The sequence below is a fragment of the Streptomyces sp. LMG1-1-1.1 genome (assembly GCF_040815545.1).
Lineage (GTDB): Bacteria > Actinomycetota > Actinomycetes > Streptomycetales > Streptomycetaceae > Streptomyces.
The window spans coordinates 1-56,434 of the sequence record NZ_JBFPNH010000016.1 but is presented as its reverse complement, the minus strand read 5'-3'; the positions used below and the strand labels follow the sequence as shown (position 1 = coordinate 56,434).

The 56,434-nt window shown below is 72.5% G+C and carries 48 protein-coding genes (1 of these 48 cut by a window edge); 23 read left to right on the top strand and 25 right to left on the bottom strand.

What is annotated here, in order from left to right; translation table 11 throughout:
- A protein-coding gene (locus MRBLMG1_RS07525; RefSeq protein ID WP_367821992.1) for an ATP-binding protein crosses the window boundary here: on the top strand, positions 1–1,072 show its 3' end. The gene continues 1,571 nt to the left of window position 1, outside the view; the window shows 1,072 of its 2,643 coding nt (coding positions 1,572–2,643); its start codon lies off the left edge, out of view; it ends in the stop codon at positions 1,070–1,072.
- Positions 1,073–1,364: 292 nt separating this feature from the next.
- On the opposite strand, the gene nucS is transcribed toward MRBLMG1_RS07525, so the two are convergent.
- A complete protein-coding gene (gene nucS / locus MRBLMG1_RS07520; RefSeq protein WP_367821990.1) occupies positions 1,365–2,036 on the bottom strand; it encodes an endonuclease NucS in 672 nt (223 codons plus the stop codon).
- 272 nt (positions 2,037–2,308) lie between these two features.
- Between nucS and MRBLMG1_RS07515 the strand changes: the two genes are divergently transcribed.
- Complete coding sequence (locus MRBLMG1_RS07515; protein ID WP_017236120.1) at positions 2,309–2,701, top strand: SCO5389 family protein; 393 nt, start codon at positions 2,309–2,311, stop codon at positions 2,699–2,701.
- Positions 2,702–2,810: 109 nt separating this feature from the next.
- Here MRBLMG1_RS07515 and MRBLMG1_RS07510 read toward each other — a convergent pair whose 3' ends face one another.
- The gene (locus MRBLMG1_RS07510) at positions 2,811–3,845 is read right to left on the bottom strand and encodes an LLM class flavin-dependent oxidoreductase (RefSeq protein ID WP_367821988.1); all 1,035 of its coding nucleotides are present in this window, start codon (positions 3,843–3,845) and stop codon (positions 2,811–2,813) included.
- Between the two features lie 196 nt (positions 3,846–4,041).
- Here MRBLMG1_RS07510 and MRBLMG1_RS07505 point away from each other — a divergent pair, with 196 nt between their 5' ends.
- Complete coding sequence (locus MRBLMG1_RS07505; protein ID WP_367821986.1) at positions 4,042–4,368, top strand: ATP/GTP-binding protein; 327 nt, start codon at positions 4,042–4,044, stop codon at positions 4,366–4,368.
- Positions 4,369–4,384: 16 nt separating this feature from the next.
- Here MRBLMG1_RS07505 and MRBLMG1_RS07500 read toward each other — a convergent pair whose 3' ends face one another.
- The 7 genes from MRBLMG1_RS07500 to mce form a co-directional block, all read right to left on the bottom strand.
- On the bottom strand, positions 4,385–5,221 hold the full coding sequence (locus MRBLMG1_RS07500; protein WP_367821984.1) for an ABC transporter permease subunit: 837 nt from the start codon (positions 5,219–5,221) through the stop codon (positions 4,385–4,387).
- Positions 5,218–6,384 (bottom strand): ABC transporter ATP-binding protein, encoded by a 1,167-nt coding sequence (locus tag MRBLMG1_RS07495; protein ID WP_367821982.1) that lies wholly within the window; start codon positions 6,382–6,384, stop codon positions 5,218–5,220. Before MRBLMG1_RS07495 ends, MRBLMG1_RS07500 begins: the two co-directional genes overlap by 4 nt.
- Before the next feature lie 156 nt (positions 6,385–6,540).
- Entirely contained in the window at positions 6,541–7,320 is a 780-nt protein-coding gene (locus MRBLMG1_RS07490; protein WP_367821980.1) for an ABC transporter permease, read from the bottom strand.
- Between the two features lie 3 nt (positions 7,321–7,323).
- Complete coding sequence (locus MRBLMG1_RS07485; protein ID WP_367821978.1) at positions 7,324–8,328, bottom strand: ABC transporter ATP-binding protein; 1,005 nt, start codon at positions 8,326–8,328, stop codon at positions 7,324–7,326.
- Between the two features lie 75 nt (positions 8,329–8,403).
- Positions 8,404–9,339 carry a cellulose-binding protein gene (locus MRBLMG1_RS07480; protein WP_367821976.1) on the bottom strand — a complete coding sequence of 312 codons (936 nt, stop codon included), beginning with the start codon at positions 9,337–9,339 and terminating at the stop codon, positions 8,404–8,406.
- A 114-nt stretch (positions 9,340–9,453) separates the two neighbouring features.
- The gene (gene scy, locus MRBLMG1_RS07475) at positions 9,454–14,052 is read right to left on the bottom strand and encodes a polarized growth protein Scy (RefSeq protein ID WP_414721510.1); all 4,599 of its coding nucleotides are present in this window, start codon (positions 14,050–14,052) and stop codon (positions 9,454–9,456) included.
- A 185-nt stretch (positions 14,053–14,237) separates the two neighbouring features.
- Entirely contained in the window at positions 14,238–14,690 is a 453-nt protein-coding gene (gene mce, locus MRBLMG1_RS07470; protein WP_367821972.1) for a methylmalonyl-CoA epimerase, read from the bottom strand.
- A 137-nt stretch (positions 14,691–14,827) separates the two neighbouring features.
- Here mce and MRBLMG1_RS07465 point away from each other — a divergent pair, with 137 nt between their 5' ends.
- Positions 14,828–16,030, top strand: a complete 1,203-nt coding sequence (locus MRBLMG1_RS07465; protein WP_367821970.1) for an acetyl-CoA C-acetyltransferase — start codon at positions 14,828–14,830, stop codon at positions 16,028–16,030.
- A 26-nt stretch (positions 16,031–16,056) separates the two neighbouring features.
- The gene (meaB, locus tag MRBLMG1_RS07460) at positions 16,057–17,013 is read left to right on the top strand and encodes a methylmalonyl Co-A mutase-associated GTPase MeaB (protein WP_367821968.1); all 957 of its coding nucleotides are present in this window, start codon (positions 16,057–16,059) and stop codon (positions 17,011–17,013) included.
- 64 nt (positions 17,014–17,077) lie between these two features.
- Here the strand turns inward: meaB and MRBLMG1_RS07455 are convergent, their stop codons facing one another.
- The 4 genes from MRBLMG1_RS07455 to MRBLMG1_RS07440 form a co-directional block, all read right to left on the bottom strand.
- A complete protein-coding gene (locus MRBLMG1_RS07455) occupies positions 17,078–17,557 on the bottom strand; it encodes a MarR family winged helix-turn-helix transcriptional regulator (protein WP_367821967.1) in 480 nt (159 codons plus the stop codon).
- A gap of 83 nt (positions 17,558–17,640) precedes the next feature.
- Positions 17,641–18,426: an AIM24 family protein gene (locus tag MRBLMG1_RS07450; RefSeq protein ID WP_367821965.1), complete on the bottom strand. Its 786-nt coding sequence runs from the start codon at positions 18,424–18,426 to the stop codon at positions 17,641–17,643.
- Positions 18,423–19,073 carry an AIM24 family protein gene (locus tag MRBLMG1_RS07445; protein ID WP_367821963.1) on the bottom strand — a complete coding sequence of 217 codons (651 nt, stop codon included), beginning with the start codon at positions 19,071–19,073 and terminating at the stop codon, positions 18,423–18,425. The genes MRBLMG1_RS07450 and MRBLMG1_RS07445 overlap by 4 nt, the downstream gene beginning before the upstream one ends.
- The gene (locus MRBLMG1_RS07440; protein ID WP_362561796.1) at positions 19,073–19,711 is read right to left on the bottom strand and encodes an AIM24 family protein; all 639 of its coding nucleotides are present in this window, start codon (positions 19,709–19,711) and stop codon (positions 19,073–19,075) included. Before MRBLMG1_RS07440 ends, MRBLMG1_RS07445 begins: the two co-directional genes overlap by 1 nt.
- A 107-nt stretch (positions 19,712–19,818) precedes the next feature.
- Between MRBLMG1_RS07440 and MRBLMG1_RS07435 the strand changes: the two genes are divergently transcribed.
- The 7 genes from MRBLMG1_RS07435 (at position 19,819) to MRBLMG1_RS07405 (ending at position 26,605) form a co-directional block, all read left to right on the top strand.
- Entirely contained in the window at positions 19,819–20,172 is a 354-nt protein-coding gene (locus MRBLMG1_RS07435; protein WP_367821961.1) for a DUF3817 domain-containing protein, read from the top strand.
- On the top strand, positions 20,169–20,462 hold the full coding sequence (locus MRBLMG1_RS07430) for an MTH1187 family thiamine-binding protein (protein ID WP_367821959.1): 294 nt from the start codon (positions 20,169–20,171) through the stop codon (positions 20,460–20,462). The genes MRBLMG1_RS07435 and MRBLMG1_RS07430 overlap by 4 nt, the downstream gene beginning before the upstream one ends.
- A gap of 154 nt (positions 20,463–20,616) precedes the next feature.
- Positions 20,617–21,339 (top strand): hypothetical protein, encoded by a 723-nt coding sequence (locus MRBLMG1_RS07425; RefSeq protein WP_367821957.1) that lies wholly within the window; start codon positions 20,617–20,619, stop codon positions 21,337–21,339.
- Between the two features lie 35 nt (positions 21,340–21,374).
- Positions 21,375–22,034 (top strand): DUF4166 domain-containing protein, encoded by a 660-nt coding sequence (locus tag MRBLMG1_RS07420; RefSeq protein WP_367822166.1) that lies wholly within the window; start codon positions 21,375–21,377, stop codon positions 22,032–22,034.
- A complete protein-coding gene (locus tag MRBLMG1_RS07415) occupies positions 22,031–22,729 on the top strand; it encodes a TetR/AcrR family transcriptional regulator (RefSeq protein WP_367821955.1) in 699 nt (232 codons plus the stop codon). The genes MRBLMG1_RS07420 and MRBLMG1_RS07415 overlap by 4 nt, the downstream gene beginning before the upstream one ends.
- 90 nt (positions 22,730–22,819) lie before the next feature.
- On the top strand, positions 22,820–24,640 hold the full coding sequence (locus MRBLMG1_RS07410) for a glycosyltransferase family 2 protein (protein WP_367821953.1): 1,821 nt from the start codon (positions 22,820–22,822) through the stop codon (positions 24,638–24,640).
- A gap of 3 nt (positions 24,641–24,643) precedes the next feature.
- Entirely contained in the window at positions 24,644–26,605 is a 1,962-nt protein-coding gene (locus MRBLMG1_RS07405) for a galactose oxidase-like domain-containing protein (protein WP_367821951.1), read from the top strand.
- Positions 26,606–26,615: 10 nt separating this feature from the next.
- Here the strand turns inward: MRBLMG1_RS07405 and MRBLMG1_RS07400 are convergent, their stop codons facing one another.
- The gene (locus tag MRBLMG1_RS07400) at positions 26,616–27,665 is read right to left on the bottom strand and encodes a glycoside hydrolase family 6 protein (RefSeq protein WP_414721507.1); all 1,050 of its coding nucleotides are present in this window, start codon (positions 27,663–27,665) and stop codon (positions 26,616–26,618) included.
- 23 nt (positions 27,666–27,688) lie between these two features.
- The gene (locus MRBLMG1_RS07395) at positions 27,689–28,681 is read right to left on the bottom strand and encodes a DUF5937 family protein (protein ID WP_367821949.1); all 993 of its coding nucleotides are present in this window, start codon (positions 28,679–28,681) and stop codon (positions 27,689–27,691) included.
- A gap of 71 nt (positions 28,682–28,752) precedes the next feature.
- On the opposite strand from MRBLMG1_RS07395, the gene MRBLMG1_RS07390 reads away from it, so the two are divergent.
- From MRBLMG1_RS07390 to MRBLMG1_RS07375, 4 genes are all read left to right on the top strand, one after another.
- Positions 28,753–30,093, top strand: a complete 1,341-nt coding sequence (locus MRBLMG1_RS07390; protein ID WP_367821947.1) for an MFS transporter — start codon at positions 28,753–28,755, stop codon at positions 30,091–30,093.
- A gap of 9 nt (positions 30,094–30,102) precedes the next feature.
- The gene (locus MRBLMG1_RS07385; protein WP_367821945.1) at positions 30,103–30,612 is read left to right on the top strand and encodes a MarR family winged helix-turn-helix transcriptional regulator; all 510 of its coding nucleotides are present in this window, start codon (positions 30,103–30,105) and stop codon (positions 30,610–30,612) included.
- A gap of 44 nt (positions 30,613–30,656) precedes the next feature.
- On the top strand, positions 30,657–30,989 hold the full coding sequence (locus MRBLMG1_RS07380) for a DUF3817 domain-containing protein (RefSeq protein ID WP_367821943.1): 333 nt from the start codon (positions 30,657–30,659) through the stop codon (positions 30,987–30,989).
- A 160-nt stretch (positions 30,990–31,149) separates the two neighbouring features.
- Positions 31,150–32,850 (top strand): acyl-CoA mutase large subunit family protein, encoded by a 1,701-nt coding sequence (locus tag MRBLMG1_RS07375; RefSeq protein WP_367821941.1) that lies wholly within the window; start codon positions 31,150–31,152, stop codon positions 32,848–32,850.
- A gap of 73 nt (positions 32,851–32,923) precedes the next feature.
- On the opposite strand, the gene MRBLMG1_RS07370 is transcribed toward MRBLMG1_RS07375, so the two are convergent.
- The gene (locus MRBLMG1_RS07370) at positions 32,924–33,559 is read right to left on the bottom strand and encodes a TetR/AcrR family transcriptional regulator (protein WP_367821939.1); all 636 of its coding nucleotides are present in this window, start codon (positions 33,557–33,559) and stop codon (positions 32,924–32,926) included.
- 320 nt (positions 33,560–33,879) lie between these two features.
- Between MRBLMG1_RS07370 and MRBLMG1_RS07365 the strand changes: the two genes are divergently transcribed.
- The 4 genes from MRBLMG1_RS07365 to MRBLMG1_RS07350 all read left to right on the top strand — a co-directional run bounded on the left by MRBLMG1_RS07365 (position 33,880) and on the right by MRBLMG1_RS07350 (position 38,047).
- Positions 33,880–34,851 (top strand): tetratricopeptide repeat protein, encoded by a 972-nt coding sequence (locus MRBLMG1_RS07365; RefSeq protein WP_367821937.1) that lies wholly within the window; start codon positions 33,880–33,882, stop codon positions 34,849–34,851.
- A 600-nt stretch (positions 34,852–35,451) separates the two neighbouring features.
- A complete protein-coding gene (locus MRBLMG1_RS07360; RefSeq protein WP_367821935.1) occupies positions 35,452–36,114 on the top strand; it encodes a DUF6230 family protein in 663 nt (220 codons plus the stop codon).
- A gap of 105 nt (positions 36,115–36,219) precedes the next feature.
- The gene (locus MRBLMG1_RS07355; protein WP_367821933.1) at positions 36,220–36,771 is read left to right on the top strand and encodes a DUF6114 domain-containing protein; all 552 of its coding nucleotides are present in this window, start codon (positions 36,220–36,222) and stop codon (positions 36,769–36,771) included.
- The gene (locus tag MRBLMG1_RS07350) at positions 36,761–38,047 is read left to right on the top strand and encodes a hypothetical protein (RefSeq protein ID WP_367821931.1); all 1,287 of its coding nucleotides are present in this window, start codon (positions 36,761–36,763) and stop codon (positions 38,045–38,047) included. The genes MRBLMG1_RS07355 and MRBLMG1_RS07350 overlap by 11 nt, the downstream gene beginning before the upstream one ends.
- Positions 38,048–38,117: 70 nt before the next feature.
- Here the strand turns inward: MRBLMG1_RS07350 and pyk are convergent, their stop codons facing one another.
- From pyk to pta, 3 genes are all read right to left on the bottom strand, one after another.
- The gene (gene pyk, locus MRBLMG1_RS07345; protein ID WP_367821929.1) at positions 38,118–39,548 is read right to left on the bottom strand and encodes a pyruvate kinase; all 1,431 of its coding nucleotides are present in this window, start codon (positions 39,546–39,548) and stop codon (positions 38,118–38,120) included.
- Between the two features lie 82 nt (positions 39,549–39,630).
- The gene (locus MRBLMG1_RS07340) at positions 39,631–40,881 is read right to left on the bottom strand and encodes an acetate kinase (RefSeq protein ID WP_367821927.1); all 1,251 of its coding nucleotides are present in this window, start codon (positions 40,879–40,881) and stop codon (positions 39,631–39,633) included.
- Positions 40,878–42,971 carry a phosphate acetyltransferase gene (gene pta, locus MRBLMG1_RS07335; RefSeq protein WP_367821926.1) on the bottom strand — a complete coding sequence of 698 codons (2,094 nt, stop codon included), beginning with the start codon at positions 42,969–42,971 and terminating at the stop codon, positions 40,878–40,880. The genes MRBLMG1_RS07340 and pta overlap by 4 nt, the downstream gene beginning before the upstream one ends.
- A gap of 300 nt (positions 42,972–43,271) precedes the next feature.
- Here pta and MRBLMG1_RS07330 point away from each other — a divergent pair, with 300 nt between their 5' ends.
- Positions 43,272–44,297 (top strand): ATP-dependent 6-phosphofructokinase, encoded by a 1,026-nt coding sequence (locus MRBLMG1_RS07330; protein WP_367821924.1) that lies wholly within the window; start codon positions 43,272–43,274, stop codon positions 44,295–44,297.
- A gap of 286 nt (positions 44,298–44,583) precedes the next feature.
- The gene (locus MRBLMG1_RS07325) at positions 44,584–45,588 is read left to right on the top strand and encodes an RICIN domain-containing protein (protein WP_367821922.1); all 1,005 of its coding nucleotides are present in this window, start codon (positions 44,584–44,586) and stop codon (positions 45,586–45,588) included.
- Positions 45,589–45,805: 217 nt separating this feature from the next.
- Here the strand turns inward: MRBLMG1_RS07325 and MRBLMG1_RS07320 are convergent, their stop codons facing one another.
- From MRBLMG1_RS07320 to MRBLMG1_RS07300, 5 genes are all read right to left on the bottom strand, one after another.
- Positions 45,806–47,587, bottom strand: a complete 1,782-nt coding sequence (locus tag MRBLMG1_RS07320; protein WP_367821920.1) for a serine/threonine-protein kinase — start codon at positions 47,585–47,587, stop codon at positions 45,806–45,808.
- A 171-nt stretch (positions 47,588–47,758) separates the two neighbouring features.
- Positions 47,759–48,499 carry a tyrosine-protein phosphatase gene (locus tag MRBLMG1_RS07315; protein ID WP_367821918.1) on the bottom strand — a complete coding sequence of 247 codons (741 nt, stop codon included), beginning with the start codon at positions 48,497–48,499 and terminating at the stop codon, positions 47,759–47,761.
- A 111-nt stretch (positions 48,500–48,610) separates the two neighbouring features.
- Entirely contained in the window at positions 48,611–49,219 is a 609-nt protein-coding gene (locus MRBLMG1_RS07310; RefSeq protein ID WP_367822162.1) for a helix-turn-helix transcriptional regulator, read from the bottom strand.
- A gap of 145 nt (positions 49,220–49,364) precedes the next feature.
- Positions 49,365–50,060 (bottom strand): response regulator, encoded by a 696-nt coding sequence (locus tag MRBLMG1_RS07305; protein ID WP_367821916.1) that lies wholly within the window; start codon positions 50,058–50,060, stop codon positions 49,365–49,367.
- Positions 50,057–51,862 (bottom strand): sensor histidine kinase, encoded by a 1,806-nt coding sequence (locus MRBLMG1_RS07300; RefSeq protein ID WP_367821914.1) that lies wholly within the window; start codon positions 51,860–51,862, stop codon positions 50,057–50,059. The genes MRBLMG1_RS07305 and MRBLMG1_RS07300 overlap by 4 nt, the downstream gene beginning before the upstream one ends.
- A 154-nt stretch (positions 51,863–52,016) precedes the next feature.
- Between MRBLMG1_RS07300 and MRBLMG1_RS07295 the strand changes: the two genes are divergently transcribed.
- Positions 52,017–53,414 (top strand): cation:dicarboxylate symporter family transporter, encoded by a 1,398-nt coding sequence (locus MRBLMG1_RS07295; protein ID WP_414721506.1) that lies wholly within the window; start codon positions 52,017–52,019, stop codon positions 53,412–53,414.
- 1,719 nt (positions 53,415–55,133) lie between these two features.
- Here MRBLMG1_RS07295 and MRBLMG1_RS07290 read toward each other — a convergent pair.
- Positions 55,134–56,033: an aldo/keto reductase gene (locus tag MRBLMG1_RS07290; protein WP_367821910.1), complete on the bottom strand. Its 900-nt coding sequence runs from the start codon at positions 56,031–56,033 to the stop codon at positions 55,134–55,136.
- Positions 56,034–56,434 lie beyond the last annotated feature (401 nt).

Here is a 56,434-nt window from a genome sequence, read left to right as displayed (position 1 = left end):
CCTGCGCGCCGGACAGGAGTCCGCCCGGCTCACCGGGGACGTGGCGGAGGAGGCGTACTTCCACCACGAACTGGGCGTCCTCGCGATCCTCGCCGGCAACCTGGAGCGGGCCCGCGCCGAACTGGAGGCCTCCATCGGCATGCGCGGCGTGCTCGCCGACAAGCGCGGCACCGTCGCCGGCCGCCGGGCCCTCGCCCTCGTCGCCGACCTCGCCGGGGAGCACGGCACCCCGGCCGCGCCCCGCGCCGAGGAGCCCGTATCCCCGCCGCGCGGCACCCCGGCCCTGCGCGGCCCCTCCGCCACCCGCCCCGCGCTCGGCCCGGCGGCCGCCACGGCCCCGCTGCCGGGTGGGCCGGTCCGGGCCACGGCCGCCGCGAAGTCGGCGTTCCCGGCGTTCCCGGCGTTCCCCGACTTCGCCGACGAGGGCCCGACGCTCCTCACGCACGCCGACGCCGCCAAAGACGGCGGCCGCTCCGGCTTCAAGGGCGGCCTCCTCGCCGGCGCCCGCCGCAACCTCGTGGCGGTCGGCGCGGGCGCCCTCCTCGTCGCCGTTCTCGGCACCGTCGTCACCCTCGGCGTCACCTCCGGCGACGACGAGGTGCCCGTCACCAACAGCGTCACCACCGAGACCACGGCGCCCGACGACGGCACCACCGACGGCTCGGGCGACGAGCCGCCGACCGACGGCGAGCCGGGGGAGACGGGCAAGCCCACGGACTCCGGCTCCCCGAGCCCCTCCGGCTCCGGCAGCGCGTCCCCGTCGGACACGGCGAGCCCCGGCTCGTCCGACTCCGCGTCGCCTTCGGACAGCCCGACGGCGACGACCGGGTCGCCGTCGACGGGCACGACCCCGCCGACCGGACGGCCGACGCCGACCCGGCCGTCGACGACGCCCTCCTCGCCCAAGCCGTCGTCGTCGACGACGTCCACGACGCCGTCGACGACGCCCCCCTCCACCGAGACGCCGACGTCCACGCCCTCCACGTCCACGTCGCCCAGCAGCGGGGCCCCCGTCGGCATCGCCTCGTCCGCCCTCGGCGGCGGACCGTCCGCCACGAGCACCCCCGCCTGACCCCGTACCGCGGACGGGAACGACGAACGGCCCCGGGCGCGTCCTCGCGCCCGGGGCCGTCCCCGTCCTCCGTGCCGCGGCGACCTCCGGGCGACGACGGGAGTGTGTCGACAGGCCCTAGGGCCCGTCGTCACACTCCCGTCTGCCCCGCGACGCCATGCACGCGCTCTCGCCGCACCGGGCACAAGCCCGAGTACGCCCAGTACGAGGACTCGTGCCCGGCACGCCGAGAGCACGCACCTGACGCCGCAGGGCAGCCCTTCGGGCGACGACGGGAGTGTGACGACGGGCCCTAGAACAGCCGCAGCTTGTCGTCCTCGATGCCGCGCAGCGCGTCGTAGTCGAGGACCACGCAGCCGATGCCGCGGTCGGTCGCGAGGACCTTGGCCTGCGGCTTGATCTCCTGGGCCGCGAAGACGCCCTTGACCGGCGCGAGGTGCGGATCGCGGTTGAGCAGCTCCAGGTAGCGGGTCAGCTGCTCGACGCCGTCGATCTCGCCGCGGCGCTTGATCTCCACCGCGACCGTCCCGCCGTCCGAGTCCCGGCACAGGATGTCCACGGGGCCGATCGCGGTGGGGTACTCGCGGCGGATCAGGGTGTAGCCCTCGCCGAGGGTCTCGATGCGGTCGGCGAGCAGCTCCTGGAGGTGTGCCTCGACGCCGTCCTTGATCAGGCCGGGGTCGACACCCAGTTCGTGTGAGGAATCGTGGAGGATCTCCTCCATCGTGATGATCAGTTTCTCGCCCGCTTTGTTGATCACGGTCCAGACGCCCGCCTCGCCGTCGACCCCCTCCTTGAGGGTGCACGGCGGGGACATCCAGTTGAGCGGTTTGTACGCCCGGTCGTCCGCGTGGATGGAGACGCTGCCGTCTGCCTTGACCAGGATCAGACGGGGGGCGGAGGGCAGGTGGGCCGTGAGCCGGCCCGCGTAGTCCACGGAGCAACGGGCAATGACGAGACGCATGGTCGGCAACGCTACAAGACAGGCGCTCTTCCGCGCGATTCGGGCATCGTCCGGGGGCGCTGCGAGCGGCCTCCGGGATGCGCCGGAGCACGATCATGAGCCGAACACCCGTCGGTTATCAGCCGGTTGTGTTCCCAATCTCCTGGTGCGCTCAGGACTGCGCGCTTACCGTGGAAGCTGGAGGTCGTCGTCCGTGCACGCTGCGTGTCGGGCGGCCCGGCCTTCGTCCCTGCCCGCAAGACCCCGTCCGCGGGGTCGCGAGAGGAGAACCCATGTCGCTCGACGTCTCACCGGCACTGTTGGAACAGGCCGAGCGAGGCGAGGTCGACGAAGCCGACTTCGTCGACTGCGTCCGGACCTCCCTGCCCTACGCATGGGAGATGATCAGTTCTCTGGTGGCCCAGCTGAAGGTCGACGGCGGAGAGTTCGCCGACAACCAGACGCCGCCGCCGAATGAGCAGGCACGTGGTCAGCTGCTGCGCGCGCTCGCCAGCGACGCCATCCGTGGTGCGCTCCAGCGGCACTTCGGGGTGCGTCTCGCCTTCCAGAACTGCCACCGGGTGGCGGTGTTCCCGCTGGACCCGGCGGTGGACGAGCGGCTCGCCCGCTTCACATCCGTACGGGGGCAGCTTCTCAACCAGTCGCCCGAACTCCGCGACTGCTGAGGCATGGTGCTGCCGCTCCGCATCACGGGAGGTCGCGACCGATGCGCGCCGACGCGCATCGTCGCCAGGAGATGCCGGAGCGGCGGCACGGTCCCGGCCGTGCCGGGGGTCACACCAGGAGCGGCAGGACCTCCGCGCCGAGCCGGCGCACGTTCTCCTCGGTCGCCGCGAGGTCGCCCGAGCCCTCGGCGAGCAGGGCGAAGCGCGTGATGCCCGTACGCTCCGAGGTCGCCGCGAGCCGGTCCGCCGCGAGCCGCGGCGTGCCCACCGGGTGCATCCCGCACAGCAGCTCCGTGTACGCCGCGGGGTCCCGCATCGCCCGGTGCCGGCCGTCGACCGTGACGTGGGCGTCGAGCCCCTGCCTCAGCCAGCCCGGCATCGCCTTCACCAGTGCCTCGGCCGCGTCGGGACCGCGGTCCGCGAGCTGCGCCACCCCCGCGGAGACGTGGCAGGCGCCGATGCGCGCGATCTCGTCCGGGTCCCGCCCGGCCTCCCGCGCGCAGCGGGCCCAGGCCGCGACCATCTCGGCCTTGTCCTCGTCGCCGCAGTGCATCCCGAGCAGCATCGGCAGGCCCCGCTCGGCGGCGAGCCGCACGCTCTTCGGCGAGGTGCAGGCCACCACCACCTCCGGGCGGGCGGGGCCGTCGATCAGCTCGTCCGGCCGTGGCACCACCGGCACGTCACGGAAAGTGAAACGTTCCCCCTGGGCGCCCACGCTGGGCTCGGTGAGCCAGCGCAGCAGCAGGTCGAGCGATTCGGGGAAGCCCCGCTCGTACGCTTCGAGGCCCGAGCCGAACACCTCCAGGTCGACCCAGGGACCGCCCCGGCCCACCCCGAGGGTGAACCGGCCGCCCGAGGTCAGGTGCAGCAGGGCCGCCTGCTCGCCGAGGGCGACCGGGTGGACGCTCGGCAGCACGCTCACCGCCGTACCGACCCGCAGTCTGCGGGTGCGGCCCAGGAGCAGCGCGGCCAGTGTCACGGCCGACGGGCACACCCCGTACGGCACGAAATGGTGCTCGGCCAGCCAGACGGAGTCGAGCCCCGCCTCCTCGGCGACCTCGGCGGTGCGCACCGCACGGTGCAGCGCCTCCCCTTGCCCCTGGCCCGGGAACTGGGCGGCCAGAACGAACGTACCCACGCGCATCGCCTTCTGCCTCCTTGCGGCCGACGCGTATCTCCCCCCGCACTGGCAACAACGTCCTGCACGTGCCAAAGGCAACGGCCGTTCATGAAGTTCTTGCGATTTTCCGCTAAGCCGTCCCGGGAGGGGCCCGGGGCACCGCGTCGCGGCCCGTAGGCTGGAGGGAACGGTCCGTGTTCCCAGACCCCGTGAGGTGCCCGTGTCCCCGCGTCACAACCGTTCCCGAGGCGGCGGGAAGCCCGAGTCGCAGGGCGATCACGGCGGCCGGTACGGCGGCGCGCAGCGCACCGAGACCTGGCAGGGCGAGGAGTGGTACGTCCGCCTCGTCGCCGGCGCCAGCTCCCCCGGCAAGCGCTACCGCTGCCCGGGTTGCGACCAGGAGATCCCGTCCGGCGCCCCGCACGTGGTCGCCTGGCCGGAGTACGGCGGAGTGGACGACCGCCGCCACTGGCACAAGGCCTGCTGGAACGCGAAGGACCGCCGCACCAGCAAGGTGCAGCGGTCCCGTAACGCGCCGAAGTACTAGCCGGAGTACCGGGGGGCTACACGTCCCGGTTGTTCAGCAGGGCGAAGGCGCCGCCGAGGGCGACGGCCGTCACGCCCGCCATGATGAACAGCGGCTCCCAGCCCGCCGGGCCCTCGTTCCCGAAGGGCGGCTGGTCGGCGTACAGCGCGATCATCTGCGCGGGGATGGCGTACGTGAAGAGCCACTCCTGCACCGGCTTGAGCGCCGCGGAGAACATGAACAGCGCCACCACCAGCGGCAGCAGCAGCAGACCGATCATCACCGTGATCGCGCCGGCCGAGTGCCGGATCAGCGTCCCCAGCGCCAGCGACAGCAGGCCGAGCAGGGCCAGGTAGGCGCCCGCTCCGACCGTGGCGCGCAGGAACTCGCCCGCCGACGGCTCCGCGGCCGTGTCCACGATGGCGACCTGTGCCGCCGCGACCAGCGTCGCGACCACCGTGGTGACCGTGAAGACCAGCAGGAAGAAGACGACCGCCTTCGCGGTCAGCACCCGGGCCCGGCTCGGGCAGGCCGTCAGGGTCGTACGGATCATGCCCGTGCCGTACTCGGAGGCGATGGTGAGCACCCCGAGCGTGATCACGCAGATCGCCGCGGGCAGCATCCCGAAGAAGCCGAACCCGAGCGCGGACTCCTCGCCCATCGGCGCGTCCGAGGCCGCGGCGATGGCCGCCACCCCCAGGCCGAGGGCCAGCATCAGAAGGATCATGACGCCGAGCGTCCACATCGTCGACCGGACCGAGCGGATCTTCGTCCACTCGGAGGCCAGCGCGTCACCGAGGTGCGCCCGCCGGACCGGGATGGGGGAGACGTACGTGTACGGCGCCGGAGCGGGCGGCTGGGCGGGGGCGGTCATCGGGCGTCCTTGGTGGTGTCGCTCGGCTGCGGGGTGGTCGGCTGGGGGACGGGCGACGGCGCGGCGGCCGGCGGCGCGTACGGACCCGGCGCGGGCGCCTGCGGCGCCCCGGCGTACGGGTTCTGTCCGGGCGGCGGCGGGGCGTACCAGCCCTGCTGCGGCACGTCCTGGACCATCGGCTGCGGCGGCATCCCGTACCCCTGCTGCCCGGGGTGCGGGGCCGGCTGGAGGTGCGCGAGGCGGTCGTCGGTCGAGCGGTAGTCCACGGCGCCCTGCGTCAGCCGCATGTACGCCTCCTCCAGCGACGCCTGGTGCGGGGACAGCTCCCAGACCCGCACGTCCGCGCCGTGCGCCAGGTCGCTGATCCTCGGCAGCGGAAGGCCCGTCACCCGCAGCGCGCCGTCCGGCTCGGACAGCACCTGGCCACCGGCCTCCGTGAGGACCCCCGTCAGCTTCTCCCGCTGCGCCGGCTCGGTCTGCGGGGTCCGCACCCGGGCGAAGTCGGCGGAGTTCGCCGAGATGAAGTCCGTGACGCTCATGTCCGCGAGCAGCTGCCCGCGGCCGATCACGATCAGGTGGTCCGCCGTCAGCGCCATCTCGCTCATGAGGTGGCTGGAGACGAAGACGGTCCGGCCCTCGGAGGCCAGCTTCTTCATCAGGTTGCGGACCCAGAGGATGCCCTCCGGGTCCAGGCCGTTGACCGGCTCGTCGAAGAGCAGCACCTGCGGGTCGCCGAGGAGCGCCGCCGCGATGCCCAGACGCTGGCCCATGCCGAGCGAGAAGCCGTTGGAACGGCGCTTGGCCACGTCCTGCAGGCCGACGACGCCGAGCACCTCGTCGACGCGCTGCGCCGGGATGCCGGCGAGCTGCGCGAGCGACAGGAGGTGGCTGCGCGCGCTCCGGCCGCCGTGCACGGCCTTGGCGTCGAGCAGCGCGCCGACCTGCCGGGGCGCGTTCGGCAGCTGCCGGAACGGGTGGCCGCCGATCGTCACGTGCCCGGAGGTGGGCTGGTCGAGACCGAGGATCATGCGCATCGTCGTCGACTTGCCCGACCCGTTGGGCCCCAGGAACCCGGTGACCACACCGGGCCTCACCTGGAAGGAAAGGTTGTACACGGCCGTCTTGGCGCCGTAGCGCTTCGTCAGGCCGACTGCCTCGATCATTCTCCAGCCCCATCGACAGGTCGGTCGCATCCATGTCGGGGCGTGGCGGCCTGCGGCCGGAGCCCCCCGTATGAGCTAGGAGCTTATCCAGCCATTGACGGTTCCGGCGAAGCGGAAGGGAACCTCCGGGAGATTCCCTGGCCGTCCCCTACGGGATCAGGCGTCCCGCTTCTTCAGCACCAGGTAGCCGCCGAGCAGCGAGGCCACCACCCAGAGCACCATGATCCCGAGCCCGCCCCAGGGCCCGTACGGTGCCTCCTCCGAGTTCATCGCGTCGGGGATGACCCGCATGATCTTCGAGCCCGCCTGGTCCGGGAAGTACTGGGCGACCTCCTTGGCCTTCGGCACCGCCGAGAGGATGTTGGAGACCAGGAGGAGGAAGGGCATCAGGATGCCGAGCGACAGCATCGACGAGCGCAGCATCGCCGCCACGCCCATGGAGAACACGGCGATCAGGCCCATGTAGAGCCCGGCACCGACCACCGCCCGCAGCACGTTGTCGTCACTGATCGAGGCACGGTGATCGCCGAGCAGCGCCTGCCCCAGGAAGAAGGTGACGAAGCTCGTCGCGAGCCCCACCAGGAGGGCGAGCCCGCCCGCGACCGCGATCTTCGAGAAGAGGAAGGTCGCCCGCTGCGGCACGGCCGCCAGCGAGGTGCGGATCATGCCCGACGAGTACTCGGTCCCCACCACCAGGACGCCGAAGACCACCATCGCCAGCTGGCCGAGGACCATCCCGGAGAAGCTGACCAGGGTCGGGTCGAAGGTGATCCGCTCCGCCTCGTTCAGATCGTCGAAGGTGGAGCGCACCAGGGCGCTCAGCCCCGCGCCCATCGCCATCGTGACGAGAAAGGCGCTCGCCAGTGTCCAGACGGTCGACGACACCGTCCGGATCTTGGTCCACTCGGACTGGAGGACCGCGGATGCCGCTGCCATCGTTCAGGCTCCCTCGGAGGTCGAGTCATAGGAGTCGGGGGAGTCGGGGGCCGACTCGGGGTTCGTGCCCCACCGGGGGCCGGGCGCCGGTGCGCCGTGTACGTCGCCGTGCGCGTGGTACTCGACCGCACCCGCCGTCATCTGCATGAAGGCCTCTTCGAGGGAGGCGCGCTGGGCGCTCAGCTCGTGCAGGGTCAGACCGTTCTCGGCGGCCAGCTCGCCCAGCTTCTCGGTCGTCGCCCCGTCCACTTCGAGGGTGCCGTTGCCGGCCTCGACCACGATGAATCCGCTGTCGTGGAGCACGTCCCGCAGGCGTTCCTGCTGCGGAGAACGCAGGCGCACGAAACTCCTGGAATTCTGCTGGATGAAATCCGCCATCGAGGTGTCGGCCAGCAGCTTTCCCTGGCCGATCACGATCAGATGATCGGCCGTCAGCGCCATTTCACTCATCAGATGACTGGAAACGAAGATCGTCCGGCCTTCGGCGGCCAACGCCTTCATCAGATTGCGGATCCAGTGAATTCCCTCGGGGTCCAGACCATTGACGGGTTCGTCGAACATCAGGATCTCGGGATCGCCGAGCAGCGCCGAGGCGATGCCGAGCCGCTGGCCCATGCCGAGGGAGAAACCCTTCGACTTCTTTGTCGCGACCGGCGTCAGACCCACCAGGTCGAGCACCTCGTCCACCCGCGCCGCCGGGATCCGGTTGGACTGCGCCAGGCACAGCAGGTTGTTGTACGCGGAACGGCCGCCGTGCATCGCCTTGGCGTCGAGCAGCGCCCCGATGTACTTCAGCGGCTCGGCCAGGTCCCGGTAGTGCTTGCCGTCGATCCGGACCGTCCCGCTCGTCGGGTTGTCCAGGTCGAGCATCATCCGCATCGTCGTCGACTTACCCGCCCCGTTGGGCCCCAGGAACCCGGTGACCATGCCCGGCCGCACCTGGAAGGAGAGATGGTCGACCGCTGTCTTCGTCCCGTAGCGCTTGGTCAGGCCCTCAAGCTCGATCATGCGTCCCAACCTACGGGCGCGCAAAACCCCCCGCCACCGGAATGACAGGGGGTTTCGGAAGGTGCTGCCGACTCGTTACCGGGACTGCTGGGCCGGGACGCCGGCCGCACGCTCGTCGTCGATCGGGGAGCCGGCCGCGGCCACCGCCGCACCGGTCAGCGTCGCCAGCATCTCGCGGACGTTGGTCAGCTGCGCGTTGATCGAGTCGCGGCGGTTCGTCAGCGCCGCGAGCTCGCGCTCCGACTCCGAACGGATCCGGTCGGCCTTGGCGTTCGCGTCGGCCACGATGTCCTCGGCCTGGCGCTGCGCGGTCTCCACCGTCTGACGGGCCCGGCGCTCCGCGTCCGTACGCAGCTTCTCGGCCTCCAGGCGGAGCTGCTCGGCGCGGTGCTCGATCTCCGCGAGACGCTTCTCGGCCTTCGCCTGACGGGAGGCCAGGTCCCGCTCCGACTGCTCGCGGCGCTTCGCCAGGTTGGTCTCGAAGTCCGCGGCGGCCTGGGCGGCCTTGGCGCGGGTCTCCTCGAAGAGGGCGTCCGCCTCCTCACGCTTCGACTGCGCGTCCTTCTGCGCCTCGGCGCGCAGCGAGTTGGCCTCGCCCTGCGCCTTCTCGACGATCCGGACGCCCTCGTCCTCGGCCTTCGACTTCCGGTCGGCCGCGAACGACTCGGCGTCGTTGCGCACCTGCTGGGCGGAGGACTCGGCCAGCTCGCGGTGCTGCTCGGCGGCGCGACGGGCCTCCTCACGCAGGTCCTTCGCCTCCTCCTCGGCGAGCCGGAGGATCTTCTCGACCCGGGCGCCGAGGCCCGCGTACGACGGCTCCGCGTCGGTGACCTGCGCCTGGGCGTTCTGCGTCTCGAGGTGGAGCTCCTCGATGCGCTTCTCCAGCGAGGTGATACGGGACAGGGCGCTGTCGCGGTCGGACACGAGCTTGGTAATGCGGTCGTCCACCTGACCGCGGTCGTAACCGCGCCGCACGAGCTCGAAGCCGAAGGGGGAGGATGTGTCGCTCATGGGTTTCCTGTCGAATGAGACCGGTGAGGTGTTAGAGGGAATCCTAGGGGCCGAAGCGGCGTGTCATCGAGCGTATGCCCGTTTGATCTGGAGAATGTCCAGCCTTTTGAGTGGCTAGCCGTCCTGGGACTTGCCACTCGAACGAGTGGTGCCCGCCGAAGCGCCCGCCTTGGCACCCACCGCCCCGGACGACTTCGTCCCCACTGACGGGGTCTCGAAAGACTCCAACGCCTCCAGTACGTCCTGGACACGGGAGATCTCGGCATTGATGTCCTTGCGACGGCGCACCAGAACCTCCAGCTCGCGCTGACCCTCCGCGATCGTCTTCTCGGCCTCGGCCGCGGCCTCCGCCCGGATCCGCTCGGCCTCCGCCTTGATGCCCTCGGCCTCCGCGACGAGCGAGGCCTTCTTCTGCTCGGCCTCCTTGAGCAGCGCCTCGGCCTTGCGGACCGCGGCGATCCGGACCTTGCTCGCCTCCGAACTCGCTTCGGAGACCAGCTCCTTGGCCTTCTCGTCCGCCTCGGCGCGCTGCTCCGTCGCGGCCGTCACCAGCTTGTCGACGCGCTCGCCCGCCGTCCGCATCTGCTCGGCCGTCTCGCGCCGCGCCCGCTCGTGCAGTTCCTCGATCTCGCCCTCGACGCGGCTCCGCAGCTCCTCGGCCCGGTCCCTTATGGCCGTGGCGTCGCCGCGGGCCCCGACGAGCAGCTCGTCCGCGTCCGTACGGGCCTTCTCCACCAGGGAGTTGCCCTCGACGGTCGCCTCGGCGACGATCCGCTCGGCCTCCTTGCGGGCCGCGCCGACCATCGTGTCCGCCTGCGACTCGGCCTCCGTGGTGGCGCGCAGCGCCTCCTCCTGGGCCTTCGCGATGAGCTGGTCGGCCTGCTCGGCCGCGTCCGAACGCTTCCGGGCGCCGGCCTCCCGCGCCTCGTCGAGCGTCCGGTCCGCCTCCTCGCGGGCCTCCGACCGCATCTGCTCGGCCGCGGCCTCGGCGTCCGCCCTGACCTGCTCCGACTCGGTACGGATCCGCTCGGCGTCCTGCTGCGCGGCGGACGTCGTCGCGAGCGCTGCGGCCTCCGCCTCGGCCTTGGCCCGCTCGCCCTCGGCGACGGTCCGGGCGGCCTGCTCGGCGGCCTCCGCCGCGACCCGCTCGGCCTCGGCCCGCGCGTCCGCGGTGACCGCGTCGGAGAACTCGCCGGCCTCGCGGGTGAGCCGCTCGGCCTCGCTCGTCGCCTCGGCGATGAGGGCGTCGGCCTGTTCGGCGGCGTCGGCGCGGCGCTTGTCGGCGGCCTTGCGGGCGTCGTCGAGGACCTTCTCGCCGTCGGCCAGCGCGGCGTTCCGCAGGGCCTGGGCGTGTGCCTCGCCGTCGATCTTGACCTGTTCGGCCTCGGCGCGCAGGCGCTGGGCGTCCTGTTCGGTCGTCTCCATGAGCTCGACGGCTTCGGTGGTGAGCCGCTCGGCTTCGGTGGTGGCTTCGGCGATGAGGGCGTCGGCCTGTTCGGCGGCGTCGGCGCGGCGCTTGTCGGCGGCCTTGCGGGCGTCGTCGAGGACCTTCTCGGCGTCGGCGATCGCCGCGTCGCGCAGTGCTTCGGCGTGTGCCTCGCCGTCGGCCCTGACCTGTTCGGCCTCGGCGCGCAGGCGCTGGGCGTCCTGTTCGGTCGTCTCCATGAGCTCGACGGCTTCGGTGGTGAGCCGCTCGGCTTCGGTGGTGGCTTCGGCGATGAGGGCGTCGGCCTGTTCGGCGGCGTCGGCGCGGCGCTTGTCGGCGGCCTTGCGGGCGTCGTCGAGGACCTTCTCGGCGTCGGCGATCGCCGCGTCGCGCAGTGCTTCGGCGTGTGCCTCGCCGTCGGCCCTGACCTGCTCGGCCTCGGCGCGCAGGCGCTGGGACTCCCGCTCGGCCTCCGAGCGGAGCTCGGCCGCCTCGGCGGCGATCCGCTCCGCCTCCGCACGCGCCTCGCCGACCGTGGTCTCGGCGCGCTCGGCGGCCTCCGAACGGATCCGGTTCGCGTCGTCCCGGGCGTCGGCCCGGGTGCGGGCCGCGTCCTGCTCGGCCGAGGCGAGCGAGTCCGTCACCTCGGTGCGCACCCGCTGCGCGTACTCGGCGGTGTCCGTCCGCAGCTTCTCGGCCTCGGCGATGGCGTCCGTGACGGTCCGCTCGGCCAGCGCCTTCGCGGCGTCCGTCTCCTCCTGGGCGCGCGTCCGCGTGCGGGCCGCGTCCTCGGACGCCCGCTCCCGCTCCTCGTACGCGTCGGCGCGGACCCGGTCCGCCTCCTCCTGCGCCTCGGTACGGGTCCGCTCGGCCGCGTGCTCGGCGGCGCTGCGCAGCCCGGCGACCTCCTCGTCGGCCTGCTCGCGGAGGCCGGCGACCGAGTCCCGCACCTCCTGGGCGGTCTGCTCGGCCGCGGTGACCATCTCGGTCGCCCGCGCGTCCGCCTCCTCGACCAGGCGCTGCGCCTCGACCTGCGCGTCCTCGACGCGCTTGCGGGCGGCGGCGAGGAGCTCCTCGGACTGCTCGCGCGCGAGCTCGCGCTCCCGGCCGGCCTCGGAACGGGCCGACGCGAGGGTCTCCTCGGCCTCCCGGCGGCGCCGGTTGGCCTCGTCCTGCGCGGCGGCCAGCGCCTCGGCGGCCTCCGCGGCCACCCGCTCGGCGGCGGCCGCGGCCTCGGCCCGCACCCGGTCGGCGGTCTCCTGAGCCTCGGACTTCAGGCGCTCGGCCTCGGCGGCGGCCTCGGTGCGCAGCCGTACGGCCGCGCTCTCGGCCTCGGTACGGGCGGTCGACGCGTCCGACGCGGCCTCGGCGCGCAGCCGCTCGGCCTCCTGCTCGGCCTGCTCCTGGAGCGTACGGATGCGCTCCGCGGCCTCGGTGCGCAGCCGCTCCGTCTCGTCGGCGGCCTCGCGCCGCATCAGCTCGCTCTCGGCGCGGGCGTCGGTCAGCTCCTCGCCCGCGGCCGTCACCTTGGCCTCGGCCTCGGCGTGCAGCCGGGTCAGCTCCTCGGCGGCCTCCGCGCGGCGGGCCTCCGCGGCCCGCTCGGCGTCGGCGCGCAGCCCGGCGGCGGCCTGCTCGGCCGCGGCCTTCACGGACTCGGCCTGCTCGTCGGCCTCGGCGCGCAGCCGCTCGGCCTCGGCGCGGGTCCGCTCCAGGGTCTCCTCGGCCTGGGTCCGGAGCGTCTGGGCGCGCTCCATCGCCTCGGACTTGACCCGCTCGCCCTCGGCGCCGGCCTTGGTCCGCTGCTCCTCGGCGTCGGTGCGGGCCCTGGTGAGGAGCTCCTCGGCGGTCTTCGCCGCCTCCTCGATCTGCTGGAGGGCCTCGCGCCGGGCCTCGCCGCGGATCCGCTCGCCCTCGTCGACGGCCTCGGCGCGCAGCTGCTCGGCCTCGCCGCGCAGCCGACGGGCCTCCTCCTGGAGCTCGACCGTCTTGGCCCGGTACTCCTTGGTGTCGTCCTTCGCCGAACCGAGCAGTTCGTCGGCCTGCTCGCCGGCCTCGGCGCGCAGCCGGTCCGCCTCGGTCTCGGCCTCGCGGCGGACCCGCTCGGCCTCCTCGGAGGCCTTGCGGGTGGTCTCCCGGGCGTCCTCGGACGCCTTGGTGAGGATCTCCTCGGCGTTGCGCGCGGCCTTGGCGAGCGCGGCGGCGGAGTCCTCGGCGGCGGCCGACACGGCCTTCTCGGAGGCCTCGGAGAGGAGCTTCTCGGCGTGGGCGGTCGCCTCGCGGAGCTTCTCCTCGGCCTCCGCCTTCAGCGCCTCGGCGTCCTTGGTGGCCTCGCCGACGAGCCGGGCGATCTCCGTCTTGGCCGTCCGGGTCCGCTGCTCGTTGACCGACTCGGCGGAGGCGAGCTGGCGGGCGGCGGCCTCCTTGGCCTCGGCCAGGGCCTTCTCGGCCTCGGCGCGGGCCAGCCGGAGCTTCTCCTCGGCCTCCTGCATGCGCTGTTCGGCGGCGCGCGAGAGTTCGGTCGCCTGGCGGCGGGCCTGGTCGGTCTCGGCGGTGGTGGTCGAGCGGAGCTGCTCGGCGTGGCTGGTGGCCTCCTGCGCCTGGCTGGAGGCGGCGGTCAGGAGTCGTTCGGCGTCCTTGCGGGCGCGCAGCAGGATCGCCTCGGCCTCGGCGCGGGCGGCCTCCGCCTCGGTGCCGACCCGGCGGCTGGTCTCCTCGGCGAGCCGGGTGGCCTCGGCGCGGGCGGCGGCGAGCGCCTGCTCGGCCTCCGCGCGGGACTCCTCCATCAGGCGGCGGGCCTGGGACTCCGTACGGGCGCGGAGCTGCTCGGCCCAGGCGACGTTCTCGTTGACGTGCGCCTCGACGGTCTGCCGGCGCTCGCTGAGTTCCTGGTCGAGCTGCTGGCGGCGCTGGACCGCCTCGTTGTGGAGCTCGGCCTGGAGCCGGGCCTGGTGCTCGGCGTGCTCCTGGAGGATGCGCTGGGTCTGGGCGCGGGCCTCGCGCAGTTCCCGTTCGGCGTCCTGGCGGAGCTGCTCGGCCTGCGCCTGCGCGTTCCGCAGCAGCTGCTCGGCCTGGTAGCCGATGTCGGCGCTGTCGTAGGCGGGCCGGGACGCGATGGTGCGGCGCGCCTCGTGGAGCTTGGCGCGCAAGACCTCGACCTGGTAACCGAGGTCCTCGGCGTGCTGGACGGCCTTCTCGCGCTCGGTCTTCAGCCGGTCCATCTCGGCTTCGAACCTCGCGAGATGGTCGTCCTCGGCTCGGTGGCTCTCCTGGCGTTCGTAGCCCCGCACAGCGCGGTCCATCCGTCCCCTGGTCGCAACACTCCAACGAGCACCGCCCTCACGGACGAGGACGGACCCCCGGGGAATCGTGGCAGATCGGACGACCCCGACATCCCGACTTCGGTGCCACGCGGGGCAGCCCCGACCGGCCCCGGCCCGGAGTCGCCCACTCTACCGGGCCAGGAATCCGGGGGTCAGTGCTCCGCTGAGGAGTGGTCAGCGGACGGCTTGGCCGAGGTGACCAGTTCCGTGAGCACGCCGTGGCAGTCCTTGGGGTGGAGGAAGGTGATCCGGGAGCCCATGGAGCCGTTCCGCGGCTCGTCGTAGAGGACCCGGACGCCCTTCCCGCGGATGGCGTCGGCGTCACCGTCGACGTCCGCCGTGCCGAAGGCGATGTGGTGCACGCCCTCGCCGTTCTTGGCGAGCCACTTGCCCACCGCGGAGTCCTCCCGGGTCGGCTCCAGGAGCTGGAGGTACGAGGCCCCGCCGTCGGAGGTGTCGTTGATCTTGAGCATGGCCTCGCGGACGCCCTGCTCCTCGTTGACCTCGGAGTGGAAGACCTCGAAACCGTACGTGGCACGGTAGAACTCGACAGTCTTGTCCAGGTCGAAACAGGCGATCCCGATGTGGTCGATTCGCGTCAGCATGCCTCCAGTGCACCGCCGGGACGGTGGTTACGCAACGTGCGCGCGATCACACCATCCGGCCGGTGACCGGGCGCCGCGCCTCTCAGTACATTGGCGGTAAACCCTCGTTCACTCCTCATCCCAAGGGGCCGTGCCTCATGTCTGGAACGACCGGTACCACCTCAGTGATCGTCGCGGGCGCCCGCACGCCCATGGGTCGCCTCCTCGGCTCGCTCAAGTCCTTCTCGGGCGCCGACCTCGGCGGCTTCGCCATCAAGGCCGCCCTGGACCGGGCCGGCATCGGCGGCGACCAGGTGCAGTACGTGATCATGGGCCAGGTGCTCCAGGCGGGCGCCGGCCAGATCCCCGCCCGCCAGGCCGCCGTCAAGGCCGGCATCCCGATGAACGTCCCCGCCCTCACCATCAACAAGGTGTGTCTGTCGGGTCTGGACGCCATCGCGCTGGCCGACCAGCTCATCCGCGCCGGCGAGTTCGACGTCGTCGTCGCCGGCGGCCAGGAGTCGATGACCAACGCCCCGCACCTGCTGCCGAAGTCCCGCGAGGGCTTCAAGTACGGCGCGATCGAGATGCTCGACGCGATGGCGTACGACGGCCTCACCGACGCCTTCGAGGGCATCGCCATGGGCGAGTCCACGGAGAAGCACAACACCCGCCTCGGCATCCAGCGCCCCGAGCAGGACGAGATCGCCGCCCTCTCGCACCAGCGCGCGGCCGCCGCCCAGAAGAACGGCATCTTCGAGGCCGAGATCACCCCGGTCGAGATCCCGCAGCGCAAGGGCGAGCCGGTGATCTTCTCGAAGGACGAGGGCATCCGCGCCGAGACCACCGCCGAGTCCCTCGGCAAGCTCCGCCCGGCCTTCGCCAAGGACGGCACCATCACCGCCGGCACCTCCTCGCAGATCTCCGACGGCGCCGCCGCGGTCGTCGTGATGAGCAAGGCCAAGGCCGAGGAGCTCGGCCTGGAGTGGATCGCCGAGATCGGCGCCCACGGCAACGTCGCGGGCCCGGACAACTCGCTCCAGTCGCAGCCGTCCAACGCGATCCTGCACGCCCTCAAGAAGGACGGCCTGACCGTCGAGGACCTCGACCTGATCGAGATCAACGAGGCCTTCGCCGCGGTGGCCGTCCAGTCAATGAAGGACCTCGGCGTTACCCCCGAGAAGGTGAACGTCAACGGCGGCGCCATCGCGCTCGGCCACCCGATCGGCATGTCCGGCGCCCGTGTCGTGCTGCACCTCGCGCTGGAGCTCAAGCGGCGCGGCGGCGGCATCGGCGCGGCCGCCCTCTGCGGCGGCGGCGGCCAGGGCGACGCGCTGATCGTCCGCGTCTCCGGCAAGTAAGTCACTCCAGGCAAGGAGCTCTGCACATGGTGGACGTCCCCGCTCTGGTCACCCAGGCACGGGAGGGCAGGCCGCGGGCCGTGGCCCGGCTGATCTCGCTCGTGGAGGGGGCGTCCCCGCAGCTGCGCGAGGTGATGGCGGCGCTCGCGCCGCTCACCGGCGGCGCCTACGTGGTGGGCCTGACGGGCTCGCCCGGCGTCGGCAAGTCCACGTCGACGTCGGCGCTGGTCACCGCGTACCGGCGGGCGGGCAAGCGGGTCGCGGTGCTGGCCGTCGACCCGTCCTCGCCGTTCAGCGGGGGAGCGCTCCTCGGCGACCGGGTCCGGATGTCGGAGCACGCGTCCGACCCGGGCGTCTACATCCGCTCCATGGCCACCCGCGGTCACCTCGGCGGTCTCGCCTGGTCGGCCCCGCAGGCCATCCGCGTCCTGGACGCGGCCGGCTTCGACGTGATCCTGGTGGAGACCGTCGGCGTCGGGCAGTCGGAGGTGGAGATCGCCTCCCAGGCCGACACCTCGGTCGTCCTCCTCGCGCCGGGCATGGGCGACGGGATCCAGGCCGCGAAGGCGGGCATCCTGGAGATCGGCGACCTGTACGTGGTGAACAAGGCCGACCGGGACGGGGCCGACGCCACCGCCCGGGAGCTCAACCACATGCTGGGCCTCGGCGAGGCGCGGGGTGCGGGCGACTGGCGGCCGCCGATCGTCAAGACGGTCGCGGCGCGCGGCGAGGGCATCGACGAGGTCGTGGAGGCCCTGGAGAAGCACCGCGCCTGGATGGAGGAGCACGGGGTCCTGGCGGAGCGCCGCCGGGCCCGCGCCGCGGGCGAGGTCGAGGCCATCGCGGTCACGGCCCTGCGCGAGCGCATCGGCGACCTGCACGGCGACCGCCGTCTCGACGCGCTCGCCGAGCGGATCGTGGCCGGCGCCCTCGACCCGTACGCGGCCTCCGACGAGCTGATCGCGAGCCTGACCGGAAACTGACCCCGGTACACGCGGGAAGGGCCTCTCCGGTCGTCCGGAGAGGCCCTTCCCGTTCTCTGTCAGGTCACGGCTTGCCGCGGCGGCCGCGGAGCTGCTCCGCGACCGGCTTCAGGGACTCGTGGAGGTCGCCGAGGGCCTCTCCGCTGAGCTGGTCGATGAAGTGCCTGCGCACCGACTCCACGTGGTGCGGGGCGACCTTGCGCATGGTCTCCATGCCGTCGTCGGTCAGGACGGCGTAGAGCCCGCGCCGGTCGGACTCGCAGTTCTCGCGGCGGACGAGTCCGGCGTTCTCCATCCGGGTGATCTGGTGCGAGAGCCGGCTCTTGGACTGGAGGGTGGCAGCCGCGAGGTCGCTCATGCGCAGCCTCCGCTCCGCCGACTCCGAGAGGTTCACCAGGATCTCGTAGTCGTTCATCGTCAGGCCGAACGGCTGGAGGTCCCTCTCCAGCTGGTACGTCAGCATTCTCTGGACGTCCAGGAAGGTGCGCCAGGCGCACTGCTCGCCGTCGGTGAGCCAGGGGGTTGCTGCGGTCTCGGTCTCCATATATGGATTCTACCTAAGAAGTTGAATACTTGACGAAGTCTGGGAGCGCGCGTTCGAGGACGTCACACTCCGCAGACTACCGCTCACAGACCGAAGCGACGCTGGAGGTCACCGAGCTGGCCGGGAAGGCGCGGTACCGAGCCGGGCATCGCCTGGCCGGAACCGTGCGCCGACGGCCCGCCGGGCACACCCGCCTGCGCGGGAGGCCCGCCGATCGCCCGCTCCGCCATGAGGAGCTCCGTCGACTGCAGCAGCACCGTGCCCGCGCCCACGAACTCGAACTGGTGCTCCTCGCCCGAGGTGCCGCCGATGCCCGTCAGGGCCCGTACGCCGCCCATCACGCCGGTCATGTAGCCGTGGTCGTAATGATGGCAGGGGGAGGGGCAGTCGGCCCAGCCGACGAGGGCCTGCGGGTCGACCCGCATCGGGGGCTCCATGAAGACCACCGGACCGTTCGACGCGGCCACGAACTTGCCGGTGCCGATCAGGGTCACGAAGCCCGGCACGATCGACTGCTTGAGCGCGAGCGTGGGCTGGTACGCGAGGAGGTTGCCCGAGCGGATCGTCAGGTTGCCCTGGTCGAGGTCGTACGAGTTCACGTCGAAGGCCCGGTCCGCGAGGAGCATCTTGCCGCTGCCCTCGGCCACCACCCAGTCGCTCGCGTGCAGCGGCGAGTGGAACGACGTCCGGACCAGCCGGTCGAGCCGGCCGTGGCCGATGCCGTTGAACTCGATCCGCCCGTAGTAGGCGATCATCTTCCCCTTCTGCAGGAACCACTGGGAGCCCTTGAGCTCCACGCAGAAGGTGTACGGGTTGACGTTGTCGTCCGACGGCAGGGAGTGCGGGTCGTGGATGACAGGGGTGCTCACAGCTTCTCCTCCGAGGCCTGGACGTACACCGCGCCGCTGCCGCTCAGCTCCAGCTGGAAGGCCTCGCCCGAGCCGCGCCCCACCATGTCGCGCCAGCCGAGCGCGGTGGAGAGCTTGTTGCGCACGTCGCCGTGGTGGGCCACGTACGCCTGCGGGTCGACGTGGACCGGGCGGCCCGGGGCGATCGGCAGCTGGACGACCCCGCCGTGGGCCATCACGGCCACCGAGCCGTGGCCCTTGAGCGTCGTGGTGAAGAGGCCCTGGCCGGTCACCTGGCCGCGGACCATGCCCATGACCCCGCCCTGCGAGCCCATGAACATCGTGCCCTGCTCCAGGGTGCCGTCGAAGGCGAGCAGGCGGTCGGCCTCGACGTACAGGGTGTCGCCGGTGAGCGCGATCACCTGGATGTGGTGGCCGCCGTGGCCGAACATCACGGTGCCGCTGCCCTCGACGGTCATCAGCGGGGTCGCCTCGCCGGCCACCCGGCGGCCGATCATCGACATCAGGCCGCCCTGGCCGCCCGCCATGTTCGGCGTGAATGTGACGTCGCCCCGGTACGCGAGCATCGCGCCGCGCTGGCTGAACATCCGCTGCCCGGGGATGACGGTCGCCTCGACCATCTTCGAGTTGATCTCGCGGAACGGCATCAGACGTCGCCCCCGATCGTGTTCCGCTCGCTCGGCTGGACGTACACGAGGCCGTCCCCCTCGAAGCGGATCTGGAACGCCTCGCCGCCGCCCTCACCCATGAGGGTGCGGAAGGTCACACCCGACTGGAAGTGCTGCTGGAGGTTGCCCTGGTGGGCGATGTACGCGCCGGGGTCGACCTGGAGCGGGTACTGCGGGGTCACCCGCAGCACCACCGCCGGGCCGTCGGACATGATCGCCGCCTGCCCGGTGCCCTCGACGGTGGTGGTGAAGAGGCCGTTGCCGGTCGCACCGCCGCGCAGCCCCGTGAAGGTGGTGCCGGTGCGCAGCCCCGCGTCGGTGCAGAGCAGGTTGCTGGCCTCCACCCAGAGCTTGTCGCCGTGCAGGGACACGAGGTTGATCTCGGAGGCCCGGTCGGCGAACCAGCAGGTCCCCTGGCCGCGTACCTCCATCACCTCCATCTGCTCACCGGTGAGCCGGCGGGTCACCATGCCGCGCAGGCCCTCACCGCCACCGCTCATCTTCTTGAACGCCATCTGGCCGTCGTAGGCGACCATCGAGCCGTTCTTCGCCTTGACGGAGTCGCCTGTCATGGAGACGGCGAGCACTTTGCTGCCTTGGAGTCGGAACGTTGCCACCCGAGGAAGGTACTGGGCCCCCGGCTAAAGAGACAGCAAAGTCGGCGTGCACAATGGACGGGCCCTTGTGCATCCGTTCACAAGACCGAACGAAGGTGACCCCCTCCGTGGACATCAAGACCGCTTCCTCCCTCCACCGGCTCCGGCTCGTCTCCGCGCCGGAGGCCGTCTCGTTCCTGCTCCTGCTGGTCTGCTCGGTGCTCAAGCGGACGACGGACTTCAACGCGGTACCGGTCATGGGCGCGGTCCACGGCGTGCTGTTCGTCCTGTACGTCCTCTTCTGGCTGGACGCCTGGAACCGGACCAAGTGGAGCTTCGGGACCGCCGCCCTCTACTTCGCCCTCTCGGTGCTGCCCCTGGGCGGCTTCTACGCCGAGCGGAAGCTCAAGCGCGAGGCCGAGGACGCGGTCATCGCGTCCCGCGCGCGGGCCGAGGCGGCCGAGGGTGCGGTGAAGGCGTGATCGTCGCGTTCTCGGTGACCCCGCTGGGCGTGGGGGAAGAGGTCGGCGAGTACGTCGCCGAAGCCGTCAGGGTCGTCCGGGAGTCCGGGCTGCCGAACCGCACGGACGCGATGTTCACCTCCGTGGAGGGCGACTGGGACGAGGTCATGGACGTCGTGAAGCGCGCCGTCGCCGCCGTGGAGGCGCGGGCGCCGCGCGTCTCGCTGGTCCTGAAGGCCGACATCCGTCCGGGCGTGACGGACGGTCTGACCGCGAAGGTCGAGACGGTGGAGCGGCACCTCGGCGCCTGACGCCGACGCGTGAACACGGCAGCCCCCGGTCCTGGTCCAGGGCCGGGGGCTGCTTCGTACCCGAGGGTTGAGCGACTGCTCAAAATGGGCTACCTTCTGCGGCGGGGCAGTTTTGAGCGGTCGCTCAAAATGCCGATGAGCTGGGAGAACGGTGATGGGTCTCTACATCGAGACACGTGTGCGCACGGACCTGGACACGCTCTGGGAACGCACGCAGGAACCGGAGCGCCACCAGCGGTGGGACCTCCGCTTCACGGAGATCTCCTACCTGCCGCGCGCCGAGGACGAACCCCAGCGCTTCCGGTACGCGACCCGCGTGCTGCCCTTCCTGGCCGTCGCCGGCACCGGTGTCTCCGCGGGGGAGCGCCACCGGGCCGGCGGCGACCGGGTCTCCGCCCTCCGCTTCGCCTCGCCGCACCCGCTGTCCCTCCTCGCCGAGGGCAGCGGCTACTGGAGGTACGTGCCCACCGGCGACGGCGTCCGCTTCCTCACCGGCTACGACTACCGGCCGCGCTGGGGCCTTCCCGGCCGCGTCGCCGACCGGCTCCTCTTCCGGCCCCTCATGGGCTGGGCCACGGCCTGGTCCTTCGACCGGCTCCGCCTCTGGTGCGAGCGGGGGATCACCCCGGAGCGCGCGCGGAACCGCTGGCTGCTCGAACTCCTCGCCCGGGTGCTGGCCGTGGCCGTGCCGTGGGCCGCCTGCTCGCTGCCGCTGGGGTTCGTCCCGCTCGCCGCCGTGCCGCTCACCATCCTCGGACTGGCCGTCGCCGTCCTCGCACCGCCCTCGTCGCGGGCCCCCGCGGCCCGGCGCTGTCTGCGCACCCCGCCCGCCCGCACCCGCGAGCCCCGACTCCTCGCCGTCCTGGAGCAGCCGTGACCGCCACCCCCGCACCCTCGATCTTCCGCACCGCCATGGGGGACGCCGAGTTCGAGCGACTGCACCCGGAGATCCAGCGCCGCTTCTCGGTGGGCCTGGCGAGCGGGGAGCTGTGCGTGGGACGGGGCGTCATGGACCGCATCTGGCACGGCCGGGCGTTCGTGAAGCCGTTCCTCGCGGTCGGCGGGCTGCGCAACATCCTGCTGCCCAGCACCGGCCGTGACGTCCCCTTCCGGATCGAGAACGTGCCGTACGCCGACTCGTACGGACGGGAGACCGTCACCTTCGTCCGCACCTTCGCCCTGCCCGGCGGGCCCCGGCGCTTCGACGCCACGATGGTCCTCGGCCCCGGAGGCGACCGCGTCCTCGACTACCTCGGCACGCACCAGCACCTCGCCAGCGATCTGCACCCCTCCGCCCAGCCCGACGGCTCACTCCTCATCACCTCCGGCGAACACCGCTTCCGCGAGGGCCCGCTGGACGTGCGCGTGCCGGAACTGGTCGGCGCCCGGGCCGAGGTGCGCGAGTCCTTCGACGAACGCGCCGGCCGCTTCCGCATCGACGTCCGGGTGGTCAACCGGTACTTCGGACCGCTCTTCGGCTACCAGGGGTCGTTCACCGCCGAGTACGCCGACGTACCCTCCCGTGGGGTGCGCGCGGGGCTGCGCCCGGTGCGCGAGGAGGTGCGGGCATGAGCGGGGACGTCGCCGGCGGGGACGTGAAGAGCCGCAAGGCGGCGGCACAGGACGCCCGGAGCCGGGAGACCCGGGAGAAGCTGCTCGAAGGAGCCCTGCGCACGCTCGTCGAGCAGGGCATCGCGAAGGCGTCCGCCCGCGCCATCGCGACCACCGCCGGGGTCAACCAGGCCCTGGTGTTCTACCACTTCGGCTCCGTCGACGAGCTGCTCGCCGCGGCCTGCCGGCACGGCGCCGAGCAGCGCGTCGCCCGCCACCGCGAGCGCCTCCGCTCCGTCGGCAGCCTCACCGAACTGCTCGCCTTCGGGCGCGAGATGCACGAGGAGGAGCGGGAGGCCGGGCACGTCGCCTTCCTCGGACAACTGCTCGCCGGGGCGCAGGCCCACCCCCGGCTCGTGCCCGCCACCGCCGCCGGGCTCGACCTGTGGATCGCCGAGATCGAAAAGGTGCTCGTCCGGGTCCTCGCGGAGACGCCGCTCGCCGAGTTCACCGACCCCGCCGGGCTCGCCCGCGCGGTCGGCGCCTCCTTCGTCGGCCTCGGGCTCTACGAGGGCGTCGACCCCGCCGGCGCCGAGTCGGCCTTCGCGGCCCTGGAGCAGCTCGGCGCCCTGATGGCGGCCGTCGAGGAGCTCAACCCGGTCGCCAGGAAGGCCGTCGCCTACACGCTGCGTCGACAGAGCGCTCGCGGCCGGTAAAAACCCTCACTCGGACTACTCCAGTCGACACGCCGAACGATGTCCCTTTTCGTGGGGGTATCGACTTGTTCGACGACAGCTGGAGGCACCGTGCGGCCGGGAGGTTACGACTACGACACCTACAGCCGACTCGCCGGACCGCTCACGGAGCCGGACCCGGGGGCCTACACGGTGCGGTACCGAAGTCTGCTCGCGAACGAGCCGCACCGCATACGCGCCGTCCTGCTCATGTGCCTCGCGCCGCTCCTGTCGGCGCTGCTCCTCGCCTACCTGGTCTGGCCGACCCACTGGACCGTCCGCGAGGGCGACGACACCTGGCGCGTGCCGTACGACACCGTGATGCTCGTGTCGATCGGCCTCATCTGCTTCTTCATGCTGGTGAACGTCACGTCGATCGCCCACGCCACCATGGTCGCGCGCGACCCGATACCCGTGCGCGCCGAGAAGGACACCCGCGTCGCCTTCCTCACCACGTACGTCCCGGGCAAGGAGCCGCTCTCCATGGTCCGCGCGACCCTGGAAGCCGCCGTGGGGCTGCGGCACGACGGACCGCTCGACGTCTGGCTCCTCGACGAGGGCGACTCCGCCGAGGCCAAGGCGCTCTGCGCGGAACTCGGCGTACGCCACTTCACCCGCGCCGGCGTCCCCGAGTGGAACCGCGGGAAGGGCGTCCACAAGGCGAAGACCAAGCACGGCAACTACAACGCCTGGCTCGCCCAGCACGGCGACGACTACGAGTTCTTCGCCTCCGTGGACACCGACCACGTCCCGCTCCCCAACTTCCTGGAGCGGATGCTCGGATACTTCCGCGACCCCGACATCGCCTTCGTCGTCGGCCCGCAGGTCTACGGCAACTACGACAACCTCGTCACCAAGGCCGCCGAGTCGCAGCAGTTCCTCTTCCACGCCCTCATCCAGCGGGCCGGCAACCGCTACCGCGCGCCCATGTTCGTCGGCACCAACAACGTCGTGAGGATCTCCGCCCTCAAACAGATCGGCGGCCTGTACGACTCCGTCACCGAGGACATGGCCACCGGCTTCGAACTGCACCGCAGGAAGAACCCGGGCACCGGCCGCTTCTGGCGTTCCGTCTACACCCCCGACGTGCTCGCCGTCGGCGAGGGACCGGCCTCCTGGACCGACTTCTTCACCCAGCAGCTCCGCTGGTCCCGGGGCACGTACGAGACGATCCTCAAACAGTCCTGGAAGGCTCCCTTCCGCACCCCGCCGGGCCGCCTCCTCAACTACACCCTGATGCTCGTCTACTACCCGATGACGGCCGTCAACTGGCTCCTCGGCATCCTCAGCTGCGTCCTCTACCTGTGGCTCGGCGCCTCCGGCACCCAGGTCTCCACCCAGGTGTGGCTGATGATCTACAGCGACGCCGTCGCCCTCCAGATCGGCCTCTACCTCTGGAACCGGCGCCACAACGTCTCGCCCCACGAACCCGAGGGTTCCGGCGGCCTCGCCGGCATGGTGATGTCCGCGCTCTCCGCGCCCATCTACCTCAAGTCCCTCGGCTCGGCGATCCTCCGCACCCGCGGCCGCTTCGTCGTCACCCCCAAGGGCGGCGAGGCCAGCCCCGACCGGGTCCGCACCTTCCGCCTCCACCTGTACTGGGCCGTCGTCCTCATCGCCGCCCTCGGCGCCTCCGCCCACTTCGGCCACACCCACGCCGCCATGCGCACCTGGGCCGTACTCGCCCTGGTCATCACCCTCGCCCCGATCGTCGTCTGGACCCTCACCACCGTGCGCGCGCGCCGGAGCCGGCGGGCCCGCGAGCACGCCCGCGCCCGCGTCAGGGCCCGCGGCCTCGCCGACGCCCGCGAGGGCATCGAGGCCCGACCCGCCGTCACGGCGGTCCCGCCCACGCCCACCGGGCCCGCACCGACGACGACCGGAGGGAACTGAGCCATGGCCCACCGGCCGTCGAAGAAGTTCAAGAAGACCCTGCTCGGCAGCGCGGCCGTCCTGCTCCTCGCGGCGCTCAACGCCCCTGCCGCCGTCTCCTTCGCGGAGGAGAAGTACCACGCCTACAAGATCGCCCAGCCCGGGTACATGCGGAAGTACGGCTCCTGGAACGAGGTCGCCGTCCCGGCCCCGTACCGCGTCAACGCCATCCACGCGGCGCTCCTGCACACCGGCAAGGTGCTGCTGATCGCCGGCTCGGGCAACAGCCAGAAGAACTTCGACGCCGGCACCTTCGAGTCCGTCCTCTGGGACCCGGTGAAGAACACCTTCAAGAAGATCCCCACCCCCGAGGACTTCTTCTGCTCCGGCCACTCCCAGCTCCCCGACGGGCGGCTGCTCGTCGCCGGCGGCACCGCCCGCTACGAGATCCTCAACGGCGAGGTGAAGAAGGCCGGCGGCGGCATGCGGGTCAAGAACGAGAGCCCCGACAAGGCGGTCACCCTCAAGAAGGGCACCGTCTTCCGCTCACCGTCCGGGGTCGAGTACGTCTCCAAGTTCGACGTCACCGTCCCCAAGGCCAAGCGCGAGTTCGAGATCTCCTACTTCAAGAGCGGCCAGATGAAGCCGTGGGAGACCAAGGTGACCGCATCCGAGGCGCGCGTCTTCGTCGAGGCGCGCAAGGAGGGCCCGCAGGCCCTCACCACCGAGGCCGCGCAGTACGAGGTCGTCGGCCTCAAGGGCGAGGCCGCCGACAACGTCTACGGCCTCGCGCAGAAGCTCACCACCGAGAAGCAGGACTTCCAGGGCATCAAGGGCGCCTACGAGTTCGACCCCAAGGCCGAGAAGTACATCCCGGTCGCCCCCATGAAGGACGCCCGCTGGTACCCCACCCTCGTCACCCTCGACGACGGCCGGGTCCTCGCCGTCTCCGGACTCAACGACGTCGGCGACGTCGTCCCCGGCGACAACGAGTACTACGACCCCGAGACCAAGAAGTGGTCCAAGGGCCCCTTCCGCTACTTCCCCACCTACCCCTCCCTCTTCCTCACCAAGGGCGGCAAGCTCCTCTACACCGGCTCCAACGCCGGCTACGGCCCCGCCGAGAAGGGCCGCGAACCCGGCATCTGGGACCTGGAGAAGAACTCCTTCACCAAGCTCGGCGGCCTCACCCAGCCCGACCAGCTGGAGACCTCCGCCTCCCTGCTCCTACCGCCCGCCCAGGCCCAGAAGGTGATGGTCCTCGGCGGCGGCGGGGTCGGCGAGTCGGCCAAGTCCACCGCCCGCACCTCCATCGTCGACCTCTCGAAGGACGACCCCGCCTTCGCCGACGGCCCCTCGCTCCCGCAGGGCACCCGCTACCTCAGCGGCGTCCTGATGCCCGACGACTCCGTCTTCACCACCGGCGGCTCCGAGGACTACCGGGGCCGCAGCGGCAGCGACATCCTCAAGGCGCAGTTCTACGACCCGAAGAACAACGCCTTCACCGAGGCCGCCGAACCCACCGTCGGCCGCAACTACCACTCCGAGGCGCTGCTGCTCCCCGACGGCAGGGTCGCCACCTTCGGCTCCGACCCGCTCTTCGACGACAAGGACAACACCAAGCTCGGCACCTTCGAGCAGCGCATCGAGGTCTTCACCCCGCCCTACCTCCACCGGGCGGGCACCGACCGGCCCGTCCTGGGGGAGGGGTCACCGGAACTCGACCAGAACGGCCGCGCCACCTTCAAGACGAAGGACCCCGGCCGGATCGTCAGGGCCCGGCTGATGCGGCCGAGCGCCGTCACCCACACCACGGACGTCGAACAGCGCTCGATCGAAGTCGGCCTGACGAGGAGCCAGGACGGCATGACCCTCACCGTCGACGTACCGCAGGACAGGACCCTCGTGCCGCCCGGCTGGTACATGCTCTTCGTCACCGACCAGGACGGCATCCCGTCCGAGGCGAAGTGGATCCAGGTGGAGTAGGGGACAGGCCCTACTGCTTCGCCCTGCGGGCGAGGCCCAGGGCGTAGTCGGGCCACCAGGTCCCGGCGGACGGGCCGCCCCGGCACGGGCCGTCCGATTCACCGGGGCGCTTGACCCACAGATAGGCGTCGACCAGCTCGTCCCCGGTCCGGTCCGTCGGCGGTACACCGAGGGCCCGGCCCGGCGGATTGCACCAGGCCTCCTCCCGGTCGCCGGGGAGGGGGCCGTCGCCGTTCCGGCTCGTGTCCACCGTGAAGTGGGCGCCGCCGAGCAGCCCCGAGAGCGTGGCGCCGAAACCCCGCACGGTGTCGTTGCGCTGGAAGTTGGACACGTTCAGGGAGAAGCCGTCCGCGCGCGCCACCCCCGCCCGGCGCAGCGGCTCCACCAGCCTGCCCGGGTCGTCGATCCAGGCCGGATTGCCCGCGTCCAGATAGACCCGGGTGCGCGGCTGCCGCTTCAGCCGCTCGATCGCCCCGGCAAGGAGTTCATAGCGCTCGTCGTGGTACTGGGCCGGGGTGCAGCCGTCCACGATGTGCGGCACCGCGTCCGGTTCGAGGACGACGATCGCGGAGGCCTCCCCGATCGCCGTCGCGAAGGCGTCCACCCAGCTCCGGTACGCCTGCGCGTCGTGCGAACCGCCCGCCGAGTACATCCCGCAGTCGCGGTGCGGGATGTTGTACGCGACGAACACGGCCGTACGCTTCTCGGCCGCCGCGCCCCGGACCGCACGCGTGATCTCCGGTACGGGATCGTCGCCGGCCGGCCAGTCCGCGACCGGCCGTTCCGCGATCCGCTTCAGGGCCCGGGCGTCCTCGGTCCTGCCCTGCGCCTCGTACTGGCGCACCTGCTTGGCCGCGTCGCTGTCCGGGTCCACCCAGAACGGCGAGCCCGACGCGGGGGCGGCGGTCTCGCCGCGCGCGGACGGCGGGCCGACGGGTCCCGTCGGCGGCTCGTCCCCGCCGCACCCGGTCAGGAGCAGCGCGGAGACCAGCACCAGGGCGGCGGCGGTGACGGTGCGGCGGGACATCCGGCCCCCAGGGTCGGGTACGCGACGGGACATGCGGCGTCATCGTGACATGACGGTCACTGCGCGTCGGGCTGCGACACCGCGATCCCCAGCGGGGTCCGCTCGTACAGCACCTGATGGCCGTAGCGCCGTGAGGACAGCAGCCCCGCGTCCCGCAGCACCGAGAGATGGGACGAGACCGACGACGGCGCCCTGCCCAGCAGATGCGCCAGCGCAGTCGTCCCCATCGGCTCGTCGAGCGCACACAGCACGTCCGCCCGCACCGGCCCGAGCAGCCGGGCCAGCGCCTCCGGCGTACGGCCCCCCGGCTCGGACCACAACCCGCCGATCCCGCGCGCCGGATACGCCACCGTCGGCTGCCACGGCGGATCGAAGCCGCTCACCACGTCCGGCCAGGTGAACACCGACGGCACGAGCACGAGACCCTGCCCGTCCAGCGGCCGCACGTGCTCGCCGGGATAGGCGACCGTCAGCGTCGCCGTCTCCGCCGCCCAGTCGAAGGCCGGGTGCAGCTCCCCCAGGAGCCGTTCGAGCCCGCCCTCCGCGAGCCGGCGCGAGTGGTACGCCACGTCCGCCTCCAGGAGCGCCCGCAGCCGGGGCCAGTCGGGCTCGATCAGCGCCTCCCACGCGGCCCGCAGCAGATCGGCGAGCCGCTCCACCGCACCGGCCGGATCGGCGAGCATCCGCCGACCCTCCGCCGACTCCGCCGCCCCCGGCGTCTCCGCCAGCGACCGCTCGAAATCCACCAGGGCCAGCGCGGGGTCCGTCGCCCGCACCGCCGCGATCTCCTCGTCGAACGACGCGGCCGGACCCAGCGGCGGCGGATAGAGCGAGTCGGGACTGTGCCCCCGGAGCGGCATCAGCAGATGCAGCGGCCCCAGGTCGAGCCCCCGCGCGGCGCCCGCGATCCGCCGCATCCACGGCAGGTGGTACCCCTGCTTCGCGGGCCGGGCGAGGACGCGCACGGCCGAGTGCGTCTCCCACAGCGGCGAGATCGCGAACCGGATCCGCATCGGATCCGCCTCCCCGAAATGCAGGTGGTACGGCACGGAACCTCCCGGACATTCGGCTGGAGCCGAAAGTCTAGGGTCCCGCCCCCGCGCCCGGCACGCTGCCCTCCATGCCCACGAACGACACCCGGCCGCCGGAACCGGCACCCCCGCACACCCCCGCGCCCGCGCCCGACCCCACCCCGAAGGCGTCCACCGCCGATCCCGCCGATCCCGCCGGTCCCGCCGCGCCCGCCCCGAGCCCCGGCTACCGCGCCGTCTTCGCCGTCCGCGAGTTCCGGTTCGTCTTCGTGGCCCACCTGTTCTCACTGATCGGCGTCGTCGTCAGCGAACTGGCGCTGACCGTCCTCGTCTACGACCTGACCCGCTCCCCGCTCCTCTCCTCGCTCACCTTCGCGCTCGGGTTCCTGCCCTACCTCGTCGGCGGCACGCTGCTCGCCGGACTCGCCGACCGGCTGCCGCCCCGGCGGATCCTCGTCGTCTGCGACCTCGTCTGCGCCGCCTGCGTCGCCGCGATGGTGGTCCCGACGACCCCCGTCGCCGTCCTGCTCGTGCTGCGCTGCGCCATCGCCGTCGTCTCGCCCGTCTTCAACGGCACCCGGATGGCGACCCTCGCCGACATCCTCGGCGAGGGCGACCTCTTCGTCCTCGGCCGCTCACTGCTGCGGATCGTCTCGCAGAGCGCCCTCCTCACCGGCTTCGCCGTCGGCGGAGTCCTGCTCACCGCCGTACCGCCGCGCGGCGCCCTCGCCGTCACCGCCGCCACCTTCCTCGCCTCCGCGCTGCTGCTGCGCCTCGGCACCGTCCGCCGTCCCGCCCGGGCCACCGGGGAGACCCGCGGCGGACTCGCCGGCACCTGGGCCGTACTGCGGAACCGGCGGGTGCGCGCCCTCATGCTGATGTTCTGGGTGCCGCCGCTCTTCGCCGTCGTGCCCGAGGCGCTCGCCGCCCCCTACGCCGACGAGATCGGCGTCTCCACCGCCGCCCTCGGCCTCCTCATGTGCGCGCTGCCCGTCGGCACCATCGCGGGCGAGCTCTTCGCCGGATCGTTCCTCAGCGCGGCGACCCGCTCCCGGATCGTCCTGCCGCTCGCGGTGACCAGCGTCGTGCCGTACCTCCTCTACGCCCCCGAACCCGGCCTCGCCCTCGCGGCCCTCGCGCTCTTCCTGGCCGGCGCCACCGGCGCGTACACCCTCGGCCTCGACGCCTGGTTCGTCACCGCCGTCCCCGAGGAGCAGCGGGGGAGGGCGATGACCCTGATGACGGCGGGCATGATGACCGTCCAGGGCGTCGGCATGGCCGGCGCCGGGATCGCGGCCGAGTTCGCGTCCGTCCACGCGGTCGTCGCGGGCGCGGGAGTGCTCGGCACGATCGCCGTCCTCGCCGTCGTCGCCGAGCTGCGGGCGACCGAAGTTCGAGACGGGGCTGACCGGCATATGACCAGTCGGTAAGGTCGGTGCGTGCCGAAGCCGCTCAGTCTCCCCTTCGACCCCATCGCCCGAGCCGACGAACTCTGGCAGAAGCGCTGGGGCCCGGTCCCCTCGATGGCCGCGATCACCTCGATCATGCGCGCCCACCAGATCCTCCTCGCGGAGGTCGACGCCGTCGTCAAGCCCTACGGGCTGACCTTCGCGCGCTACGAGGCCCTGGTGCTGCTCACCTTCTCCAAGGCCGGGGAGCTGCCGATGTCCAAGATCGGCGAGCGGCTGATGGTCCACCCCACCTCGGTGACGAACACCGTCGACCGGCTCGTGCGGTCCGGCCTCGTCGCCAAGCGCCCCAACCCCAACGACGGCCGCGGCACCCTCGCCTCCATCACCGACAAGGGCCGCGAGGTCGTCGAGTCCGCGACCCGCGACCTGATGGAGATGGACTTCGGCCTCGGCGCCTACGACGCCGAGGAATGCGGTGAGATCTTCGCCATGCTCCGCCCGCTGCGCGTCGCGGCGGACGACTTCGAGGAGAGGTAGCCCCCCGCGAAGATCGTCCGGAACGTGCCGTTACGCTCGACGGCATGAAATCCAGCGTGCTGACCCGCTACCGCGTCATGGCCTATGTGACCGCCGTCATGCTGCTCATCCTGTGCGCGTGCATGGTCGCCAAGTACGGCTTCGGCGTCGGCGAGGACCTGACCTTCGCGGTCTCCCAGCTCCACGGCGTCCTCTACATCATCTACCTCGTCTTCGCCTTCGACCTGGGCTCCAAGGCCAGGTGGCCGTTCGGCAAGCTGCTGTGGGTCCTGGTGAGCGGCACGATTCCGACCGCCGCCTTCTTCGTCGAGCGCAAGGTCGTCGCGGAGACGCTTCCGCTGGTCAGCGGCGCGCGGCCGGAGCCGGTCAAGGCCTGACACCCCACCTCCGCACACATGTGCGGAGGTTTGTCATCGACATTTACTAGGACGTCCTAGTAAATTCGATGCATGGACGCTGACGCCATCGAGGAAGGCCGCCGTCGCTGGCAGGCGTTTGTCATCGACATTTACTAGGACGTCCTAGTAAATTCGATGCATGGACGCTGACGCCATCGAGGAAGGCCGCCGTCGCTGGCAGGCCCGTTACGACAAGGCCCGCAAGCGGGACGCCGACTTCACCACGCTCTCCGGGGACGAGGTGGAGCCCGTGTACGGGCCCCGCCCCGGCGACACCTACGAGGGGTTCGAGCGCATCGGCTGGCCCGGTGAGTACCCCTTCACCCGGGGACTGCACCCGACCGGTTACCGCGGCCGGACCTGGACCATCCGCCAGTTCGCCGGCTTCGGCAACGCCGAGCAGACCAACGAGCGGTACAAGATGATCCTGGAGGCCGGCGGCGGCGGCCTCTCGGTCGCCTTCGACATGCCGACCCTCATGGGCCGCGACTCCGACGACCCCCGCGCCCTCGGCGAGGTCGGCCACTGCGGCGTCGCCATCGACTCCGCCGCCGACATGGAGGTCCTCTTCAAGGACATCCCGCTCGCCGACGTCACCACCTCGATGACGATCTCCGGCCCGGCCGTCCCGGTCTTCTGCATGTACCTCGTGGCGGCCGAGCGCCAGGGCGTCGACCCGGCCGTGCTCAACGGCACGCTCCAGACCGACATCTTCAAGGAGTACATCGCGCAGAAGGAGTGGCTCTTCGAGCCCGAGCCCCATCTGCGCCTCATCGGCGACCTGATGGAGCACTGCGCGCAGGGCATCCCCGCGTACAAGCCGCTCTCCGTCTCCGGCTACCACATCCGCGAGGCCGGGGCGACGGCCGCGCAGGAGCTCGCCTACACGCTCGCCGACGGCTTCGGCTACGTCGAGCTGGGGCTCAGCCGCGGCCTCGACGTGGACGTCTTCGCCCCCGGCCTCTCCTTCTTCTTCGACGCGCACCTCGACTTCTTCGAGGAGATCGCCAAGTTCCGCGCCGCCCGCCGGATCTGGGCCCGCTGGATGAAGGAGGTCTACGGCGCCAAGACCGACAAGGCGCAGTGGCTCCGCTTCCACACCCAGACCGCCGGTGTCTCCCTCACCGCCCAGCAGCCGTACAACAACGTCGTGCGGACCGCGGTCGAGGCCCTCTCCGCCGTCCTCGGCGGCACCAACTCCCTCCACACCAACGCCCTCGACGAGACCCTCGCCCTCCCCAGCGCGCAGGCCGCCGAGATCGCGCTCCGCACGCAGCAGGTGCTGATGGAGGAGACCGGCGTCGCCAACGTGGCCGATCCGCTGGGCGGCTCCTGGTACGTCGAGCAGCTCACCGACCGCATCGAGGCCGACGCCGAGAAGATCTTCGACCAGATCAAGGAGCGCGGCCGCCGCGCCCACCCGGACGGTCAGCACCCGATCGGCCCGATCACCTCCGGCATCCTGCGCGGCATCGAGGACGGCTGGTTCACCGGCGAGATCGCCGAGTCCGCCTTCCAGTACCAGCGGTCCCTGGAGAAGGGCGACAAGCGGGTCGTCGGCGTCAACGTGCACCACGGCTCCGTCACCGGCGACCTGGAGATCCTCCGCGTCAGCCACGAGGTCGAGTGGGAGCAGGTCCGCGTCCTCGGCGAGCGCAAGGAGCGCCGTGACGACGCCAAGGTCCGCGCGTCCATCGACGCGATGCTGGCCGCGGCCAGGGACGGCTCGAACATGATCGTCCCCATGCTGGAGGCCGTACGCGCCGAGGCCACGCTCGGCGAGATCTGCGACGCGCTGCGCGACGAGTGGGGCGTCTACACGGAGCCCCCGGGCTTCTGACGGGCACGTCCGACGCGCAGGGGCGGTACGGGAGTTCCCGTACCGCCCCTGTCGCGTGTGTCGCGTGCGCGGCTCAGCCGCCGGCCGCCGCCACCGCGCCGAGGCCCCCCACGAGGAGGGCGGAGAGGCGGGCCACCCACGCCTCGTCGACGGGCTCGGCGCTGACCAGGGCGCGGTGGACGACCGCGCCCGCGATCACGTCGAAGATCAGGTCGTCGGTGGCGTCGGTGGCCACCGGGTCGCGGTGCGCCGGGAGTTCGCCGCGCTGCTGCGCCCGCATGCGGCCGGCCAGGACGAGGCGCTTCTGGCGGTCGACGATCGAGGCGCGGATGCGTTCGCGCAGTGGTGCGTCGCGGGTGGACTCGGCGACCACGGCCATCAGGGCGGTCTTGGTCTCGGGGCGTTCGAGGAGCGCCGCGAACTGGAGGACGACGTGCTCGATGTCGGCCTGGAGGGAACCCAGGTCGGGCAGTTCGAGTTCGTCGAAGAGGACGGCGACGGCGTCCACCACGAGTTCGTTCTTGTTGGCCCAGCGGCGGTAGAGGGTCGTCTTCGCCACTCCGGCGCGGCCGGCGACGTCCCCCATCGTGAGCTTGGACCAGCCCAGCTCGACCAGAGCGGCCCGGGTCGCCTCCAGGATGGCCGTGTCGGCCTCGGGGGAGCGGGGGCGCCCGGTACGGCTGCTGCGGGGCTTGGTGCGGCTACACATGGAAGCCGACCATACCCGCCGGTAGGTATCGCGCCAGGGGTGCGCGATGTGAGGCAGTTCACCCGGCGGATCGTGCCCGGGCCCTCCCGCCGACTCCCGCTCCGGAGATACGCTACGACCTGTAGCGAAAGGCATTGAGCGGCCTGAGCGACAACCAATGCGCCGGGTGGGGATCCGGCGGGCATCGGGTGGGGACCCGATGCGAACCGAAGACGAAGGACCGTGTCGTCCACGCGTCTCGCAACCGGCGGGAGGCGTGCGGACGGCACGGTTCAGCCATGACTTACCGGTTACGCGCGCGGAGGGGGGAGGATGTACCCATGCAGCCCCGAAACATGTCCATGAGCGGCGTCGTCGACCTCGCCGCGGTGAAGGCGGCCGGAGAGGCCAAGGCGAAGGCGGAGCAGGTGCGCGCCGAAGCCGCCCGGCAGGGTGGTACCGCCGCGGTGTCCCCCTCCGCCCTGGTGATCGACGTCGACGAGGCGGGCTTCGAGCGCGATGTGCTCCAGCGTTCCGCCGAGGTCCCGGTCGTCCTCGACTTCTGGGCCGAGTGGTGCGAGCCGTGCAAGCAGCTCGGCCCCCTCCTGGAGCGGCTGGCCGTCGAGTACAACGGCCGCTTCCTGCTCGCGAAGATCGACGTCGACGCCAACCAGATGCTGATGCAGCAGTTCGGCATCCAGGGAATTCCGGCCGTTTTCGCGGTGGTCGCCGGTCAGGCGCTGCCGCTCTTCCAGGGTGCGGTGCCCGAGGCCCAGATCCGGGAGACCCTCGACCAGCTGATCCAGATCGGCGAGGAGCGCTTCGGTCTCACCGGCATCGTGGTGGACGCGGACGCGGACGCCGACGACTCGGCCCCCGCCGCGCGGCCCGTCGGCCCGTACGACGTGCTCCTGGAGGCGGCCATGTCCGCGCTCGACGCGGGTGACCTCGCCGGGGCCGTCCAGGCGTACAAGAACGTGCTCGCCGACGACCCGGCGCACCCCGAGGCCAAGCTCGGCCTGGCCCAGGCCGAACTGCTCCAGCGGGTGCAGGGCCTGGACGCGGGTGTCGTCCGCAAGAAGGCGGCCGACGACCCGGCCGACGTGGCCGCGCAGATCGCCGCCGCGGACCTCGATCTGGTGGGCGGTCATGTGCAGGACGCCTTCGGGCGGCTGGTGGAGACCGTGCGCCGCACGGCAGGCGAGGACCGGGACGCGGCTCGGCTTCGGCTCCTGGAGCTGTTCGAGGTGATCGGCGCCGACGACCCGCGCGTGACGGCGGGCCGCCAGGCCCTCGCCCGCGTGCTGTTCTGAGGTTTTTCCGCCCCGGCACAGGGCGCCGGATCGTCCGACGATTTGGCGACAGAGCGACAGACAGCGGCCGTGCTTTACCAAAACTTGGTAATCGCGGCCGCTGTTACTTGTAGTAAATCGAATCCCTGATTCTGTCCGGATTCATACGGTGATCTGCTGATATCGACGGTCACACGACCGCACCCTGAGTGCCCGTTCGGCGCCGCCCCGCCATCGCCCGGTTATCCACCCGTTACTAGCGAGTAACGAACCCCCTTGTGCGGGGGCCCGGAATGGACCACGATCGGCGACGCTCGGTCCGAACCGCACCACCCCGGCAAACCAACCGGGAACGCGGCGAAGGTCCCCACCGGGCGGACCGGTGCCCGGCACCGGTCGTGGACAGGGGGGTTCCCGCTCTCACCGAACGGGGCCTGTCCAATCAGGTCACGCGAAAAGCGTGGCCATGGTTGTCGCTCGGGGGTGATCGCCGGTGATTCGGACGCGCAGAGCGCCGTTTGACGCCTCGGCGCTCTCCTTCCCGAGGACGTAGCTCTTCTCCCATCCCAGGACGGGCCCCTGGCCCTTCCGGAGATGTACGTCCGAGAAGGAGGAATTCTCATGAAGTCCCAGGTTCGTGGCGGAACCAGGTGGAAGCGGTTCGCCGTCGTCATGGTCCCGAGCGTGGCCGCGACGGCCGCGATCGGCGTCGGCCTGGCCCAGGGTGCGCTCGCGGCGTCGTTCGCGATCTCCGGCCAGGAGTTCAAGGTCTCGACCGACAAGCTCGAGGGCACCGAGTTCGTCCAGTACGGCAGCGTCGCCAAGGGCAAGAAGCTGGACGGCACGCCGTTCGGTGCCCCGGTCGCCGTCTCCGGCTTCGACACCGCCAAGATCACCAACATGTGCCAGTCCGTCGTGACCCCGGTTCCGGGTCTCGGCGACATCACCCTCCGCCTGGAGGCCGGTACGGAGGGCGCGTCCAACCCCGACAAGCGGGTCGACGCGAAGGACCTGTACCTCGACGTCTCGTACCTCGAGGCCGACGCCGACTTCAAGAACATCGACATCGGCGTCGCCGCCGGTTCGCTCCCGAAGACCCCCGGCGGCCAGGGCATCCAGCCCAACACCCAGGCCAACGAGAACGGCTTCGGCCAGCGCGCCGACGAGGTCACCCTGACCAAGGTCAAGCAGAAGGCGTGGGCCACCACGGCCGCCACCTTCAAGCTCCCCGACCTGAGCCTGTCCCTGCACCGGGGCACGGCGAAGGAGTGCTTCCAGGGCTGATCCGGCCCCAGGGTGCGGGCCGCTCCGGCGGCCCGCACCCGCTCCGGGGACCCGTCCCCGCTTCGTACCTCTTCTCAGCAACACCGCTTCCAGGGAGCTGTTTCCATGAGCGCCGAGACCCCTGCCTCCCACGGAGTCCCCCACCAGGACAACCGGTTCAAGGTCTGGCGGCAGACCCGGCCCTTCTGGGCGGGCCTGCTCACCATCCTCGGTGGTCTGCCGATCGCCTACCTGCCCTACGGGGACATGAGACTCGGCAACATCACCATGGCGATGAAGACGACGGCCGGATCCGGCGCGCTGATCATCGGCGTCCTGCTCATCACGCTCGGCCTGACGATGTGGTACCAGCCCATCGTCCGGGTGTTCGCCGGCGTCGCGACGATCGTGCTGGGACTGGTCTCCATTCCCGTGTCGAACTTCGGCGGTCTCGTCATCGGGTTCCTGCTCTCCCTCATCGGCGGCGGCATGTCCGTCGCCTGGGCCCCCGCGCCGCCGGTCGAAGAGGTCGTCGGCACCGAGGACGACGGTGAGCCGGAAGCGTCCGCCGAGACCGAGGCCCTGTACGCCGCCGGCGTCCCGGAGCAGCGCGAGGCGGAGCACCACCTGACCGAAACGACGATCGACGCCAACGGCGGGAGGAACAGTGCGGGGTGACGAGACTCAGTCGGCGCTCGCGAAGGGGGGACCGCGGCACGCGGCCCCGCGCAAGTCGCTGCTGAACAGGATCCAGGGCCCGGCGGGCAAGGCGATGGCGCTGGCCGCCATGCCGACCGCGGTGCTCGTGGGCATGGGCCTCGCGCCCAGCCCCGCCCTCGCCGACGAGAAGGACATCCCCTTCGCCCCCGGCCCCTGCGTGACGCGCTCCGACGAGCCGTCGCCGGAGGCCACGGAGACCGCGAAGCCGACCGAGACCGCGAAGCCGACGGCCACCCCCTCGGCCACGCCCTCCGGCACCCCCTCCGCCACCGTGACGCCGACGCCGACCGCGACGGCGACCGGGCAGACGGCCGCGCCCCAGACGCAGGAGCGGGCCAAGACCGACGCGCCGGCCACCACGCCGAGCGCCACGCCCACCCCGACCGCCACGCCCACGCCGACCAAGTCGACGAACCCGCTCGACCCGCTGGGCCTCGGCGACGCCCTCAAGGACCTCTTCGACGGCCCGGACCCGAAGCCGTCGGCCACGCCCACGACGGCCGCGCCGACGACCCAGGCACCGGCCCGCCCGGCGGCCGACGACGCCCCGGCCGCGACCGGCGCGCCGACGCCGGCGGCCACCGCCACCACCGCGGCGAAGCCGGCCGCGGACCCGGCCGCCGACACGACGAAGGCCGCGATCCGCAAGGCGGCCGAGAAGGCCGGCGTCGAGACCTCGGAGCTGTCGGAGAAGGCCGAGGGCCTCGACGTCACGGCCGACGAGGACATACCCGAGGGCGCCAAGCCCCGCTTCCCGTGCCCCGAGCGCGACGACGCGGCCCTCGCCGCCGCCGACCTGGAGCCCGGCCTCGCCCTGCTCCCGGACGAGCCGTGGCGCCTGGAGAGCTCGCTGCTCACCCTCAAGGGCCTCAAGTACCACGGCATCGTCGAGGTGAAGACCTACGGCGGCAAGATCAAGAAGGTCCTGAAGTTCACCGCCACCGGCGTGGACATCAAGGACCTGCACCAGATGACGGAGCACTCCGAGGGAGTGGCGCACGTCCGGTCCGCCCAGGGCTCGACGTCGACCATCACCGACGGCACGGTGACGATGTACACGGAGGAGCTCAAGGGCAACCTCCTCGGCATCATCCCGATCACCTTCGGCCCCGAGTCCCCGCCCCCGCTCGACCTCCCGTACGTCTTCTTCACCAACGTGAAGCTCAAGCAGGCCGGCCAGTTCGGCGGCACGCTCCGCGTCAAGGGCCTCCGGAACTCGATCGAGGCGAACTGACCCCCCTACCACTCCGGGAGCCGCACACGGCGAAGCCCCCGTCCGCACCGGACGGGGGCTTCGTCGTGTCTCAGGCGGTCTCGGTGCCGCCGAGGTGGTGGACGCGGACCATGTTGGTGGTGCCGGGGACGCCGGGGGGCGAGCCGGCGGTGATGACCATGGTGTCGCCGGCGTTGTAGCGCTGGAGCTTGAGGAGCTCGGCGTCGACGAGGTCGACCATGGCGTCCGTGGTCTCCACGAACGGGACGAGGAAGGACTCGACGCCCCAGCTCAGGGTGAGCTGGTTGCGGGTGCCCTCGTCGGTGGTGAAGGCGAGGATCTGCTGCTGCGTGCGGTAGCGGGAGAGGCGGCGGGCGGTGTCGCCGGACTGCGTGAAGGCGACCAGCGCCTTGCCGTCCAGGAAGTCGGCGATCTCGCAGGCCGCACGGGCGACGGAGCCGCCCTGGGTGCGCGGCTTCTTGCCCGGGACCAGGGGCTGGAGGCCCTTGGAGAGGAGCTCCTCCTCGGCCGCGGCGACGATCTTCGACATCGTCTTCACGGTCTCGATCGGGTAGGCGCCGACCGAGGACTCGGCCGACAGCATGACCGCGTCCGCGCCGTCCAGGATCGCGTTGGCGACGTCGCTCGCCTCGGCGCGGGTCGGACGCGAGTTGGTGATCATCGACTCCATCATCTGGGTCGCGACGATGACCGGCTTGGCGTTGCGGCGGCACATCTCCACCAGGCGCTTCTGCACCATCGGGACCCGCTCCAGCGGGTACTCGACGGCGAGGTCGCCGCGGGCCACCATGACCGCGTCGAAGGCCGCGACGACGGCCTCCATGTTCTCGACGGCCTGCGGCTTCTCGACCTTGGCGATGACGGGGACCCGGCGGCCCTCCTCGTCCATCACCTTGTGGACGTCCTTGACGTCGTTCGCGTCGCGGACGAAGGAGAGCGCGACCATGTCGCAGCCCATCCGCAGGGCGAAGCGGAGGTCGTCGACGTCCTTCTCCGACAGGGCCGGCACGTTGACGGCCGCGCCGGGCAGGTTGATGCCCTTGTGGTCGGAGACGACACCGCCCTCGATGACGATGGTCCGGACGCGCGGGCCCTCGACCTCGGTCACCCGGAGCTCGACGTTGCCGTCGTTGATGAGGATCTGGTCGCCCTTGGAGACGTCGCCGGGCAGACCCTTGTAGGTGGTGCCGCAGATCGACTTGTCCCCGGGGACGTCGTCGGTGGTGATGGTGAACTCGTCACCGCGCACCAGCTCGACCGGTCCCTCGGCGAAGGTCTCGAGGCGGATCTTGGGGCCCTGGAGGTCGGCGAGGACACCGACGGCCCGTCCGGTGTCGGCGGCGACCTGCCGGACGCGGTCGTACCGCTCCTGGTGTTCCGCCTGGGATCCGTGGCTGAAGTTGAATCGGGCCACGTTCATGCCGGCCTCGATGAGAGCCTTCAGCTGCTCATACGAGTCGACGGCGGGGCCCAGCGTGCAGACGATTTTGGAACGGCGCATGAGGCGGATCCTATCGGTTTGTTTCACTGCGGAATATTCCGTCTGGCGGAAAGTACAAATGGGCGCGGGCCCGCTCAGGCGTTCACTCGTTCGAGCTCTCGGTGCCGTGAACGAGCGCGTAACTCTGGCGCGCGATCTCCAGCTCCTCGTCCGTCGGCACCACGGCCACGACCACCCGCGCGTAGTTCGGCGAGATGATCCGCGCCTCGTCGGAACGCACGGAGTTGAGGTCCGCGTCCACCGCGAGCCCGAGCTCCTCCAGACCCGCGATCGCAGCCTCCCGCACCGGGGCCGCGTTCTCGCCGACCCCCGCCGTGAACACCACCGCGTCCACCCGGCCGAGCACCGCGTAGTACGCGCCGATGTACTTCTTCAGACGGTGGATGTAGACGTCGAAGGCGAGCGCGGCCCGCTCGTCGCCCTCGTCGACGCGGCGGCGGATCTCCCGCATGTCGTTGTCGCCGCACAGCCCCACCAGACCGGACTTCTTGTTCAGCAGCACGTCGATCTCGTCCGCCGACATGCCCGCCACCCGCTTGAGGTGGAAGGTGACCGCCGGGTCGATGTCGCCCGAGCGGGTGCCCATCACCAGGCCTTCGAGGGGCGTCAGCCCCATCGAGGTGTCCACGCACCGGCCGCCCGCCACCGCCGAGGCGGACGCGCCGTTCCCCAGGTGCAGCACGATCACGTTCACCTCCTCCGGCGCCTTGCCGAGCAGCTTCGCCGTCTCGCGCGACACGTACGCGTGTGACGTGCCGTGGAACCCGTACCGCCGGATCCGGTGCGCGTCGGCGGTCTCCCGGTCGATCGCGTACCGGGCCGCGGCCTCCGGCATCGTCGTGTGGAACGCGGTGTCGAAGACCGCCACCTGCGGCAGGTCGGGCCGCAGCGCCATCGCCGTACGGATGCCGGTGAGGTTCGCCGGATTGTGCAGCGGCGCCACCGGCACCAGCCGCTCGATCTCCGCGAGCACCTCGTCGTCGATCACCGTCGGCTGGGTGAACCGCAGCCCGCCGTGCACCACGCGGTGGCCGATCGCGGCCAGTTCGGGGGAGTCCAGGCCGAGCCCGTCCGCCGCAAGCTCCTCCGAGACCGCCTTCAGCGCGGCCGCGTGGTCCGCGATCGGACCGGTCGTCTCGCGCTTCTCGCCGCCCCCGCCCTGCAGCGGCGTGTGCACGAGCCGCGAGGTCGCCTCGCCGATCCGCTCGACGAGCCCCTGGGCGAGACGGCTGTCGTCGCCCATGTCGAGCAGCTGGTACTTCAGCGACGAGGAACCGGAGTTGAGGACGAGGACGCGGGTGGGCGCGCTCGCGGGAGGCGGCTGGGCGGTCATGCGGGGAGCTCCTGACCCTGGGAGGGGACCTGGGACTGGATCGCCGTGATGGCGACCGTGTTGACGATGTCGCTGACGAGCGCGCCCCGCGAGAGGTCGTTCACGGGCTTGCGCAGACCCTGGAGCACCGGGCCGACGGCCACGGCGCCGGCCGAGCGCTGCACGGCCTTGTAGGTGTTGTTGCCGGTGTTGAGGTCCGGGAAGATCAGCACGGACGCCTGCCCGGCCACCTCCGAATCCGGCAGCTTCGTCGCCGCCACGGACGGCTCGACGGCGGCGTCGTACTGGATCGGGCCCTCGATCCGCAGCTCCGGATGGGCCTCGCGGACCAGCTTCGTCGCCTCCCGCACCTTGTCGACGTCCGCGCCCGAGCCGGAGGTGCCCGTCGAGTACGAGAGCATCGCGATCCGCGGCTCCACGCCGAAGCGGGCCGCGGTGGCCGCCGACTGGGCCGCGATGTCCGCGAGCTGCTCGGCGTTCGGGTCCGGGTTGACCGCGCAGTCGCCGTACACGAGGACCTTGTCGGCCAGGCACATGAAGAACACCGAGGAGACGATCGAGGCGTCCGGCTTGGTCTTGATGATCTCGAAGGCCGGGCGGATCGTCGCCGCCGTCGAGTGCACCGAACCGGAGACCATGCCGTCGGCCAGACCCTCCTGGACCATCAGCGTGCCGAAGTAGTTGACGTCCGAGACGACGTCGTACGCGAGCTCCACGGTGACGCCCTTGTGGGCCCGCAGCGCCGCGTACTTCTCGGCGAACGAGTCGCGCAGCTCCGAGGTCTGCGGGTCGATCAGCTGCGTCCCGCCCAGGTCCACGCTCAGGTCGGCGGCCTTCTTGCGGATGGTCTCCACGTCGCCGAGCAGCGTCAGGTCGCACACGTCCCGGCGGATCAGGACGTCGGCGGCGCGCAGCACCCGCTCCTCGGTGCCCTCCGGGAGCACCACCCGGCGGCGGTCGGCCCGCGCCTGCTCCAGCAGCTCGTGCTCGAACATCATCGGGGTGACCCGGCCGCTGCGGGCGACCGAGACCCGCTTGAGGAGGTCGGCGGTGTCCACGTGCCGCTCGAAGAGGCCGAGGGCGGTCTCCGCCTTGCGCGGGGTGGCCGCGTTCAGCTTGCCTTCGAGGGCGAAGAGTTCGGTCGCGGTCGGGAAGCTGTTGCCGGCGACCGAGATGACCGGGGTGCCGGGCGCGAGGCGGGCCGCCAGGGTCAGGATCTCCTCGCTGGGCCGCTCGTTGAGGGTGAGCAGCACGCCGGCGATCGGCGGGGTGCCGGCCGAGTGCGCGGCGAGCGCGCCGACGACCAGGTCGGCCCGGTCCCCGGGGGTGACGACGAGACAGCCGGGCGTCAGCGCGTTGAGGAAGTTCGGCAGCATCGCGCCGCCGAACACGAAGTCCAGGGCGTCGCGCGCGAGGCCCGCGTCGTCGCCGAGGACCACGGACGCGCCGAGCGCGTGGGTGATCTGGGCGACGGTGGGCGCGGCGAGCGCCGGCTCGTCCGGCAGGACGTAGCAGGGTACGGGCAGCCGGGCGCCGAGCCGCTCGGCGATGGCCTCCCGGTCCTCGCCCGCCACCCGGTTGACGACCATCGCGAGGACGTCGCAGCCGAGTGCGTCGTACGCCCGGAAGGCGTTGCGGGCCTCGGCCCGTACGGACTCCGACGGCTGGCCCTTGCCGCCGACGACCGGTATGACGGAGGCGCCGAACTCGTTGGCGAGGCGGGCGTTGAGCGCGAGCTCGTCGGGGAGCTGGGTGGCGGCGAAGTCGGTGCCGAGGACGAGGACGACCTCGTAGTCGCGGGCGACCGCGTGGAACCGGTCGACCAGCTCGGACACCAGCGCGTCGGTGCCCCGCTCGGCCTGGAGGTCGGACGCCTCGTGGTAGTCCATGCCGTAGACCGTCGCGGGGTCCTGCGAGAGCCGGTAGCGGGCGCGCAGCAGGTCGAAGAGCCGGTCGGGGCCGTCGTGCACCAGGGGCCGGAACACCCCCACCCGGTCCACCTGGCGGGTGAGGAGCTCCATGACTCCCAGCTCGACGACCTGACGGCCGTCACCGCGGTCGATCCCGGTCACGTACACGCTGCGCGTCACGCCGTGGTCTCCTGTCCAGTCCTGCGGAAGGGGCCGAGCGGTGCCTCGCGGCACTTCGCGGCCCGTGCGTCAATCGACAGTGCTCAGAAAGCCCCGATAGGGCGGCATTACCCCCTTGACAATACCTCCGCTGATGGTTACGTCGCCCGCCGGGCGAAGGGCCCGAAGCCCGGGACGAAAGGCCTCCGCGCGTCCCTCCGGAGGGACGCGCGGAAGGACGACGAGCACGGCCGCCAGGTCCGTCGTGTGAGAATTGCCGAGGCTCACCCCGGACCGCGACCGAGCAGGAGACACAGCACGATGCGCATCGGAGTTCTCACCGCAGGCGGCGACTGCCCCGGCCTGAACGCAGTGATCCGGTCGGTCGTGCACCGGGCGCTGACCGGCCACGACGACGAAGTCATCGGCTTCGAGGACGGGTTCAAGGGCCTCCTCGACGGCCACTACCGCCCCCTCGACCTCAACGCCGTCAGCGGCATCCTGGCCCGCGGCGGCACCATCCTCGGCTCGGCCCGCCTGGAGCGGAACCGGCTGCGCGAGGCCGCCGAGTCCGCCCCCGACCTGGCCCGGCAGTACGGCATCGACGTCCTCATCCCGATCGGCGGCGAAGGCACCCTGACCGCCGCCCGGATGCTCTCCGACGCCGGCATGCCCGTCGTCGGCGTCCCGAAGACCATCGACAACGACATCTCCTCCACGGACCGCACCTTCGGCTTCGACACCGCCGTCGGCGTCGCCACCGAGGCGATGGACCGCCTCAAGACCACCGCCGAGTCCCACCAGAGGGTGATGGTCGTCGAGGTGATGGGCCGCCACGCCGGCTGGATCGCCCTGGAGTCCGGCATGGCCGGCGGCGCCCACGGCATCTGCCTGCCCGAGCGCCCCTTCCAGGTCGACGACCTCGTCAAGATGGTCGAGGAGCGCTTCGCCCGCGGCAAGAAGTTCGCCGTCATCTGCGTCGCCGAGGGCGCGCACCCGGCCGAGGGCTCCATGGACTACAAGAAGGGCGAGATCGACCAGTTCGGTCACGAGCGCTTCCAGGGCATCGGCAACCAGCTCGCCGTCGAGCTGGAGCGGCGCCTCGGCAAGGAGGCCCGCCCTGTCATCCTCGGCCACGTCCAGCGCGGCGGCACGCCGACCGCGTACGACCGGGTGCTCGCCACCCGCTTCGGCTGGCACGCCGTCGAGGCGGCGCACCGCGGCGACTTCGGCCGGATGACGGCCCTGCGCGGCACCAACGTCGAGATGGTGCCCCTGGCCGAGGCCGTCACCCAGCTCAAGACGGTCCCCGCGGACCGCATGCGCGAGGCCGAGTCCGTCTTCTGACCCGCCGCCCGGCGCGGCCCGTACGACAGGGCCCTCCGGCCGGGCCCTCCGGCCCGGCCCGTCGGGACCTCCGTCCCGACCCGTCCCGGATCCCGACCGGGACCCGGACCCCGAGAGTGGCCCCGACCGTCCCCCCGTGGACGGTCGGGGCCACTCGGCTGTACGGGGCGACCCCCGCCCCCGCGGAATCGCCGGATTCCACTCTTGAGTCCGGGCCCGAGATCAACAAGGCTTGGGGCCTGTCCCGGACATGTCCCAACACTGTCCGGCGGAGGGGGGAGACGCGATGACGCCGGGGGAACGGGCCCCAGACCCGCGGAAGGCACGGACCCCCGCGGAGTTCCTCGCACGGCTCCAAGCCCTCAAGGACTGGTCCGGCCTGACCTACCGCGACCTCTCCGCCCGCGCGGAGGCACGCGGCGACGTCCTGCCCCGCTCCACCATGGCCAACATGCTCGCCCGCCCCACCCTGCCCCGCGACGCACTCCTCACCACCTTCGTCCGCGCCTGCGGCGCCACCCCGGAGGACCTGGAGACCTGGCGGACGGTCCGCGGACGCCTCGCGCGCGGCGCGCGACAGCCGGCGGGTACGGGGGAGAGGGAAGCGGCGGGGGGTCCGGGCGGCTCGGACGGGCCTGACGCGCCGCCGGTCGTGCCCTCCTGGCCCGGCGAGCCGCCGGTGAAGGAGGCGGACGGGGCGCGCGGCCCCAGGTCGCGGATACGCAGGACGCTCGTCGCGGCGGTCGCGCTGGCCGGGCTCGTACTCGCCGGGGTCAGCGTCGTCGCCGTCCTGAAGGACGGGCACGGCGGGCATCCGCCCCGTACGGTCACGGCGCCGGCCGCCGGGGACGTACGCATCCGGGTCGTCGGCACGGACCACTGCCTCGGCGAGCGGCGCGGGGACCGGACCGGCCGGATCCACCAGGTGCCGTGCGCGGGCGCGGGCGTCCCGCTCTACTCGCTGAGGGAGACCGGCGGGGGCCGGTGGAGGATCGTCTCGGACCACCCCGACTACGGCCCCGGCTGCTCCGGCATACCCTCGGGCGGCCGGATACCCGGCGCCGCCTTCGAGGACTCCGAGTGCGGCGACCCGAGCCGGGTCGAGGAGTTCACCCTGGAGCCGTACGGCACCCCCGTCGAGGGCTACCGGATCGTCCCGGTCGGCTCCGCGACGCCCGGCAGCTGCGTCACCGTCACCGGCGACCGCACGGCCGCCTGGGCCCGGCTGGCCCAGGCACCCTGCGCAGCGGACGCCGCCGGCCAGCTCTTCGACTTCGACCGCCGGGACTGAACGGACCGGACGGGCGGCGCGGTCGTCCTCGGCGTGGCTCCCTGGGCGGGGGGCGTCCTCGGCGGAGGGGTCGGGTCCAGCGGAGGGTAGCCCTCGGTGAGGGGCCGGCCTCGGCGGAGGGGCGCCCTCGACGCGTTCGCCCTCGACGCGTTCGCCCTCGGCGCGTTCGCCCTCGACGTGTTCGCCTTCGGCGGGGGCGTCCTCGGTGAGGGCGCCGTCAGCGGAGGGCGGCCAGCGCGCGTTCGGCGATCTGCACGGCCTCCGGTTCGCACGTCTTCGCGGGGTCCGCCACGTCGTCCCCGAAGGAGACCGCGGCGCGGACGACGAGGTTGCCGTCGCGCACCTGGAGCGAGCAGTCCTCGTAGTCGGACGGCGGCGCCCAGTACGCCTCGTCGCCGAAGGAGAGGTCCGCGGCCCGGCCGCCGGTGGACTGCTGGGCGAAGTCGGCGCGTTGGCGGTCCGTCGCGGCGCCCCTCGTGGCGGTGGGGAGCTTCAGGTTCCACCAGATCTCGGCGGTCTTGCCGCTCTTGTCGTCCGGCTTTCCGGCGGACCAGAAGCAGCGTGTTTCCGGGCCTTCGGCGCGGACGACGGAGAAGTCCCGTTGCGCCTCCCGCTCGTACGACGGCAGCTGGAGCGTCGACTCCGCGCAGGTGGGCAGGGCGCGGTACGTGTCGTCCGCGGGCCTCAGCAGGAAGTACCCGCCGACGCCGGCCCCCGCCACGACGAGCAGCCCCGCGGTCACGAGAGCGAGGGCCCTTCCGCGCCTCCGCCGGGGCGCCGGCGGCTGGGCGTCCTGCGCGGTCGCGGGGCCCCGGGCCGGGGCGGTCACGGTCGCCACGGCGGGAGCGGAGGCCGCGGCGGCGGCCGGTGAGGCGGCGGGTGAGACGGGGGGAACGGCCGAAACCGCGGCCGGTGAGGCGGCGGGAACGGCCTGATGGGCGGGAGCGGCCGGAACGGCGGTCGGACCGGCCGTGGGTGAGGCGGCGGGTGTGGCGGTGGCGGGGGCGGCGTCGACCGGTGCCGGTGCCGGTGCCGGTGCCGGTTCCGGTACGGGCGGGCGGCGGGGCGGTACGACGAGTGTGGGCTCCCGGCCGGGTGGCCCGTCGAGCAACGCGGCGATACGGGACTGCTGTTCGGTGACCATCGTGTGGACCGCCGGGGGCCAGACGCGGGCGGCGGGCGCGACCGGGCCGAGGAGTTCGATGAGACGGGCCGGGGTGGGCCGGGCGGTCGGGTCCTTGGCGAGGCACTCCTCGACGATCCCGCGCAGTCCGGCGGGCACGCCGCCCAGATCGGGCTCCCCGTGCACGACGTTGGACAGGATCCGGAAGGTCGACGTGCCGGCGAACGGGGAGTCGCCGGTCAGCGCGAGCACCAGGATCGCGCCGAGCGAGAACACGTCGCTGGCGGGGGTGAGTTCCCTGCTCTCCGCCTGCTCGGGCGACATGAACGGCGGCGAGCCGATCACCCAGCCGGTCTGGGTCAGCCGTGTCGGCTCCGCGCCGCCGTCGGGCTCCGCCGCCCGCGCGATGCCGAAGTCGATGACCCGGACCCCGTCCTCCGCGAGCAGGACGTTCTCCGGCTTGAGGTCACGGTGGATCAGCCCCACCCGGTGGATCTCGACCAGCGCCGTCGCCAGTCCGAGGGCGAGCCTGCGCACGGCCGCCTCGGGCAGCGGACCGGCCTCCCGCACCACCGACCCCAGCGAGGGTCCGGTCACGAACACCGAGGCGAGCCAGGGGAGTTCGGCGTCCGCGTCGGCGTCCATCACGGCCGCCGTGTACGCGCCGGACACCCGTCGGGACGCGGCGACCTCGCGCCGGAAGCGGGCCCGGAAGTCGGCGTCGGACGCGAACCGGGCGTGCACCAGCTTGACGGCCGCCAGCCGGCCGTCGTGGGCCGCGCCCAGCAGCACCCGGCCCATGCCCCCGTGGCCGAGCTCGGCGAGCAGCCGGTACGGACCGACCCGTCTCGCCTCGGAGTCGTCGAGCGGTTCCATCGCAAGCCCCCCACGGCGCCGCGGCGCCCTCTGTCCCGTCCCACCGCCCGCCCGGCCCCGTGCCCTCCGCCGCGAACGCGGCAAGATCCTACTGACTCCGCAGGCCCCGGGCGGGCGCCAAGGGGGTGTCCTGTCGATCGGGCCTGAGTCCGGCCCGATCGACAGGACCGGCTACGGGCCTTCCACCAGGCGGGCCCTGAGCCTCACCACCACCGCCGGGTCGAGCCCGACGTGGCCGGTGACGTATCCGTACACCGAGCCGTGCCGTTCGCGCAGGTCGGCGAGGAAGAGGCGGATGATCTCGGCGGGGGCGCGGCCGTAGCCGGGCCAGCGGAGTTCGCGGCCCGGGTGGGCGGCGTGCCAGTCGGCGACGAGGCGCTCGGTGGCCAGCTCGGTGAGGGCGAAGTCGGCGAGGACGTCCTCGTCGGGGACGTCGAGGAGGCCGAGGACGACGGCGGCGAGCAGCCCCGTGCGGTCCTTGCCCGAGGCGCAGTGGAAGACCAGCGGCCCGTCGGTCGCGGCGATGACCTCCAGCGCCGCACGGAGCTCCTCCGCACCGTCCTCGGCGACCTCGGCGAACCGGTCCGCGAGGTAGCGCCACGGGTCGACGTCCGGGTCGATCTCCGCCTGGTCGTACGGGCGGTGCTCGATGGAGAGGTTGTGCCAGACGATGCCCTCGGTCTCCGGCAGGCGCCCCTTCGCCTCGATCTCCCACGGGTAGCGCAGGTCGATCACGGCGGCCACGCCCAGCGCGCGGAACCGCTGCAGATCCGCCGGTTCGGCGTCCGCGAGCTTGGCCAGGGAGTCGGCGCGGTAGAGGGTCTCCCACCGCACGGTCCCGCCGTCGGCGGTCCGATAGCCGCCCAGGTCACGGAAGTTGTGAAGTCGTTCGAAGGGTATGTGTCGTTTCACGGATGCCAATCTACGACCCGGGATCCCGGTGATCCAGGAAGCCCGCCGCCGCCCGGACGCGGTAGTCGATCAAGGAACCCCTCCCGCCCGGGGATGATCGACAAGGCCCCCTCAGGAACCCACCGCCGCCCAGAAGTGGCCGGTGATGCCGTCGAGGTACGCGCGGCCCTCGTCGCCGGTCGCGCCCGACGCGCCCCAGCTGCTGGTGGCGGCCATCCGGGCGTGGTAGTCGGTGTGGAGCCGCTGGAGCACGGACTCCAGGGTCCGCTTGGGCAGCGGCAGCATCTTCACGGCCGGTTTCACGTAGGCCTGCCAGCGGGTGGTGGCGGCGTCCCGCAGCAGCTCGGCGAGGGACTCGTCGCCGCCGGTCGCCGTGACGAGGGCGCGCGGGCCGAGGCCGAGGACCTCGGCGAGGGCGGCCGTCTGGCGCTCGGTGCCGCGCCACCGGCCCTCGTCCTCCATGCGCTGGTACGCGTGCGCGGCCACGCCGACGCGGCGGGCCAGCTCCTCGGAGGCGAGCCCGCGGGCCATCCGGTGCTCGCGGAGGGTGGAGGCGGTGGCGATCAGCTCGGCGGGGGAGCACCACAGGACGCCCGCGAGGGCCGTGAGCTCCTGTTCGCCGGGGACGGCCCGGCCGCGCTCCCAGGCGGCGACGGTGTCGGGGTTGACGAGGATGCCGTACTGGGCGCGCAGGCCGTAGGCGACGTGGCCGTGGGCCATGCCGAGGGCCTCGCGCAGCCGGCGCGCGGCCTGGGCGTCGAAGGGTGGGGAGGGTTGGTGCACCCGGCCACCGTAGGTGCGGAGTGTGACGGCTGGCTACGGTTCGTTCGCCCAACGTGCGAGGTCGTAGGAACGTCGGAACCGATCAGTAACCGCGGGCCCGTCCGTCGAGCCAGCGGTACTGGAGCTCCGGCCGCCCTATCTGCCCGTACTGCGGCGCCCGCACCGCCCGGCCCTCGGTGACCAGGTGCTCCAGATACCGGCGTGCGGTGATCCGGGAGATCCCGACCGCCGTCCCCGCCTCGGCCGCCGTGAGCCCGGCCGGCGTGCCCCGCAGGGTGCGGGTGACCGACTCCAGGGTCGGCCCGCTGAGACCCTTGGGAAGCGTGGCCGGCCGCGGGGCCCGCAGCGCGGCGAGCGCCCGGTCCACCTCGTCCTGCCCGGAGGCCTCCCCGGCCGCCGCCCGGAACTCCGCGTACCGGGCGAGCCGGTCCCGCAGGGTCGCGAAGGCGAACGGCTTCAGGACGTACTGCACGACGCCCAGTGACACGCCCTCCCGGACGATCGCCAGGTCGCGGGCCGACGTCACGGCGATCACGTCCGCCGCGTGCCCGGCCGCCCGCAGCGCCCGCAGCAGCTGGAGCCCGTGCCCGTCCGGCAGGTACAGGTCCAGGAGGATCAGGTCGACCGGCGTCCGGTCGAGGATCCGCACCGCGGCGGCCCGCGAGTGCGCCACCCCGACGACGGTGAACCCCTCGACCCGCCCCGCGTACAGCGCGTGCGCGTCCGCCGCGACGGGATCGTCCTCGACGACGAGGACCCGCAAGGGCGCGGCGCTCACCGTCTCACCCCTGCCGCGGTGGCGCCGGACGTGGCGTCGCCGGAGGTGGTGCCGCCATGCACGGTGGCGCCGGACGTGGCGTCGCCGGAGGTGGTGTCGCCATGCACGGTGGATCCGGACGTGGTGTCGCCATGCTTGGTGGATCCGGACGTGGTGTCGCCGGACGTGGTGCCGTCCGCCGCGGCCGCCGAGCCCGGCAGGGGCAGGGGCAGGGGTAGCGGCAGTGGCAGCCGTACGGTGAACTCCGCGCCGCCCGCCGCCGCGTCCGTGAGGGTCAGGGTGCCGGAGGCGCGGGAGACGGCCTGGGCGACGAGGGCGAGACCCAGACCGCGACCGGGGCCCCGGGTCGACCAGCCGCGGCCGAGGGCGGCGTCGCGGTCGGCCGGACGGACCCCCGGACCGTTGTCGCCGACGCGCAGGAGGAGTTCGCCGTCACCGGTCCGGGCGGCGACGGTGACCGTCACCCGCGCGTGCGGGGTGCCGCCGGCGGCCTCGACCGCGTTGTCGATGAGATTGCCGAGGATCGTCACCAGGTCCCGCGAGGGCAGCGCCGCCGGCACCCGGCCGTCGTCGATGCGGCTGTCCTCGGTGAGCACCAGCTCCACCCCCCGCTCGTTGGCCTGCGCCGCCTTGCCGAGCAGCAGCGCCGCGAGCACCGGCTCACCGACGGCGTCCACGACCCGGTCGGTCAGGGCCTGGGCGAGTTCGAGCTCGGCCGTCGCGAACTCCACCGCCTCCGCCACCCGGCCGAGCTCGATGAGCGAGACGACCGTGTGCAGCCGGTTCGCCGCCTCGTGCGCCTGCGAGCGGAGCGCCTCGGTGAAGCCCCGCTCGGAGTCCAACTCGCCCGACAATGCCTGGAGTTCCGTCCGGTCCCGAAGCGTGACGACGGTGCCGTGCCGCTCCCCGCCCACCACCGGGCGGGTGTTCACGACGAGGACCCGGTCGGCCGTCAGGTGCGTCTCGTCGACGCGCGGCTCCGAGGAGAGCAGCGCTCCCGTCAGGGGCGCGGGCAGGCCGAGTTCGGCCGCCGGCCGGCCGACGACCCCGTCGTCCAGGCCGAGCAGTTCCCGCGCCCCGTCGTTGATCAGGGCGATCCGCCGCCGGCCGTCGAGCATCACGAGCCCCTCCCTGACCGCGTGCAGCGCGGCCTCGTGGTAGTCGTGCATCCGGCTCAGTTCCTTCGCGTTCATGCCGTGCGTGTGACGGCGCAGGCGCGCGTTCACCACGTACGTCCCCGCCCCGCCGAGCGCGAGTGCCGCGCCCGCCATGCCGAGCAGGGCGGTCACCTGCTCCCGCACCTGCTCGCTGATCCTCTCGATGGTGATGCCCGCGCTGACCAGGGCGACCACCCGGCCGTCGGCGTACACCGGCGCGACCGTCCGCACGGAAGGCCCGAGCACCCCGAGATGCGTCTCGGAGTAGAGGCGCCCCTGCCGCGCCTCCTCGATGTGACCGAGGTACGTCCGCCCGATCTGCTCCGGCTCCGGATGCGTCCACCGGGTGCCGTCCGGCGCCATGATCACCACGAAGGCGACGTCCGCGTGCCGCCGCAGCGACTCGGTGTACGGCTGGAGCACGGCCGTCGGGTCGGCGGACCGCGCGGCGGCCGCCACGGCGGGGGAGTCCGCCACCGCCGCCGCGGTCGCCGTGGACTGGCGGCGCGCCGTCTCCTCGGCCTGCGCCCGGTCCGTGACGTACGCGAAGAACGCGCACCCCGCCACGACGACGGCCACCAGCACGACCTGCATCGCGAAGAGCTGGCCGGCCAGGCTGCGGGGGCGGGGGAGGGGGAGGCGCATGCGGGTAAGTGTGCACGGCGGAGTTTGCGCCGGGGCATCGCGTTCCCGAATCGTTCTCTTCCCGATCGTCCCCTTCGTCCCCCTCCCCGCACCGCCGTCGTGAACGAAACGCACGCAACCGTGACCCGGGTCACAGGCTGCTGGATAGTCGCGGATGTCCACCGGGACGTGGACATTCCACCAGCACGAGGAGGACCCCGTGGCCGCACGACGGGACCGCACCCACTATCTGTATCTGGCCGTCATCGGCGCCGTACTGCTCGGCATCGCGGTCGGCTTTCTGGCGCCCGGCGTCGCCGTCGAGCTCAAGCCGCTGGGCACCGGGTTCGTCAACCTGATCAAGATGATGATCTCGCCGATCATCTTCTGCACGATCGTCCTCGGCGTCGGCTCGGTCAGGAAAGCCGCCAAGGTCGGCGCCGTCGGCGGCCTCGCCCTCGGCTACTTCCTCGTGATGTCGACCGTCGCACTCGCGATCGGCCTCGTCGTCGGCAACCTCCTGGAACCCGGCTCCGGACTCCACCTCACCCCGGAGATCGCCGAGGCCGGCGCCAAGCAGGCCGAAGGCGCGAGCGAGACCACGGCGGACTTCCTCCTCGGCATCATCCCCACCACCCTCGTCTCCGCCTTCACCGGCGGCGAAGTCCTCCAGACGCTCCTCGTCGCCCTCCTCGCCGGCTTCGCCCTCCAGGCCATGGGCAGCGCCGGAGAGCCCGTCCTGCGCGGCATCGGCCACATCCAGCGGCTCGTCTTCCGCATCCTCGGCATGATCATGTGGGCCGCCCCCGTCGGGGCGTTCGGCGCCATCGCCGCCGTCGTCGGCGCGACCGGGGCCGCCGCCCTCAAGTCGCTCGCCGTCATCATGATCGGCTTCTACCTGACCTGCGGGCTCTTCGTCTTCGTCGTCCTCGGCGCCATCCTCCGGCTCGTCGCCGGCGTCAACATCTGGTCCCTCCTCAAGTACCTCGGCCGCGAGTTCCTCCTCATCCTCTCCACCTCGTCCTCGGAGTCGGCCCTCCCCCGCCTCATCGCCAAGATGGAGCACCTCGGCGTCAGCAAGCCCGTCGTCGGCATCACCGTCCCGACCGGCTACTCCTTCAACCTCGACGGCACCGCCATCTACCTCACCATGGCCTCCCTCTTCACCGCCGAGGCCATGGGCGACCCCCTCTCCCTCTCCGAGCAGATCTCCCTCCTCGTCTTCATGATCATCGCCTCCAAGGGCGCCGCCGGCGTCACCGGCGCCGGCCTCGCCACCCTCGCCGGCGGCCTCCAGTCCCACCGCCCCGAACTCGTCGACGGCGTCGGTCTCATCGTCGGCATCGACCGCTTCATGAGCGAAGCCCGCGCCCTCACCAACTTCGCCGGCAACGCCGTCGCCACCGTCCTCATCGGCACCTGGACCAAAGAGATCGACACCACCCGCGTCACCCAAGTCCTCGCCGGCCACCTCCCCTTCGACGAACAAACCCTCCTCGACGACCACACCCCCACCCCCCTCCCCGACCAACGCGCCGACACCGGCGACGAAAAAGCCCGAACCGGCGTCTGACCCCTCCCCAGGCCGTGGCCGTTCCCGGGCCGTGGCCTTCCCCGGGCCCCGGCCTTCCCGGGGCCCGGCTTTCCCGGGGGCCCGGCTTTCCCGGGGGCCCGGCTTTCCCGGGGGCCCGGCCCTTCCCGGGGGCCCGGCCCTTCCCGGGCCCGAGCCCTCACCTCGCCCGAGCTTCAATCCGGGCCCGAGCCCGCCTGCGGGCGGCGCCCGTCCCGCCACTTGCGCCCGCTGCGCGGGCGGAGCGCCGCAGGCAGCCGCGGTGCGGGCCGTGGCCCCGCCCCCTGCCCGCCCGCCGCCGTGTGGGCCGGGGCCCCGCCCTCCGGCCGCCCACCCGCCGTAGAGGCCAACGCCCCCACCCCTGCGCGGGCTGGCTCCCCCACCCCGTCGCCCACCCCCGTGTGGGCTGGCGCCCCTACCCCGTCGCCCACCCCCGTGTGGGCAATCGTCCCGCTGGGGCGGGACGGGTGGGCACACGGGACGGCGCCCCCTGCCGGGCCAAGGCTTCCGCGCCTGAGCCCGCACCCCGTGTGCGGCACCGTCGTGGGTTGTGCCCACCCGTTCCGCCCCTGCGGAACAGCTGCCCACAACCCAGGTGACAGCCGGAAGGGTCGAAGCCCACAACCCCAAGCGCGGCTGGGAAGGCGCGGCCCGCGACCCGGGTGGCGGCCGGGCGGGGTGCAGCCAAGGGCGGCTGGGAAGGCGCGGCCCATAACCCGGGTGGCGGCCGGGATGGGCGTAGCCCGCAACCCAAGGGCGGCCGAGAAGAGGCGGCCCGCGACCAAGGTGACAGCTGGGAGGGTCGAAGCCCGCAACCCCAGGGCGGCTGGGAAGGCGCGGCCCATAACCTGGGTGGCGGCCGGGAGGGGCGTAGCCCACAACCCCAGCGCGGCTGGGAAGGCGCGGCCCATAACCTGGGTGGCGGCCGGGAGGGGCGTAGCCCACAACCCCAGCGCGGCTGGGAAGGCGCGGCCCATAACCCGGGTGGCGGCCGGGAGGGGCGTAGCCCGCAACCCAAGGGCGGCCGAGAAGAGGCGGCCCGCGACCAAGGTGACAGCTGGGAGGGGCGAAGCCCGCAACCCCAGGGCGGCTGGGAAGGCGCAGCCCCAAGCCCGGGTGGCGGCCGGGCGGGGTGTAGCCAAGGGCTGCCGAGAAGGCGCGGCCCATAACCCGGGTGGCGGCCGGGAGGGGCGTAGCCCGCAACCCAAGGGCGGCCGAGAAGAGGCGGCCCGCGACCAAGGTGACAGCTGGGAGGGGCGAAGCCCGCAACCCCAGGGCGGCTGGGAAGGCGCAGCCCCAAGCCCGGGTGGCGGCCGGGCGGGGTGTAGCCAAGGGCATCCGAAAAGGCGCTGCTCATAACCTTGGCGGCGGCTGGCAAGGCGCGGCCCGCAGCCCGGGTGGCTGCTGGGAGGGGCGTAGCCCCACAACCGAAGCGCGGCTGGGAACACGCGGCCCGCAACCTGGGTGGCAGTCGGGATGGGCGTAGCCCACAGCCAAGGGCGGCTGGGAAGGCGCGGCCCGCAACCCAGGTGATGGGAGCGCGGCCCGCAAGCTCGGGAGCGACGGCAGGGGGCGCGGCCCGCAGCCGGTGGGGGGCGCGGCCCGCGAGAGGGCATCGCGGCGGGCGGATGCGCGGCCCGCGACGCAGCGCGAGTCCCGGGTCTTGAGCCGGATCCGGGCCTCGGGGGAAGGGCGGCCCGGAGGGAGTGCGGGCCGCTCTTCTCACTTGGTGGAGGCCGGGGCGGTGGCGTTCAGCGCGGAGAGTTCGGCTGCCGAGAGGGACAGGTCCGCCGCTTCCGCCGAGTCCCGTACCGTCGAAGGCCGGCTCGCCCCCGGGATCGGGAGAACGGTGGCGGAGCGGGTGAGGAGCCAGGCGAGGGCGACCTGCTGGGGGCTGACGCGGCGGGAGCGGGCCACTCGGTGGAAGGCGCCGAACTGCGGATCCTCCTCTTGGGCGGAGGTGCCGTCCAGGGAGCTTCGGGAGATGCCGCCGAGGGGGCTCCAGGGGAGGAAGGCGAGTCCGAGGTCGGCGCAGAGGCGGAGTTCGGCCTCGCTGTCGCGCACCGCGGGGGAGTAGCGGTTCTGTACGGAGACGAGGCGGTCGCCGAGGATCTCGCGGGCCAGGAGGATCTGCGGGGAGTCGACGTTCGAGATACCGGCGAGGCGGATGGTGCCGGCGTCGAGGAGGTCCCGTACCGCGCCGAGGGATTCGGCGTACGGGACGGAAGGGTCGGGCTTGTGGAGTTGGTAGAGGCCGATGCTGTCGACGCCGAGCCGCAGCGCCGAGGCCTCGGCTGCCCGGCGTAGGTGTTCGGGCCGCCCGTCGACCGTCCAGCCGCCGTCGGGGGTGCGTCCCCGGCCGCCCTTGGTCGCCACGAGGACGTGGTCCGTGGGGCCTGGGTAGGACATCAGGGCCCGGGCGACGAGGAGTTCGCCGTCGCCGGGGGCGCCGCCCGGCGGGTGGTAGGAGTCGGCGGTGTCGAGGAGGGTGACCCCTGCGTCGAGTGCCGCGTGGAGGGTGGCGACGGCCCGGTCCTCGTCGGGCCGGCCCTCGATGGAGAGGGGCATCGTGCCGAATCCGACCGCCCCGACCCGCACGTCCCCGAGCATCCGGTACCGCATCAGAGCACCGCCCCGGCGGCGTCCGCGGCCGCGCCCCCGGCAGCGGACGCGACGGCGTCCCCGGCCCAGCCCCCGGATGCCGACCCGCCGGTATCCCCAGCTGTGCCTCCGGCACCACCCCCGGCACCACCCCCGGCACCATCCCCGGCCGTGCCTCCGGCAGCGTCCCCGGCACCATCCCCGGCCGTGCCTCCGGCAGCGTCCCCGGCACCATCCCCGGCCGTGCCTCCGGCAGCGTCCCCGGCACCATCCCCGGCCGTGCCTCCGGCAGCGTCCCCGGCACCATCCCCGGCCGTGCCTCCGGCAGCGTCCCCGGCACCATCCCCGGCCGTGCCTCCGGCAGCGTCCCCGGCACCATCCCCGGCCGTGCCTCCGGCAGCGTCCCCGGCACCATCCCCGGC

Excerpts from the sequence above, each read along its gene's own strand:
- MRBLMG1_RS07455 (WP_367821967.1), bottom strand. The coding sequence starts at position 17,557 with ATGGAGACCGAGACCGCAGCAACCCCCTGGCTCACCGACGGCGAGCAG.
- MRBLMG1_RS07360 (WP_367821935.1), top strand. The coding sequence starts at position 35,452 with ATGAAGTCCCAGGTTCGTGGCGGAACCAGGTGGAAGCGGTTCGCCGTC.
- MRBLMG1_RS07515 (WP_017236120.1), top strand. The coding sequence starts at position 2,309 with ATGTCGCTCGACGTCTCACCGGCACTGTTGGAACAGGCCGAGCGAGGC.
- nucS (WP_367821990.1), bottom strand. The coding sequence starts at position 2,036 with ATGCGTCTCGTCATTGCCCGTTGCTCCGTGGACTACGCGGGCCGGCTC.
- MRBLMG1_RS07380 (WP_367821943.1), top strand. The coding sequence starts at position 30,657 with ATGAAATCCAGCGTGCTGACCCGCTACCGCGTCATGGCCTATGTGACC.
- MRBLMG1_RS07390 (WP_367821947.1), top strand. The coding sequence starts at position 28,753 with ATGCCCACGAACGACACCCGGCCGCCGGAACCGGCACCCCCGCACACC.
- MRBLMG1_RS07330 (WP_367821924.1), top strand. The coding sequence starts at position 43,272 with ATGCGCATCGGAGTTCTCACCGCAGGCGGCGACTGCCCCGGCCTGAAC.
- MRBLMG1_RS07400 (WP_414721507.1), bottom strand. The coding sequence starts at position 27,665 with ATGTCCCGTCGCGTACCCGACCCTGGGGGCCGGATGTCCCGCCGCACC.
- MRBLMG1_RS07425 (WP_367821957.1), top strand. The coding sequence starts at position 20,617 with ATGGGTCTCTACATCGAGACACGTGTGCGCACGGACCTGGACACGCTC.
- MRBLMG1_RS07325 (WP_367821922.1), top strand. The coding sequence starts at position 44,584 with ATGACGCCGGGGGAACGGGCCCCAGACCCGCGGAAGGCACGGACCCCC.
- MRBLMG1_RS07365 (WP_367821937.1), top strand. The coding sequence starts at position 33,880 with ATGCAGCCCCGAAACATGTCCATGAGCGGCGTCGTCGACCTCGCCGCG.
- MRBLMG1_RS07415 (WP_367821955.1), top strand. The coding sequence starts at position 22,031 with ATGAGCGGGGACGTCGCCGGCGGGGACGTGAAGAGCCGCAAGGCGGCG.
- MRBLMG1_RS07355 (WP_367821933.1), top strand. The coding sequence starts at position 36,220 with ATGAGCGCCGAGACCCCTGCCTCCCACGGAGTCCCCCACCAGGACAAC.
- pyk (WP_367821929.1), bottom strand. The coding sequence starts at position 39,548 with ATGCGCCGTTCCAAAATCGTCTGCACGCTGGGCCCCGCCGTCGACTCG.
- MRBLMG1_RS07485 (WP_367821978.1), bottom strand. The coding sequence starts at position 8,328 with ATGATCGAGCTTGAGGGCCTGACCAAGCGCTACGGGACGAAGACAGCG.
- MRBLMG1_RS07300 (WP_367821914.1), bottom strand. The coding sequence starts at position 51,862 with ATGCGCCTCCCCCTCCCCCGCCCCCGCAGCCTGGCCGGCCAGCTCTTC.
- mce (WP_367821972.1), bottom strand. The coding sequence starts at position 14,690 with ATGCTGACGCGAATCGACCACATCGGGATCGCCTGTTTCGACCTGGAC.
- MRBLMG1_RS07340 (WP_367821927.1), bottom strand. The coding sequence starts at position 40,881 with ATGACCGCCCAGCCGCCTCCCGCGAGCGCGCCCACCCGCGTCCTCGTC.
- MRBLMG1_RS07290 (WP_367821910.1), bottom strand. The coding sequence starts at position 56,033 with ATGCGGTACCGGATGCTCGGGGACGTGCGGGTCGGGGCGGTCGGATTC.
- MRBLMG1_RS07295 (WP_414721506.1), top strand. The coding sequence starts at position 52,017 with ATGTCCACCGGGACGTGGACATTCCACCAGCACGAGGAGGACCCCGTG.
- MRBLMG1_RS07490 (WP_367821980.1), bottom strand. The coding sequence starts at position 7,320 with ATGGCAGCGGCATCCGCGGTCCTCCAGTCCGAGTGGACCAAGATCCGG.
- meaB (WP_367821968.1), top strand. The coding sequence starts at position 16,057 with ATGGTGGACGTCCCCGCTCTGGTCACCCAGGCACGGGAGGGCAGGCCG.
- MRBLMG1_RS07320 (WP_367821920.1), bottom strand. The coding sequence starts at position 47,587 with ATGGAACCGCTCGACGACTCCGAGGCGAGACGGGTCGGTCCGTACCGG.
- MRBLMG1_RS07405 (WP_367821951.1), top strand. The coding sequence starts at position 24,644 with ATGGCCCACCGGCCGTCGAAGAAGTTCAAGAAGACCCTGCTCGGCAGC.
- MRBLMG1_RS07310 (WP_367822162.1), bottom strand. The coding sequence starts at position 49,219 with ATGGCCCACGGCCACGTCGCCTACGGCCTGCGCGCCCAGTACGGCATC.
- MRBLMG1_RS07445 (WP_367821963.1), bottom strand. The coding sequence starts at position 19,073 with ATGCCGTTCCGCGAGATCAACTCGAAGATGGTCGAGGCGACCGTCATC.
- MRBLMG1_RS07370 (WP_367821939.1), bottom strand. The coding sequence starts at position 33,559 with ATGTGTAGCCGCACCAAGCCCCGCAGCAGCCGTACCGGGCGCCCCCGC.
- MRBLMG1_RS07510 (WP_367821988.1), bottom strand. The coding sequence starts at position 3,845 with ATGCGCGTGGGTACGTTCGTTCTGGCCGCCCAGTTCCCGGGCCAGGGG.
- MRBLMG1_RS07500 (WP_367821984.1), bottom strand. The coding sequence starts at position 5,221 with ATGACCGCCCCCGCCCAGCCGCCCGCTCCGGCGCCGTACACGTACGTC.
- MRBLMG1_RS07420 (WP_367822166.1), top strand. The coding sequence starts at position 21,375 with ATGGGGGACGCCGAGTTCGAGCGACTGCACCCGGAGATCCAGCGCCGC.
- MRBLMG1_RS07465 (WP_367821970.1), top strand. The coding sequence starts at position 14,828 with ATGTCTGGAACGACCGGTACCACCTCAGTGATCGTCGCGGGCGCCCGC.
- MRBLMG1_RS07375 (WP_367821941.1), top strand. The coding sequence starts at position 31,150 with ATGGACGCTGACGCCATCGAGGAAGGCCGCCGTCGCTGGCAGGCCCGT.
- MRBLMG1_RS07495 (WP_367821982.1), bottom strand. The coding sequence starts at position 6,384 with ATGATCGAGGCAGTCGGCCTGACGAAGCGCTACGGCGCCAAGACGGCC.
- MRBLMG1_RS07480 (WP_367821976.1), bottom strand. The coding sequence starts at position 9,339 with ATGAGCGACACATCCTCCCCCTTCGGCTTCGAGCTCGTGCGGCGCGGT.